This is a genomic window from Pedobacter changchengzhani (genome assembly GCF_004354365.1).
Classification (GTDB): domain Bacteria; phylum Bacteroidota; class Bacteroidia; order Sphingobacteriales; family Sphingobacteriaceae; genus Pedobacter; species Pedobacter changchengzhani.
Genome location: NZ_SJCY01000010.1, coordinates 1 through 57,671, shown reverse-complemented (window position 1 = coordinate 57,671; position 57,671 = coordinate 1). Strand labels below are relative to the sequence as shown.

At 35.2% G+C, this 57,671-nt stretch carries 40 protein-coding genes and 1 pseudogene (1 of these 41 running past the window's edge); 14 read left to right on the top strand and 27 right to left on the bottom strand.

The genetic code is table 11. The features are described from left to right. The 15 genes from EZJ43_RS13725 to EZJ43_RS13655 all read right to left on the bottom strand — a co-directional run. On the bottom strand, positions 1 to 330 hold the 5' portion of the coding sequence (locus EZJ43_RS13725) for a DUF1735 domain-containing protein (RefSeq protein ID WP_133263290.1). Its footprint begins 228 nt before the window's first position; only the first 330 of its 558 coding nucleotides appear in the window; its start codon is at positions 328 to 330; its stop codon lies off the left edge, out of view. Between the two features lie 34 nt (positions 331 to 364). Further along, positions 365 to 2,017, bottom strand: a complete 1,653-nt coding sequence (locus tag EZJ43_RS13720) for a RagB/SusD family nutrient uptake outer membrane protein (RefSeq protein WP_243718098.1) — start codon at positions 2,015 to 2,017, stop codon at positions 365 to 367. Positions 2,018 to 2,070: 53 nt separating this feature from the next. Continuing rightward, entirely contained in the window at positions 2,071 to 5,133 is a 3,063-nt protein-coding gene (locus EZJ43_RS13715) for a SusC/RagA family TonB-linked outer membrane protein (RefSeq protein ID WP_165953177.1), read from the bottom strand. A gap of 40 nt (positions 5,134 to 5,173) precedes the next feature. Then, positions 5,174 to 6,919, bottom strand: coding sequence for a RagB/SusD family nutrient uptake outer membrane protein (locus tag EZJ43_RS13710; RefSeq protein ID WP_133263288.1), 1,746 nt, complete (start codon positions 6,917 to 6,919; stop codon positions 5,174 to 5,176). A gap of 18 nt (positions 6,920 to 6,937) precedes the next feature. Further along, complete coding sequence (locus EZJ43_RS13705; protein ID WP_133263287.1) at positions 6,938 to 10,051, bottom strand: SusC/RagA family TonB-linked outer membrane protein; 3,114 nt, start codon at positions 10,049 to 10,051, stop codon at positions 6,938 to 6,940. A gap of 533 nt (positions 10,052 to 10,584) precedes the next feature. Continuing rightward, on the bottom strand, positions 10,585 to 12,192 hold the full coding sequence (locus EZJ43_RS13700) for a RagB/SusD family nutrient uptake outer membrane protein (protein ID WP_133263286.1): 1,608 nt from the start codon (positions 12,190 to 12,192) through the stop codon (positions 10,585 to 10,587). Between the two features lie 16 nt (positions 12,193 to 12,208). Next, a complete protein-coding gene (locus EZJ43_RS13695) occupies positions 12,209 to 15,427 on the bottom strand; it encodes a SusC/RagA family TonB-linked outer membrane protein (RefSeq protein WP_133263285.1) in 3,219 nt (1,072 codons plus the stop codon). Positions 15,428 to 16,492: 1,065 nt separating this feature from the next. Further along, entirely contained in the window at positions 16,493 to 17,149 is a 657-nt protein-coding gene (locus tag EZJ43_RS13690) for a transaldolase family protein (protein ID WP_133263284.1), read from the bottom strand. A gap of 8 nt (positions 17,150 to 17,157) precedes the next feature. After that, positions 17,158 to 18,096 carry a ribokinase gene (locus EZJ43_RS13685; RefSeq protein ID WP_133263283.1) on the bottom strand — a complete coding sequence of 313 codons (939 nt, stop codon included), beginning with the start codon at positions 18,094 to 18,096 and terminating at the stop codon, positions 17,158 to 17,160. Positions 18,097 to 18,105: 9 nt separating this feature from the next. Beyond that, entirely contained in the window at positions 18,106 to 19,407 is a 1,302-nt protein-coding gene (locus tag EZJ43_RS13680; RefSeq protein WP_133263282.1) for a DUF3748 domain-containing protein, read from the bottom strand. 131 nt (positions 19,408 to 19,538) lie between these two features. Beyond that, on the bottom strand, positions 19,539 to 20,462 hold the full coding sequence (locus EZJ43_RS13675) for a dihydrodipicolinate synthase family protein (protein WP_133263281.1): 924 nt from the start codon (positions 20,460 to 20,462) through the stop codon (positions 19,539 to 19,541). A gap of 213 nt (positions 20,463 to 20,675) precedes the next feature. Beyond that, entirely contained in the window at positions 20,676 to 21,554 is an 879-nt protein-coding gene (locus EZJ43_RS13670) for an AraC family transcriptional regulator (RefSeq protein ID WP_133263280.1), read from the bottom strand. A 264-nt stretch (positions 21,555 to 21,818) separates the two neighbouring features. Then, a complete protein-coding gene (locus EZJ43_RS13665; RefSeq protein WP_133263279.1) occupies positions 21,819 to 24,938 on the bottom strand; it encodes a glycoside hydrolase family 2 TIM barrel-domain containing protein in 3,120 nt (1,039 codons plus the stop codon). A 371-nt stretch (positions 24,939 to 25,309) separates the two neighbouring features. Next, positions 25,310 to 26,584 carry an OmpA family protein gene (locus tag EZJ43_RS13660; RefSeq protein WP_133263278.1) on the bottom strand — a complete coding sequence of 425 codons (1,275 nt, stop codon included), beginning with the start codon at positions 26,582 to 26,584 and terminating at the stop codon, positions 25,310 to 25,312. Positions 26,585 to 26,716: 132 nt separating this feature from the next. After that, positions 26,717 to 28,459 (bottom strand): chloride channel protein, encoded by a 1,743-nt coding sequence (locus EZJ43_RS13655; protein ID WP_133263277.1) that lies wholly within the window; start codon positions 28,457 to 28,459, stop codon positions 26,717 to 26,719. Positions 28,460 to 28,651: 192 nt separating this feature from the next. Between EZJ43_RS13655 and EZJ43_RS13650 the strand changes: the two genes are divergently transcribed. Both EZJ43_RS13650 and dcm read left to right on the top strand, forming a co-directional pair. Continuing rightward, positions 28,652 to 29,347, top strand: a complete 696-nt coding sequence (locus EZJ43_RS13650; protein WP_133263276.1) for a Crp/Fnr family transcriptional regulator — start codon at positions 28,652 to 28,654, stop codon at positions 29,345 to 29,347. 231 nt (positions 29,348 to 29,578) lie between these two features. Next, entirely contained in the window at positions 29,579 to 30,556 is a 978-nt protein-coding gene (gene dcm, locus EZJ43_RS13645) for a DNA (cytosine-5-)-methyltransferase (RefSeq protein ID WP_133263275.1), read from the top strand. Between the two features lie 61 nt (positions 30,557 to 30,617). Here the strand turns inward: dcm and EZJ43_RS13640 are convergent, their stop codons facing one another. Both EZJ43_RS13640 and EZJ43_RS13635 read right to left on the bottom strand, forming a co-directional pair. After that, entirely contained in the window at positions 30,618 to 31,385 is a 768-nt protein-coding gene (locus tag EZJ43_RS13640) for a hypothetical protein (protein ID WP_133263274.1), read from the bottom strand. Between the two features lie 74 nt (positions 31,386 to 31,459). Further along, positions 31,460 to 31,804, bottom strand: a pseudogene (locus EZJ43_RS13635) (NUDIX domain-containing protein); the annotation flags it as partial. A gap of 169 nt (positions 31,805 to 31,973) precedes the next feature. Here EZJ43_RS13635 and EZJ43_RS13630 point away from each other — a divergent pair. Together EZJ43_RS13630 and EZJ43_RS17380 are read left to right on the top strand one after the other, a co-directional pair. Next, the gene (locus tag EZJ43_RS13630) at positions 31,974 to 32,477 is read left to right on the top strand and encodes a very short patch repair endonuclease (RefSeq protein WP_133263273.1); all 504 of its coding nucleotides are present in this window, start codon (positions 31,974 to 31,976) and stop codon (positions 32,475 to 32,477) included. Between the two features lie 84 nt (positions 32,478 to 32,561). Further along, on the top strand, positions 32,562 to 33,119 hold the full coding sequence (locus EZJ43_RS17380; RefSeq protein WP_207924630.1) for a hypothetical protein: 558 nt from the start codon (positions 32,562 to 32,564) through the stop codon (positions 33,117 to 33,119). 589 nt (positions 33,120 to 33,708) lie between these two features. Here the strand turns inward: EZJ43_RS17380 and dapF are convergent. Further along, entirely contained in the window at positions 33,709 to 34,497 is a 789-nt protein-coding gene (gene dapF, locus EZJ43_RS13620) for a diaminopimelate epimerase (protein WP_133263272.1), read from the bottom strand. A gap of 235 nt (positions 34,498 to 34,732) precedes the next feature. Between dapF and EZJ43_RS13615 the strand changes: the two genes are divergently transcribed. Then, positions 34,733 to 36,274, top strand: a complete 1,542-nt coding sequence (locus EZJ43_RS13615; RefSeq protein ID WP_207924629.1) for a trypsin-like peptidase domain-containing protein — start codon at positions 34,733 to 34,735, stop codon at positions 36,272 to 36,274. Between the two features lie 185 nt (positions 36,275 to 36,459). Continuing rightward, entirely contained in the window at positions 36,460 to 36,651 is a 192-nt protein-coding gene (locus EZJ43_RS13610) for a cold-shock protein (protein ID WP_133263270.1), read from the top strand. Between the two features lie 80 nt (positions 36,652 to 36,731). On the opposite strand, the gene EZJ43_RS13605 is transcribed toward EZJ43_RS13610, so the two are convergent. Then, entirely contained in the window at positions 36,732 to 37,139 is a 408-nt protein-coding gene (locus EZJ43_RS13605) for a GxxExxY protein (RefSeq protein WP_133263349.1), read from the bottom strand. 1,609 nt (positions 37,140 to 38,748) lie between these two features. Between EZJ43_RS13605 and EZJ43_RS13600 the strand changes: the two genes are divergently transcribed. The 4 genes from EZJ43_RS13600 (at position 38,749) to EZJ43_RS17505 (ending at position 43,323) form a co-directional block, all read left to right on the top strand. After that, the gene (locus EZJ43_RS13600) at positions 38,749 to 39,429 is read left to right on the top strand and encodes a succinate dehydrogenase cytochrome b subunit (RefSeq protein ID WP_133263269.1); all 681 of its coding nucleotides are present in this window, start codon (positions 38,749 to 38,751) and stop codon (positions 39,427 to 39,429) included. 17 nt (positions 39,430 to 39,446) lie between these two features. Next, the gene (locus EZJ43_RS13595; RefSeq protein WP_133263268.1) at positions 39,447 to 41,426 is read left to right on the top strand and encodes a fumarate reductase/succinate dehydrogenase flavoprotein subunit; all 1,980 of its coding nucleotides are present in this window, start codon (positions 39,447 to 39,449) and stop codon (positions 41,424 to 41,426) included. A 91-nt stretch (positions 41,427 to 41,517) separates the two neighbouring features. Then, the gene (locus EZJ43_RS13590; protein ID WP_133263267.1) at positions 41,518 to 42,288 is read left to right on the top strand and encodes a succinate dehydrogenase/fumarate reductase iron-sulfur subunit; all 771 of its coding nucleotides are present in this window, start codon (positions 41,518 to 41,520) and stop codon (positions 42,286 to 42,288) included. Between the two features lie 396 nt (positions 42,289 to 42,684). Then, a complete protein-coding gene (locus EZJ43_RS17505; protein ID WP_133263266.1) occupies positions 42,685 to 43,323 on the top strand; it encodes a type II toxin-antitoxin system RelE/ParE family toxin in 639 nt (212 codons plus the stop codon). A 628-nt stretch (positions 43,324 to 43,951) separates the two neighbouring features. Here EZJ43_RS17505 and EZJ43_RS13580 read toward each other — a convergent pair. The 3 genes from EZJ43_RS13580 to EZJ43_RS17225 form a co-directional block, all read right to left on the bottom strand. Then, a complete protein-coding gene (locus EZJ43_RS13580) occupies positions 43,952 to 45,838 on the bottom strand; it encodes a M56 family metallopeptidase (protein ID WP_133263265.1) in 1,887 nt (628 codons plus the stop codon). Then, positions 45,835 to 46,212, bottom strand: coding sequence for a BlaI/MecI/CopY family transcriptional regulator (locus EZJ43_RS13575; protein WP_133263264.1), 378 nt, complete (start codon positions 46,210 to 46,212; stop codon positions 45,835 to 45,837). Before EZJ43_RS13575 ends, EZJ43_RS13580 begins: the two co-directional genes overlap by 4 nt. 472 nt (positions 46,213 to 46,684) lie before the next feature. After that, positions 46,685 to 46,858 carry a hypothetical protein gene (locus EZJ43_RS17225; protein WP_165953176.1) on the bottom strand — a complete coding sequence of 58 codons (174 nt, stop codon included), beginning with the start codon at positions 46,856 to 46,858 and terminating at the stop codon, positions 46,685 to 46,687. 274 nt (positions 46,859 to 47,132) lie between these two features. On the opposite strand from EZJ43_RS17225, the gene EZJ43_RS13570 reads away from it, so the two are divergent. From EZJ43_RS13570 to EZJ43_RS13550, 3 genes are all read left to right on the top strand, one after another. Further along, positions 47,133 to 48,167, top strand: coding sequence for a sensor histidine kinase (locus tag EZJ43_RS13570; RefSeq protein ID WP_133263263.1), 1,035 nt, complete (start codon positions 47,133 to 47,135; stop codon positions 48,165 to 48,167). Further along, a complete protein-coding gene (locus tag EZJ43_RS17220) occupies positions 48,157 to 48,444 on the top strand; it encodes a hypothetical protein (RefSeq protein WP_165953175.1) in 288 nt (95 codons plus the stop codon). The genes EZJ43_RS13570 and EZJ43_RS17220 overlap by 11 nt, the downstream gene beginning before the upstream one ends. 272 nt (positions 48,445 to 48,716) lie before the next feature. Beyond that, a complete protein-coding gene (locus tag EZJ43_RS13550; protein WP_133263261.1) occupies positions 48,717 to 49,466 on the top strand; it encodes a LytR/AlgR family response regulator transcription factor in 750 nt (249 codons plus the stop codon). A 244-nt stretch (positions 49,467 to 49,710) separates the two neighbouring features. On the opposite strand, the gene EZJ43_RS13545 is transcribed toward EZJ43_RS13550, so the two are convergent. From EZJ43_RS13545 to EZJ43_RS13535, 3 genes are all read right to left on the bottom strand, one after another. After that, positions 49,711 to 50,445, bottom strand: a complete 735-nt coding sequence (locus EZJ43_RS13545; RefSeq protein WP_133263260.1) for a lysophospholipid acyltransferase family protein — start codon at positions 50,443 to 50,445, stop codon at positions 49,711 to 49,713. 31 nt (positions 50,446 to 50,476) lie between these two features. Continuing rightward, positions 50,477 to 51,031 carry an NUDIX domain-containing protein gene (locus tag EZJ43_RS13540; protein ID WP_133263259.1) on the bottom strand — a complete coding sequence of 185 codons (555 nt, stop codon included), beginning with the start codon at positions 51,029 to 51,031 and terminating at the stop codon, positions 50,477 to 50,479. Between the two features lie 71 nt (positions 51,032 to 51,102). Further along, a complete protein-coding gene (locus tag EZJ43_RS13535; RefSeq protein ID WP_133263258.1) occupies positions 51,103 to 53,589 on the bottom strand; it encodes an outer membrane beta-barrel family protein in 2,487 nt (828 codons plus the stop codon). Positions 53,590 to 53,779: 190 nt separating this feature from the next. Between EZJ43_RS13535 and EZJ43_RS13530 the strand changes: the two genes are divergently transcribed. Further along, positions 53,780 to 54,703: a 2-hydroxyacid dehydrogenase gene (locus EZJ43_RS13530; RefSeq protein ID WP_133263257.1), complete on the top strand. Its 924-nt coding sequence runs from the start codon at positions 53,780 to 53,782 to the stop codon at positions 54,701 to 54,703. Between the two features lie 251 nt (positions 54,704 to 54,954). On the opposite strand, the gene EZJ43_RS13525 is transcribed toward EZJ43_RS13530, so the two are convergent. Both EZJ43_RS13525 and EZJ43_RS13520 read right to left on the bottom strand, forming a co-directional pair. Then, the gene (locus tag EZJ43_RS13525) at positions 54,955 to 55,176 is read right to left on the bottom strand and encodes a hypothetical protein (protein ID WP_133263256.1); all 222 of its coding nucleotides are present in this window, start codon (positions 55,174 to 55,176) and stop codon (positions 54,955 to 54,957) included. A 139-nt stretch (positions 55,177 to 55,315) separates the two neighbouring features. Then, positions 55,316 to 56,908, bottom strand: coding sequence for a peptide chain release factor 3 (locus EZJ43_RS13520; RefSeq protein ID WP_133263255.1), 1,593 nt, complete (start codon positions 56,906 to 56,908; stop codon positions 55,316 to 55,318). Positions 56,909 to 57,671: the final 763 nt, after the last annotated feature.

The following is a 57,671-nucleotide window of genomic DNA, read 5'->3' as shown; positions in this document are numbered from 1 at the left end:
TGCACTTTTATAAACATCTAAATTACTTGAAGCACCTGGTGCCATCGACTGCACGATTGCTTTAGCTAATGTGTCTTGATCTACAGACAAAGATACATTTACCGAAGTTAGCGGCTGTAGCCCGCTTCTATACAAACCGACCAGAATGGTTGTATCGGCAGTTTTATAGTTTTTTATATATACAAAATAGTTATTGTTAAGTCCTGCGGATTGCACTGTTGCCTGTGGCATATAAAGTTTTGCAAAACCAAATTCTTCATCTTTAGCTGCTTTTTTACAGGCAGAAAATAATAAAGCGGAAATAAATGCAAATAAGATTAATTTTTTCATGTTTGGTGAATTTTTAAAATGCTTAATTAGTTGGCTACCATCCTGGATTTTGAACAATAACTCCGTTAGATTTATTAACTTCTATCTGAGGAATTGGATAAAGATACATTTTCTGTTGAAACACACGTTTTTCAACTTCTTTAGTTACGTACGAGAAAACGCCATTGGCATCTTTTGTAATTTCGATACCTAATAAAGGTGCGCCCAAAGTACTTTCGGCTATTTTCCAACGTTTTACATCCCAAAATCTATGGTCTTCGTAAGCAAGTTCTACTCGTCTTTCATTTTTTATTTTCTCTCTCAAATCGCCTTGGCCAATTGCAACAACTGCCGGCATATTTACGCCCGGTCTGGCACGTAAACTATTAATTGCCTGCCTAGCTGTAAGGCCGTAACCGTTTGCGTCATCTGGTCCATAAGCTTCGTTCATTGCTTCTGCATAATTAAGAAGAATTTCGCCATAACGGAACAATATCCATGCTTTTACAGTAGTTTGATTGTTTACCAAATCTAAAGGGTTAGAAAGGAATTTTTTAAGATAATAACCTGTTTTTGATGTGCGTTCTTTTCCGGGGCCATCGGCGCCACCAATATAAGTTTGTATGGTTCGGCCATTCCAGTTAGAATTATTAACCACAACAGTTGCATTTAATCGAGGGTCTCGTAAATTATAAGGGTTTGTAGCATCCCATCCAGCAAGTTTCTCATAGCTATCAACCAAATTTTGTGAAGGCGTTGTACCACTTTGCCCACCTGGCGTACCTATCGGGAAGTTTGCCCTTTCCGGACCATTGCTACCTGAATATCGCCTAGAGAGTATAACTTCTGTACTTCTGTATGAGTTTGGCGTTAAAAACAAATTTTGGTAGTTGTTGAACAAACTATACTTGTTCATCGCAATAACATCTTGAGCGGCCTTTGCTGCGGCTTGCCATTTTTGCGCATCATTGCCAGGATTGTTTAAAGGACTTGCTGCGTAAAGTAACAATCGGCTTTTTAGCGCTAAAACTGTTCCTTTAGTTATTCTACCTGTTTCGGTATCGCTATAGCCGAGCCATTCATCCCTTACGCTATCCTTAACCGCATCACATTCATTAGAGATAAAAGTTACCATATCGTTGTACGAACTACGCGGAATATCTTTACCTTCATCCAATTGCAAGCTTTTTGTAACCAATGGAACACCACCATATCTCTTAATCAATTCAAAATAAATGTAGGATCTGATAAACCTAACTTCTTGCCTCAACCAACGTAAATCATCAACATTTCTAATGTACTTTTGTCTACCTTCTACAGTAAAAGTATCTCTTGCAATTATTTGCTTAAAATTGGTAGTTCGCTCTAAAAAAAGATTAGCGTTCCGTATCCCGTTATAGAATGAACCAAAAGTGACCTCCGGATTAGAAAATGCGGTCCAAGAGCCAAAATTAAATGCTTGGATAGCCGAACTTGTATTAGTTTCTTCCGCATCATCGGTAGCACCTGCTAAAAAAGCGCCTCCAACTCTATTATAACCTGCTGGCAAATAGGCATAAGTACCAAGGCCGAAAGATTTTATTCTATCGTAATTTACAAAAACCTGATCGGGTGTTAAGCTTGTATCTATACGATTATCAAGTGCTTTTTTGCAACCCGAAAAAACAAAGGGTAACACTAGTGTTAAAATAATTAGTAGTCGTTTCATCATTATTTTTTTTAATTCATTCCTAAAATTTTTAATAGGAAATAAAACATCCATTAAAATTTTACATTTAAACCAAACTGATAATTTTTCATTTGTGGGTAACCTACCGGAAACTCAGGATCGATATCATCAAGTGCAGAGAATGTAAAAAGATTGGTTGCACTTAAATAAAATCTAATATTTTCTACCTTCAACTTTTTTGCGATGGTTTTTGGAATAGTATATCCAAATTCTAAGTTTTTCAACCTTAGGAAATTACCGTTCTTTGTCCAAAGTGTTGATCGTCTATTATTATTGAGGTTGTTGGTTAAAGAAAGTCTAGGATAATTTGCTGTTGCTCTGGTATCAATTCCTTGATCTGGATAGTATGCCCATCTACCTTCGGCAATTGCTGGCACTTGGCCATTGTTGTTAAATGCCCAAAAATAAGGACCACTTTCGTAAATACTTCTATTGGCTACTCCATAAAAGCTTCCCATTATATCAAAACCTTTATATTGTGCACCCATCGTTAATGAACCACTTATTAATGGCACATCGTTATATCCAATTGCAGTTACATCATCATCATTTATAAAGCCATCATTGTTTTGGTCTTTATATTTAACATCTCCAGGTTGTACTGGGCCAAACAATTGAATAGGAGTTTTAGGATCGTCTATCTCTGCTTGAGATTGAAAAAAACCAATTGCAGTTAATCCAAATGGCTGATTAACAGATTTACCCGTTCTATATAAGTAATCTTGGCTACGAGTAATTTCTTCTTGATTAACAATTTTAGTACGTGCATAAGAAACATTACCAGTAACGTAATATGTAAATTCTTTATTTTTAGGAGATGAATAACCTAATGAAAATTCTACACCGCTAGAATTCGTTTTACCTAAATTTTCGAAAGGCAAAGCTACACCTAAAATTGCAGGGGCGATGGCAGATCTTGTAGAAAGGATGTTAGACCTTTGGTTTCTAAAATAATCGAAAGTTAACTGTAATTGATTATTTAAAAATTGTGCATCTAAGCCAACATTAAACATGAGGTTTTTCTCCCAAGTAACATCTACATTGCCAACTGCCCCTTCAGCCAAAGTTCCGAAAGCACTATTGCCATTGTTACCAAAAATAACAGATGGTCCGCCAAAATAATAGCCTTGGTATAAAAATCTACCGCCACCAATTTGATCGTTCCCAACTACACCAATAGACGATCTTAGTTTAAGGAAATTTAAAAATGAATTATCTTTTAAAAAGTTCTCTTTCGATAAAATCCACCCTAGAGATGCTGCGGGGAAAAAGCCAAATCTTTTTCCAGGTGCAAAGTTATCAGAACCATTATACGCAAAATCTACTTCGGCCAAATACTTTTCATCATAAGCATAACTTAACCTGCCGGCAAAACCAGTGCTTACAAATGGTACATTATTTCCGTCTATCACATATTTACTTAAACGGTAATTAACCATACCTTGAAAACTATTTAAACCAAAAGCCCGCTTATAATCAGCTTGAATAGAGTAGCTGTCTCTATTGTACTCATCGTACTGACTTTCGTCGATAGAGTAAGGTTTATCATTTCCTAATTTGCTATATACAATTGCACCGCTTAAAGGATCAATTGATGGGGAAAATCGAGCATAATCTCGTTGGTAAAAATAATTTCCTTGAAAATAACTAAGAAAAGCTACCTCTTGACTTAACGAAAGTCCCGGCGTTACCATATCTAGTTTTTCGTTTAATTTAAAATTTGTTTGCAATGTTCTGGCGTTGGTATTTCTTTGACCAAGACCATACAACGCTGCTATTGGGTTATTTGGATAAATTGCATTTCCACCGTAAGAACCATCGGGATTTATTGGCGCGTAAACATTTGGTGGTGTGGCTGCCAGTAAATCAAAATAATTGGTGTAATTAGGGAAAGATCTATCCTGAATTGAACCGCCCAAGCTGATAGAAGCATCGAAAACTTTATTTAAGGTTACATCAACATTTGATCTAAAATTGTAACGTTTTGCGCCACCGGTACTTTTCAATCTGCTTTCTACCGCATCTGTATTCTCTTTAAATAATTTGGGTGTATTTAAATAACCTAAAGCAATAAAGTATTTTACAGCCTTAGTTCCACCATCAAAAGTTAAATTTGCTTCGTAATTTGGAATGGTTTTTTCTAGCGTTTGATCGTACCAGTTAATATTTGGATGAAAAATGGGATCAGAACCATCTTTATAAGCCGCTAAGTCTGCTTGGCTGTATCTTGGATTGTAAACTCGGCCATTATCATTAGAAAGCGCTTCGTTATAAAGACTAGCATAGTTATAAGAATCTACAAAATTAGGTAGCTGAATTGGCTGAGAAAAGCCTGTTCTAGCTTTAAAATTAATACGGGTTTTACCTATTTCGCCTCTTTTCGTTGTAACCCAAATTACACCGTTTGCACCACGTACACCAAAAGGAGCTAAGGCAGCAGCATCTTTAAATACACTTAAAGTTTCAATTTCTACGGCAGAAAGTGTTTCATAAGGTGCTTCAAAACCATCAACAAAAAACAAAGGTGTGTTATTGCCATTGTAACTCCCAAGACCACGGATATTTAAAGACGGAAATTCAGATCCTGGCTCAGATTGAAGCGGATTAACGGTTAATCCGTTTAACCTTCCATTAATTGCGCTACTTAAGTTTTGAATTTGTGTTTTATATAGTTCATTTCCATCAATAAAAGATATTGAAGCGGTTAAATGATTTATTGATTGTTTTCCATAAGCCACGTTAACTGTCGAATCACCAGAACTCTGGAGCAGTGTAACATTGATAGTACTTTTGCTTTTATAGATTTGAGTTACGGTTTTAAATCCTTTTTTTGAAACAATCAAATTATCTCCAGCCTTTAGGTTAATTTTAAAACCACCAAATTCATCACTAATCACATTTAAAGAGCCACTAGAAATATTTGCGCCTTCAACATAATTGTTTGTTTGGTCGGTAACAGTACCCGTAACATCTGTTTGCGCAAATGCAACTGAGGAAGAGAGCAACATCATTACAAAAAATGTGCTTAGCCAATGTTTGGGTCTATTATAGGTAAGTAAGTTTTTTGTGCTTACCAACAGGGTATATATATTCATCATATAATATTTTAAAGATGCCAATATTTCTTTTTAATAATTAATAACCAGGGTTTTGTATAATGTATCCTTTATCAACCTCAACTTGAGGAATTGGCGTTAAGTACATTTTATCTTGCCAAAACCGAGTTTCAAACTTATAAACCTGATAATCTAGGTAAGCGGTACTTGCGTTGTTTCTGGTGTATTGAAAGCCGTAGAAATCTCCACCGATAACACCCGGTTGCGAGGCTATTTTCCATCTTCTTACATCAAAAGATCTGTGATCTTCTGCAAATAACTCTATTGCTCGCTCTCTATGTATGGCTTCTCTTAATGTTGCCTGCGTATTGTAAGCAGGGTTTGAAGATAATATTGAAGGTAAGCCGGCTCTATTTCTAATCACATTTAATGCAGTATATGCTTCTACATTATTTGGCGAATATTCGTTTAAAGCCTCAGCATAATCTAAGTAAAATTCTGCAAGTCTAAATACAGCCCAATCTGGCGCGTAATTTCCGTTGTTACCGCCTTCATATTTGTAAGTAAACTTGACCAACTTCGCTACATTCGTATAAGAAATTACTTGACCATTTTCTGTACTAAACGACCATTGGAAACGAGGATTGGTAGGGTTTGCGTAAGGCGATTGTCCCCAAATCCAAGCCATTTGCCTAAAACGTGGCTCCATATCGTCCATTTTTTGTTTATATTCTGCATAAGGCTTTTTACCATCAGCTAAAGTTGGCCAAGTTTGGTTGGTGCCATCTGCTTTATAAAATTGTGGAAGGATATTGAAATTTATGCCACTACCTGCATTAAAAGCGCCTAAAGTTGGAAGGTAATAACGTGTAAAACCATTTTGATTAAGCTGGCCTTTAAAAGAGAGCAAAATTTCTTTATTGTCTTCTTTTGATGTTGCCACGCCATAATCATCAAACGGGTTGCCTGTATTTATGATGCTGTATCCATTTGCCAAAGCCCAATCGATTACCTTTTTACTTTGATCTGCAGCGGCTTTCCATCTGTTTGCATCGTAACTTCCGTAAGATACTAAGCTATTGCTTGCCGAAGAAATGTATGGCGTACTTGAGTTGAAAAGTGGGCTTGCTGCATATAAAAATGTTTCTGCTTTTATGGCCATTGCAACACCTTTAGTTAGCCTACCTGTAAATCTACCTTCGTAACTATCTGGCAAAGCAGCCTCTGCTTCATCACAAAGCTGTGCAATATAATTTACTGTTTCTTCTACAGAAGATCTTGGAATTTTGAGATCATCCTCTACAGTTAATCGTTTTTTAACAAGAGGCACGCCTCCATAATATTTAAGCATGTGCGAGTAGCGCAACGCTAAAAGTGCTTTGCACTCTCCCTTAATCTGGCTTTTTTGTGCATCGCTGTAATCGGGCACTCTATCTATATTTTCTAATACAACAAAGCACCGTCTTATACCCGCATAATTATAACTAAACACATCATTGGTAAGAAAGCCATCGTTTGGTGCATAGCCAGAAATGTTGATGGATGCAGCTACTGAATAGCCAATTGTAAATTCACTTTCATCACATAAATTTGACTCCATAGAACGGTACATGTGCGAGGAAACCGTATTTGTAGCATAAGGAAAACCATAAGGAATAATTACCCTGTAGGTTTCGAATAAAAACGACTGCGCGTTAATTGCACTAGAGAAGACTTGATCCTCTGTAACATCATTACCAAGTGGTTTTTCTAGCTTTTTGCAGGCTGAGAATATGAATAAGTGCGCTACCAAAAGAGCAAATAAAAATTTTGTCGAGTATTTCATCGTTGATTGAATTAAATTTTAAAATTGAACACTTACACCACCGTTTATAACCCTCATTTGCGGATAGCCAAACGCTGCACCATTTGATTTTTCTGGATCCATATCTTTAAAATCTGTAAAACTTTTGGTGGCTAGGTTAGATCCGTTAACATAAACACGTATGCTATTAACACCAATTTTTTGGTAAACCGATTTTGGAATTCTAAACCCTATTTCTACATTTTTTAACCTGATGTACGAACCATTGTGCATAAAAAAATCAGAACGCTGGATGTTGGGCGAGGATGTTCCATTTCCACTAAGTCTTGGTTCATTTATAAGCTCTCCATTGGCAAATCGCTCTGGTGTCCATCTATTTAAATGCCTAGCTATAGTTGCAGTAAAAATATTTCCAAATGCAACTCCAAAAACGCCATCGTAGTAGGTAGCAATATTGGTTGATCCTTGAAGTAGTACCGATAAGTCGAAGTTTTTGTAAGAGAAACTTAAAGGCATACCGAAAGTAATTTCAGGAAAGGTGCTGTATCCAGACGGAACTTGATCATTTTGGTCAATTTTTCCATCTCCATCTATATCAACATACTTTAAATCACCTGGTTGGATAAGATTTCCATAAAATGTATTATAAGGTCTGTTTAGTGTTTCATTATAATTATTGTAAAAACCAGCGTTTCTAAAAGTCTTCAATTGGCCTACGGAAAATCCTGTACTTGCCATCCAAGGATATAAAGGCGTTGGCTCATCAGCAAATAAAATTTTATTTCTAGAAAAAGCCATATTTCCGCCTATTGAATACGTAAAATCTCCTTTAGTTGTGCGCCAGTTCATTTCTAACTCAAAACCACGATTTTTTACTTTACCGATATTCGCCGCAGGTAGGTTAGCAGCAACCAAAGCAGGCACAGTTCCAAGGTTTACCAAAATATTGTTTCTATCTTCTCTAAAATAGTCGGCTGTAATGGTTAATCTGCTTTTAAACATCGATAAATCTATTCCAATGTTTGATTTAACGGCTCTTTCCCAAGTTACATTAGGATTTCCTAATTTATCTTCTTGAGAACCACCATATAAATTTCTATCTATACCAGTTGTACCAAAACTATAACCCCGTGTTGAGCCACCACCAAAACTGAATACCGATGGTAAGTATAGAAAACGGTCTCCACCAATTTTATCATTTCCAACTTCACCATACGAACCGCGTAATTTCAATCTACTCAGAATATTATTTTTAGGTATAAATTTTTCTTCAGTTACTACCCAACCTACGCCGAATGCTGGGAAAAAACCATATCTCTTCGTCTCCGGAAAATTCTCTGATCCATTGTAACCCATGCTAAAATCAAAAAGGTATTTAGCTTTATAATCGTAGGTTATGCGCCCAACCATACCCAAGTTATTTCTTGGAACGCTGAATTGAAAAGTAGGATCCCAGCGCGTTTCTTGTTGATATAGCGCTAAGGCAGTTACATTATGTCCACCAAAACTGCGTGCATAATTTAATGAGGTTTCATAATAATTTCTTCTAAATTTCCCATATCCTTGCGAAAAAGAGAAGTTACCCAAATCTGAATTCTTAAAATAATCACCACCACCTTTAAAATCAGGGTTTACGGTATAGGTATCAATTGCTCTCCCCCTACTAACAGACCGAGAAAATGTATTGTCGAATGCAACTAAGCCTCTAATAGATAATCCCTTAGTAACAAAATCTAGTTGATGTTTCAACTCCAAGTTCATATTTAAATTGTTGTTGGTGTTTTCTGTAAAACCACTTGATGCGATATCACTGTACGGCGAATATCCTCTAGAAGGCCAACCTAAAGACCCAAGTGGATCATTTACATAAGCATTAACTAACTTCCCATCTACAAGGCCAGGGCTAGTAAAAGGATAAACGTTTAATATATTAAAAAATACAGATTGAGAACTTTGACCAGGGTAATTATTCGATATATTTTGAGTTCCTAACCGTAAAGTTGCTGTTAGCATTTTGGTTAGGTTAATATCGAAATTAGATCTAAAATTATATCTTTTTGTTGATGGATTTGCTTTAAAACCAAAATCAATACCATCGGTATCGTATATACCTTCTTGGTTGAAATAGCCAGCGGAAACGAAATATTTTACATTGTTTACACCGCCAGATATATTGAGGTTATACTGTTGTTGCGGTGCCGCACTTTTAATAAATTTACTCAACCACTCAGAATTTGGATAAGCAATCGGGTCTGATTGATCTCTAAATTTTTGGATTACTGCATCTGAAAATAATTCGGGTTGATTGTCATTTCTACTTCCTTCATTCTTTAAAAATGCATAATCGCCAGCATTTAAAAATTTAGCAATAGATGTTGGATTTTGTACAGCGATGTTAGTAGAGAAACTAACGGATGGTTTGCCCAATTTACCAGATTTGGTTGTGACCAATATTACCCCATTCGCACCCCTAACACCGAAAACTGCCGTTGCAGATGCATCCTTTAAAACGGTGATAGATTCTATCTCATTTGGATCTAAATTATTTAATGCACCTTGGCCACCATTGCCAATTTCGCGGGGCACACCATCAATCATAATTAACGGATCAGAAGCTGCGCCAGAAGAAAGTGTTCCAATTCCTCGAATTTTTAGTGATGAAGCATCTTGACCAGGCTCTCCAGATCGTTGTACTGCAGTAAGTCCTGGCAATCTGCCAGCAAGCGAGTTGCTAATATTTGCTACAGGACTCTGCACTAATTCTTTAGTAGAAATAGTATTGATGGCACCTACTAAAGTTTCTTTCTTTTGGGTTCCATAACCAATTACTACAACTTCATCGAGGTTAGAATTATCGGGCTCTAAGGCTATTGTAATTTCGGTTTTACCATTTAAAGTAACATCCTTACTTATAAAACTAATATAAGATACTCTTAACACATCATTTAAAGAATTTACTTTAATTGTAAATTTTCCATCATTATCTGTAATTGCACCTATTGATGTCCCTGGTATTTTTATACTGGCTCCAGGCAATGGATCGCCAGAATTACCCTGCTTAACTACACCTTTAACTATCGTGGTTTGAGAGAAAGCGGCGTTACAAAAAAAGCAAAAAAGTAATAAAAAACTAAATGTAAAATTAAGTTTCATACGGTTTAATTATTGGTTAGCTAATATTTAATTCTTTGTGGATTGGTAATTTTATACTACCCTAGAACGATTGTAATCTTTTAAGGAAAGGTTCGATTGTCATTTAGTTTGATTTTAGGTTTCGTCTTCAGGTTGGTTACCACCCGTATTAGTTAAATCAAATATCACAGAATAATGAAAGTGTTTCATGTAAATTACTATCCTATTTTTATAGGATATTATCATAAAAAATTTTAATGATTTAGGAGGTTAATGTTCAAAAATTTATCAGAAAGAAGCGCTAAAAGTTTGTTATCCATTTGTGTTGCACAGTTAAAAAGTAAACAATCGCTTCGTTTTAACCGTTTCGTATTCTATTGATTACTTCTTAAGTAATAAGCTAAATGCTGCCTATGAAACAAAAATGTTCACTTTGAATTAGCGAGTGTGCGGTGTTTAGCATGTTTAATTTAATTATCCAACGGGAAATAAGCAAAAAAAAAGACCGTTTCATAAATTTTATGAAACGGTCTTTTCGATTAAAAAACTAAATATTAATATCCAGGATTTTGTTTTATAGTTTCATTAGTAGCAATAACCAATTGAGGTATTGGCATTAAATCTTTACCTGCTGGTACATTAACATTGTATTTTTGTTTTACATATTTAATGTGCTCACCAGATCTTCTTAAGTTAAACCAAACAGAAAATTCGCCACCCAATTCGTGTCTATACTCATCAAGGATTACATATAAAGTATTTCCTGCTGCAGGCGGTGCAGGTACAACAGCGTTAGAACCTGCTAATTTACCCCAAGCACGGTTACGAACCAATTTCACTAAGTCTAATGCACCCTGCTCATCATTCATGCGGAATTTACACTCTGCTTCAGAAAGTAAGACTTCGCCGTAACGTAAGAAAATTGCATTTTGATCACCAAAGATATTTTGTTTACCTGCTGCGGTAGATGAATAGCCTGACAAAGCCGGATCTCTCCAATATTTAACTTCATAATAACCAGAACGTAATTTATCTCCACCTTTCCATGGTTTAGAAACTGTACCACAAGTGTTTATGATTTTATTATCATCACCAATATATTTTGGATCGCCTTTAGCAAAACCATTAATAACTTGTTGGTAGCTTGATATTTGAATGTTAGGACTTGGATGTGTTTCACCTGGGCCAATTACAGTCGCTCTTCTACGGCTATCGCCTGTTTCGAAAGAGTTAAAGTAAATTGGATCTGCATAATCATAACCTGTTTGCGATATTTCTTCAGGAATACCAAAAGATCCTAACCAATTCGAATCGTTTGAGTGACCCCATGACTGATCGCCACCATCTGGCACTTTAAACTGAACTTCGAATATCGATTCTTTGTTATTTTGTTTATTGTATTCGTGAATATCTAAATAGTTTTCCATTAACTGGTAATGAGTATCCACCATTTTGAAACTTGTTAAAGCATCACCATATTTTTTTAACCACATTAGTGCTGATCCAGCATAAGCATACGCCGCACCTTTTGTGGCACGACCAATTTCTGTTGCAGGTAGGTCTTCTTTCCAAGTTAAAAGGCCAGCTGCAGTGCTCATATCAGAAGCCACAGAAGCAAAAACTTCATCTTGTGTAGCACGAGGATTACGACCACTACCAGTTACTGTTTTTAATTCCAAAGGTACACCACCAAATTCACAAGCCATGTAGTAATAAAACACACCGCGTAAAAAATAAGCTTCACCAGTAAGTCTATCAGCAAGAGCAGGAGTTAGTACGCCATCTGCTTTCATTTTTGCAATGATTGGGAATGCAGCATTTGCACGTGCAATACCTTGATATGAACGGACCCAAAAGGTATTTAATGGATCAAAACTAGTTGGCACTTCATAAGTGGTAAAAAAAACATCCCCCCCATAATTTTTAAAATCTTGGGTCAAGAAATTAGCTTGGTACCACATGGCTTTTTTCATAAAGTCCACGTTATCAAACGTATCATAAATAGCATTCACCAATTGGATACCATCACTTGGCGTTTTAAACAAAGCATCGCTTGATGCAGTTTTTGTATCCTTTAAATCAAGGAAGCCTTTTTTACAGCTAAGTGGCAGCAACATCGCGGTTCCCAGTGCCAATGCTATTATTTGTTTTTGAATTTTCATAACTTTCCTATTTGTATTAAAACGTTACATTTAAACCTAAAGTGTAATATCTAGAACTTGGGTAAGTACCAATATCAATACCCGAAGCGGTTACACTTCTACCTGCGCTTGAATCGTTTGGTTGACCAATTTCCGGATCAAGACCAGAGTATTTTGTTATTGTGATTAAGTTCTGACCGCTTACAAAGAATCTTACTTTCGAGATATTTAAGTTCTTTGTAAGTAAAGATGGCAAAGTGTAACCAATTTGAACATTTTTAAGTTTCAAGAAACTACCATCTTCTACAAAAAGATCAGAAGGACGGGTATTTCCATTTGGATCAGCTTTAGCAATTCTTGCATAACGGTTAGATGGATTTGTTGGTGTCCAAGCGTTTTGATAATATTCTGTGCCTATGTTTTGAATTCCTATACCGCCCTGTGTGTCGCCGAAGGTTTCAAGTGTTCTTTCTGAGTAGTTGAAAATTTTATTTCCAACAGAAGCATACCAAAACATATTAAAATCGAAGTTCTTAAAAGAAGCATCGAAATTAAAACCACCATAAAATTTAGGAATTGGACTACCTAACGATACGCGGTCATTATCACCAACATGCCCATCGCCATTTACATCTTGATATTTTCTATCGCCTGGTTTAGTACCTGATGTTTGATAATAAGTTAGCACACCACCATTTTTAGCAGTTGCGCTAGCGTTCGCTGCATCTATTTCTGCTTGATTTTGGAAAATTCCACTTGTTTTAAATCCGTAAAACTCTCCAACAGAACCTCCAATGGTAGAACGTGTAAAGGTATTCCATGGATTACTACCAATTGTTGGTAAATTTAACGAGCCAAAGTTAGAAATAGAGGTCAAACCATCAGCCAAACTAACGATTTTATTATTTACCGTGGCTAAATTTAACGATACGTTGTATTTGAAATCTTTTTTCGATTCGTTAAAACTAATGTTAAGTTCTAAACCTTTATTGCTTATACTTCCTACATTTCGTGCAGCCGTAGTGAAACCAGTTTGTGATGGTACAGGTATGGCTAACAAAAATTTACTAGAAGTTTTATCATAATAATCAACCGTTACATTTAATCTACCCTCAAGAAAAGCAGCATCTAAACCAATGTTGGTTTGTTTTGAAGTTTCCCATTGAAGATCGGGATTAGGTAAAGCTGCCAATGTTAAACCCGGTTGGTAAACTTTTGCAAATGGGTAGCCTAAGTTATTTGCAGACGAAGCAGCACCACCAGTTGTATATTGAGGTAAATATTGAAAAGGGCTAATGCTATTTTGATTACCCACCTCTCCATATCCTGCTCTTAATTTCAAATCGTAGATAACTTTATTATCTTTTAAAAAGCTTTCATTCTTCAATTTCCACGCTGCAGATACAGATGGGAATGTACCATATTGATGACCCTCGGCAAATTTAGATGAACCATCATGTCTAACCGTAGCGGTTAATATATACTTATCATCATACTTATAATTTAATCGAGCAAATTGTGAGGTAAGCGCAGTAGGTGTTGTGTTACCATAAACATTTGTAAGTGTAGTAATTGATTCAAGTGTTCTTAATTGATCACTCTGCGAACCGTTACCCTGACCGCCAATTTGACTAAACACATTCTTCTGCCAAGATACACCACCTACGAAATCTACATTGCTTTTACCAAAATCTTTAGTGTAAGCAACTGTATTTTCCCAAACATAATCAAATGAACTGTTAGATGTTTGTGAATAGAATGATTGAACAGCTCCACCACCTAAGCCCACACGTCTCTTATCAGAAGGCGAAAAATAATAGCCTGAATAATCTGTAGTGTTTATACCTAGATTTGTTTTTAATCTTAATCCCTTTAAAAGCGTAGCCTCTAACGAAGTGTTACTAAGAAAGTAGTTGACTGTGTTTTTTTGATCTTGGGTTTCTATTGCATATACTGGGTTGTTAAAGTAACCTACATATTGACTGCTAGGCGTGAAAAAACCGTAATTACCGTTGGCATCTTTAACCTGATCAGTTAATGGATTTCCCGTGATGGTAGGCACCAGTTTATTTAAATTTGAAATTCCCAGTCCTCCACCTTGGCCACCAGTACCAAAACTAACTTGGTTGTTTGTACGGGTAAATTTTAAACTTGTAGAAGATTTTAACCAACTAATTGCTTGGTAATCTAAGTTAAGCCCAAGATTATACCTGGTATATCCCGAACCAAGCGTAATCCCTTTTTGATCTAAATAACCAGCAGAAAAAGCTGCTTGCGTTTTTTCATCTCCACCGCGGATGCCTAAATTATAGTTTTGCTTGTAACCAGTTTTGTAAACTTCATCCTGCCAATTTATATTTCTTAAAGCAGCTGGGTTACTCCACTCTGGTAATGTATTGAAAGACTCAGATGTTGCGTAAGCATTTGCTAATGTTGCAAATTGTTGCGCATTTAAAACATCGTACTTTCTAGGTTCGGTTTGGATTGCGCCAAGTGCATCAAGATTTACCTGAACACCACCTTTGCGACCGCGCTTGGTGGTAACAATTACAACCCCGTTTGAAGCTCTGTTACCATAAATTGCGGTAGCGGAAGCATCTTTTAATATATCAATTGAAGCGATATCATTTTGGTTTATTGAACCTAAACCTCCATTAATTGGATATCCATCAACAACATAAAGAGGATCGTTATTGTTAAATGTGCCAACCCCACGAATTTGAATAGATACCGAACCACCTGGAGAAGCATCGTTATTGGTTACCTGTACACCTGCTGCACGCCCTTGTATAGCCTGATCTAAAGTAGTAACTGGTGTTTTTTCGATTTGATCAGCACTGATAGAACTGATAGAACCAGTAACATCTTTCCGTTTTTGCGTACCATAACCTATCGCTACAACGTTAACTTCATTTAGCGTGTTGTTTGCTGCCGCTAGTTGCACATTAATAGTACTTTTACCACCAACGGCCATTGTTTTAGTTTCGTAGCCAATGTAAGTAAACACCAGTGTGCCATTATTAGGAACGCTAATACTATAACTACCGTCGCCATTTGTACTTGTTACTGGCCCATTAGTGGTGCCTTTAACACTTACGGTAACCCCAGGAATGCCTAAGTTATCGCCAGCGGAAGTTACCTTACCCTTTACGATGGTTTGTGCATGAGCCATTGGCGAAAAAAATAGAAATAAGACGAGGCTCATGATCCACATCCTAAATATTGTACTCTTACTTATAAGTAATAAATTCTGCATAATTTTTTTAGATTGATTAATGTTTAAGTCATTCTTTAATTGCTTCAAATTGCCTAGCAAAATGTTTAGCCACTCTAATTTTTTTACTTGCTTGCTAATTTAATTTGGATTACTGTTTAGATTATATCTTTAAAGGGTACTCACGAAAGTTTCCTTCCGGTAAATCGTATTGCACTAACATAAGATTCAGTCTTTTTTGATAATTAATGTTATTTAGATAACACTTTTATATATTTGGTTAACCAAAATTACAATAGAGACATACAAAAAGATAGTACTATCTTAACAAAAAATAATGGATATTGAACATAAGTTAAAAAAACGGTAGTCAATACAAGCTTATTTAGCTGAATAGGAGGACTTTGATAAATTTAGCAATTGCGCCTATTATAACATTAAAATTATACTTTATTGCAAAAATTAACACGTATTTTGTTAAATAACGTAGCTTAAAAACTGATTAACAATTTGACTATCAATTATTTATATATACATTTAGTAACTTTTTTGTGATAAATAAAAAAAGATTGCCATCGTATTTAAAATTCGGCGGACTTTTTTTCTTCTACTTTAAGAAATAGGTAAATAATAGTTTTATTTTATTAGTCGTTGTAGATATGCTAAACTAAAATAGAAAATGATTATTGATGTTAATACAACATGACGCTTGCAACTCACCACTTTTAATTTAACAAAGTGCAGGGCAAACGATTTTAAAATGATCACATTTTAAAATGAAATTTAATTTTTGGCTAAAACTGATGGTTATGAGTTTTATTGTTGCCTTCGGTTTTAACAGATGAACCTGATTGAAAATATTGCTGGCGTTAGGCAAAATATTTAAAAGCGTTTGCACTTTAAAAGGATGTAGCACGAAGTGAAATACATCCATTTTGGCTTCTTTTAGAACAACATTAACAACCCAAAATTGACGACCAACAAATTACTCGGAAAAATAGTTGGCTCAAAAGTTCACATCTAAAATATTTTAGCCTTAAGATGGGAGGAGTTTAAATCTAAGCCAGTTATTAAAAGACGATTTTGTAAGTTACTAAACTTGCATACTTAAAAATGATAAGGAATTTTAGTCCAATCCTCATTAAACGACGTTAACGATGATGAAGTAACCTTGTGATGGAACATTTCTTTAAAAAGAGGATAAAAAATAATTACCCCATCACTTCCTGCAATAAGTGCTTGTTCTATATCTAAGGTTGTTCTTACACTTGCAGGCATAATTTTTGTTTTTGCAGCTACTCTCTTAAACATATCTGCTGTATTTTTTATAAAGGCGAGTGCATCTTCATCAGCTTCTTGCAACCTGTTTAAATACGGACAAATAGTTGTTGCACCTGCCGCAGCACACGCATAAGCTTGATTAATAGAAACCACTGTTGTGATAAGCGTTTCTGTACCATTATCTTCTAATATTTTTGCTGCACTTAGTCCCTCAAGCGTAGAAGGTATTTTTGGAATTATAGCATCTGATATTTTTTTTAGATATTCTGTTTCTTTTAAAAACTGCAGTTTAGTTTCGCTTCTAAGTTGTACATATAAAGGTAGTTTAGTAGATTCTATAACTTCTTTACTAACCTCTTCTAAACTTCTTCCAGTTTTTGTCCAATCTGCTATTACGGTTGGGTTTGTAATTACAGCGGTTACCAAACCAGTTTCAGCAGCTTCTTTAACCTCTTCTATTGTTCCAGCTATCCAAATATTCATATTATTAATTAGGTATATTGTACGGTTTCTTTAAATTCTATTAATTGTTTTTGCGATGGTAAGCCATCAAATACCCCCAAATATTGTGCACAATAAGCGCCGGCCAGCACTGCAATATTTACCGCTTCTTCTACAGTTTTACCTTGTAATAACGCAGCAACCAAATTGCCATTAAAGCAATCACCTGCACCTGTAGAATCTACTGCATCAATTTTAGGTGCTGCAATTGTTTTATTATCATTGTTAGAAATAATTAAAGCGCCGTGTTTTCCACGGGTTAGGATAATGGTTTTCACGCCAGTATTTAAAAGTTTTTCTGCAAGCAAATCAATAGCAATATCAGCATCTGGGTCGAGCCCAAGAATAATTTTTGCTTCGGTCTCGTTCGGCGTTAAGATGTCGATATTTTTTAACAGCGCCAATGGAAGTTTTTGTGCAGGAGCAGGATTTAAAATGGTAAGAAGATTGTTTTTTTTGGCAATTTCAAAAGCGTAGGTCACCGAATTAATCGGGATTTCTAATTGGGCCATTAAAATTTTGCTTTTAATTATTGCATCCTTAACCGCTTCTACTTTAGCAACATCAAGTTTTAAATTTGCTCCAGGATCTATCAAAATTGTATTTTCGCCAGAAGTTAATAATGTTACAAACCCACAACCAGAACTTTCATTTTCGAGTGCAATCAAATTATCAATAGAAATTCCTTCGTTTAGTAGGGTTTTTTTCGCAATTTCTCCAAACTCATCGTTACCCGTACAAACTAAAATATTCACATTGGCCCCTGCTCTTTTTGCGGCAATAGCTTGATTAAAACCTTTCCCGCCAATACCCAAGTTAAAATTGCTACCGATTACGGTTTCGCCAATGGTTGGCAAACATTTTGTTTTTATTGTAAAACCCATTACAAAGCTGCCTAGCACAAATACAGAAGGCGTTTCATCTTTCATTACTAAAATTTAATGGAGTAAAAATAACTGTAAAAATTGCCCATCGTTATTGGTTACATATTTATTATAGGCCAACATTTTACCATTGTTAGACCAAATAGGCGCGCCGATTAAACCTTTCGAGCCGTTAAACTTTACCGTCTCTCTTATAGATTTATGAGTTTGTAAATCCGTTACAAAAACACTTCCATCAGCTATATACGCGATTTTTTGCCCATCTGGACTAAAATTAAATGGACCAGAAACCGAAAACTTATTAAAAGTAATTTGGGTTATTTTACCCCCGTTCGGCGAAATGCCATAAATTTGCACCAAACCATTTACATCTTCTGCCAAAAAAGCTATTGATGAACCGTTTGGATTAGCACGCAACCAATGACGTGGTCCTTTCACTCCGGCATTGGTAAATGTTATTCGCCTTTGGCTAACGCCAGCTGGCACATTTGGTAAGCTAGTTGCCGTGCCTTCAATTGGAAAACCAGTTCTAGCTTGGGTAATATCCGCAGGAAGATCTACAACAAATAGCTCCGTTTTAACCTTTCCCTGTTCGTTATATACATTTCCTTGAAACGCTATGGCGTGCTTTTGTTGTAGGCCGTTCTCTTTAATGTAACCATCATTCCCTATCCAACATTCATCAAATGCTTTGTCTATTTCATCTGACCCCCATTTTGGTTTATCGGTAAGTTGGGTAACAACTGCAGCAAAATATTCGCCGTTGTTATCCTCTAATGAACCTTCGGGATTATTTACAACTACTTTTTTTACCGACGACATTACCCCAACTACTCGCCTATCATGATAATTTGAATCTACTTTAGCAAGCTGTTGTAAAATATAATCATTGTAAGTAAAACTGATCCATTTACCATCTCCACTCCAAGTATGGGCATGCGTACCGCCCCTTAGCGCACCGGGTGTAAATGGCTGGCTAATGTTTCTTGCATCCATAAAAACAAGTTTATCTGTCTTTGATAAATCTATAGCAACGCCTGTTCTACGGGTAAAATCGTATGGATGTTCTTTATCTGCATTTCTAATACCATGAATAAATAAAACCTTATTCCCAATTGGCGCAAATGTTGCTGCACCAACTCCAGGCCCGTAAACAGTGCCATTTGGTGTTTTATAAACCAGCTTAACGGCTTTAGTTTTGGTGTTAACAGCTTCTATGTTTAGTGTGCTAATAATCTTGGTCTCATCATTACGCGTATCATAAACCAGCCATTCATCGTCAGGAGAGAAGCACTGTGTTGAATTAAGAAGATGGCCGTAACTGGCCGAAGTAAGTTGAACCTCTTTATAACGCATAGTTGTACAGGCAAACGGCATAAAAGCACAAAATGAAAAAGCAAGTGCTGAAAAAAATCTGTTAAATTTTATCATTTTGTTTGTAAGAAATATTGGTATTGCAGGTTACATTTTACCTAAAATAATCCTAATTAACAAATTTCAAATTTTTGTCTCAGCAATTCATAGTCCTGGTACAAGCCAATCACTTTTCCGGCATTTGCTTTAGTTATGACATCGGTATTTACCCTTGAAACAGTGTTTATATTAATACCCTTATACTTTAAAAAATGCTTTGCTGTATTTGGATAAGATTCATGAACCACATCCATATTATTATTTAAAAACAGCTGAACTTCATTCACTTCATTTTGCAAGTTATGATTATCAAAGTTTTTACACAACCAAACAATAAGTTCTGGAAAGTAATTGCCTTGAATACATGATAAACCTGCTGAACCTGCTTTTAGAGATGCAACAGCATGCCCCGCAAAAGCATCGTAAAGACCAAAATTAAAATCTTTGCCTACTTCAATTTTTTGTTTAACCAAACTAATATCTAATGAGGTGTCTTTATGATAAATAACCCTTCCTGTGTTTATAAATTTTCCTAATAGCGCTGGCTCAATTAATCTTTTATACGGCACCGGGCATTCGTAAAACCCTAATGGTATATTTTCTGTAATATCTAATAATTTATAAAAATTTTCTTCAAAAACTTGGTCGCTTTCTGCAATATCGGCCATAGAATTTGTGGTTACAATAACGGCTTCAATTCCAGTATCGTAAATTTGTTTAACAAATTCTGCTTTACTTTCTATAGATCCATCAAAGGTTCCTGTAGCCACCACTGGCACTTTGTTATCAACTATTTTTATAATATGTTTAGTAATTTGAAGACGTTCCTGATTACTAAGCTGAAACATTTCACTAGATAGGCAATTGGCAAATAATCCGACGGCGCCCGAATCTAAGTAAAGATAAACAAGACGCGTTAAAGTATCATAATCTACTTCCTTATTGTGCGTAAAAGGAGTAAGCATTACGGGAATAAAACCTTTCTTAACTGTATTCATAAATCATGTAAGATAACTTCTATCAAAATTTTTATAAAATTTTTACTTATTTTGACAAAAGCAATTGAAATTTTTGTTGCAAACCTTCTCTACATAAAATAGATCAGTTACACAAAAATAAAAGTATTTGAGCAATTGAATTTGTATGTTATTGCCCACAGTTTGTAGGATATTAGCAATGATTGAATGCAGACTAATATACTTTTTGTTGGACTAAATAATTTTCTTCACCAAGAATAATCTTTTATATTCTAAAGGTGTGTAGCCTTTAACTCTCTTAAAGTGCCTGTAGAAATTTGAAACATTTCTAAATCCACACTCAAAGCATACCATTTCTGTTACAAGTGTATCTTCAACCAGTAATCGGCAGGCGTGACTTATTCTAATCTCCACTAAAAAATCATTGTAAGTTTTCTTAGTCATCAACCTAAAGTACCTGCAAAATGATGTTATGCTCAAATTTGCGATTTCGGCTACTTCTTCCAAACTTAATTCTCTTTTGTAATTTGCCATAGTAAAAGAATAAATCCGGTTCAGCCTAGCAGTTTCAGCTTCATGAGATTGATAAAAGGCATTAAAAGATGCGATCGTTTCTACATCATCAGCTTCGGCAAGCGCACTTAAAATACTTAAAAGTATTACTAATTTATCAAGCCCTTCAACAACTAAGGCTTTTTCCATTAATGAAACTAATTTCATTTTAGCAGTGCCAGAAATTATAATTCCTTTTCTTGCTTTTTCGTATAAGTGTTTAATTAAGTGGGCTTCGGGCAAATTCATAAAATCAGTACCTAAACATTCAGGTAGAAATTGAATTACAATGGCTTCAGTGCCAATTTGATCAGTGTTTTCGAAATCTTCTTCCTTACTTCGCCATGAATGGGGCAAGTTTTGCCCTAATAAAATAAGTTCTCCTTCTTCAAAATTACTTACATTATCGCCTATAAACCTTAACCCTTTGCCCTTAACTACATAGTGAAGTTCTAATTCTGGGTGATAATGCCAACCTGCACGAAAATAAGGCTCTTTTTGATGCCTAATAATAAACGAGTTTTGAAGATAGCCAGATATTCGATGGAAATGAGGTTTCATAGTTCGTTAATTTTAATTTATTAATTTGTGAGGATCCAAAAGAGATAACGTTAGTTACCATTTATTTATAAATTTTACCTTAACAAACTTTATTTGTTTGTTAAAATAATATAAACACTCTTGAGTAATACTTGGTTAAATCAAATATTAGAACTTAAATTCTCATTTTATTGTAAATTATTGGCAAATTATTGTACGATATTATCATTAAAAACCAGCCATTTTTTATAACTCATTCATCACTTAGCAAAAAAACGTGTTTATCTATCTTTTAAATCCAATCGGTTTAATAGAAAATTGATATTTATAAAGGCCATTTAACATTCTATAAGTTTTATGTGGATTTGCGCCCCAGCTATTATCGCCGCCTAAACCGCGTTGTCTGTAATCAACATTAACGGCAACAAAATTTTGTGGCACAATATCAGTGGTATGGCGTTGATGTTTTTCCATACCATCGTCAAAATCTGCAATGGAATTATGTTGCACATTAAAATCGATTGTTTTCTCGGCAGTTATTTTTAGTCCTTTTTTTGCTTCGTTCATTAATGAAAACCAACGCGTATCAGTTCGTACACCATTTTCTTGTGGCCTAATGTAAGGGAAATAAAAATCGGCAACTTTAGTTGTATATAACCCAACGTTTGCGGCATTATTTCTATCCCAATAATTTTCAAAAGGTCCTCGTCCGTACCACGTTACATTATCAAATTCTTTCGCAATGGTAAAATTCATGCCAAACCTCGGTAATTCTGGCGTGCTTTGATCCGGATTATCCAATTCCGCGTCAACTAAAATTTCTCCATCCGGCAAGAGTGTGTAAATGATTTTAACTTTAGATTTTACTGTCGGCAACTCGCCAGTAAAAACAATCTCCATTCTTTCTTTACTATTAACTATACTAAATTTAGAATTTGTTAAACTATCTAAAGCAAATTTCCATGATGCAGATTTCTTTGGCATATTACTCCCAAAATCGTTATCGGTAGGTGCGCGCCAAAAGTTTAGCGCTAAAGGCTTTAATAACATTTCTTCTTTATCTATTTGATAAGAATTTAACGTTCCTTTATCGTTATTAAAAACAATTCGAATTTGGCCATTTGTAAAAATGCTTTCATCTTTTAGCCTTTCAATTTTATAATCAACACTGCCATTTACACGTTTTGCATAGTCATTTTCATTTTTCCACAAAAACTGTTCGGTTGCTAAAATATGATTGGCTAGGATTAAGTGGCTTGCTTTAATTTGCCTCACAGTGAAATTGATAAAATATTCGCCACCATATTGCAAGGTTACAGGGAAACTCGGGATTGTAAATTCTGTTTTTTGTTGAGGTTTGGTAGATTTAAATATTTGCTTGCCCGTATGGAAAACGATTCCATCTCTAATAAATTCATAGTTGATTTCATAATTGCTCAAATCCTTAAAGAAAAACTCATTATAAAGTTCGAATTTCAATTCTTTTATATTTAATGGTTTTATGTGAATATCTTGATAAGACTTTTTAACCTCATAAATAGCAGGATGTGGCGTTCTATCTGCACTTAATAATCCATTTGCGCAAAAATTATTATCGTTAACAGTCCCTTTGGGCTCAAAATCGCCACCGTAGCCAAAATATTTTCTACCATCATCAGTAGTTTTCAAAATTCCTTGGTCCATCCAATCCCATATAAAACCGCCTTGCACTTGCTCATTCGCTCTAACAAACTCCCAATCTTCTTTAAAATTACCATCGCTGTTTCCCATAGAATGAGAATATTCACACCAAATAAACGGTCGATCCAAATGTTTGCCCAAATAGGTGTTTTTCAAATTATCAACACTAGCGTACATCCAAGACACAAAGTCGGTGTGCCTTTGCTGAAAATCTTTTCCTTGTCGTTCCGCCCGTTCATAATGTACAGGTCTAAAAGGATCACGCTTTTTAAAATATTCGTAACCAGCAATAAAATTTACGCCATCACCAGCCTCGTTACCCATAGACCAAATCACCACAGAAGGATGATTTTTATCTCGCTCTAACATCCGCTCCATCCTATTTAGGTGCATTTTCATAAACTCAGGCTTATTCGCCAGCGTTTTATCTGTATCATAACCATAACCGTGCGATTCTATATTAGCCTCATCCCATAAATAAATCCCGTATTCATCACAGAGTTTATACCAATACGGATCGTTAGGATAATGACTGGTACGAACGGCATTGATATTAAAAGCTTTCATTAGTTTAATATCTTCGAGCATACTTTCTTTAGAAACTACGTGACCAGTTATTGGGTCATGCTCATGTCTATTAACACCCTTAAGCAAAATAGGCTTACCATTTACTAAAAATTTGCCACCTTTAACTTCAGTAGATCTAAATCCAATTTTAGATTCAATAAATTGTGTCGTTTTACCATTTTCCGTTAAACCAATACTTAAGCGATATAAATTTGGCACCTCTGCCGACCACTGTTTTACTTTACTTAGCAATGTTGCAAATTTTAGTTCAGCGGTACTATCTCCAATTATTTCCTTTTGGGTTGATTGATAAATGAGCTTGTTATGCTCATCATGTATTTGAACATTTACAGCAACATTGGCTTTCTTTCGATCATTTTGCAAAGAAACATTCAAACAGAAATTTCCATCTAAGTAGTTGTTAATTAAGTTCGCATTTACTTCAAAATCTCTAATGTTAGTTTTCGGTACCGCCAACAGATAAACATCTCTTTCTATACCACTTAAGCGAAAAAAATCTTGATCCTCTAAGTAACTTCCATCACTCCAGCGGTAAACTTCTACCGCCATTTCATTACTTCCTGTTTTGATAAATTTACTAATATCAAATTCTGCAGGCGTTTTACTATCTTCACTATAGCCAACTTTTTTGCCATTTATCCAAACATAAAAAGCAGAATTTACAGCACCAAAATGAAGTATTAATTTCCTGTCCTTCCAGTTATCATAAACGTTAAATGTAGTTTTATATGAACCTACAGGATTAAAATCTTTAGGCATATATGGCTGATTTTTTGGAAATGGATATCCCTCACTAACATAAATTGGGTAATCATAACCATACATTTGCCAGTTGCCAGGTACTTTAATGGTTTTCCAATTTTTAACATCAAAATCAGTTTTATAAAAATCTTTTGGTCGTGTATCTGGGTTTTTAGACCAATTAAACTTCCAATTACCATTAAGTAATTTATAATAGATAGATTTTATCGGATCGTTTATTTTCGACAGCGAAGCAGATTCGAAAGGAATAAATGTAGCATGAGGCTTTAAAGTATTTATTTGATAAACTTGTGTATTCTCCCAATCGGGTAATTGTGCTTTTGCTTTTTGAAAAACAAATAAGGATATCACAAAAATATATGGAAGAAATTTCATAGGAATAAAAAATATGAGTTAAATAAATCTATTGAGGAGCATAATTACAACTCAATATTACAAATTATTTTCAGAAATATTTAAATACAAATTAGTATTGCCGAGCTTGTTAAGATTCGAATATATAAGAATGTCAATTTTTATAGACGTTATAGTGAGGTACTTTATTCATCTATCTTCAAAATAAAGACTGATAAATATGCTTCAAACCATATCTTTCATCGAGCATATAAAACGCTTATATCGTTAGCAATATTTAACTTTATAACACAAAAACCACCAATCATAAAAACAGGTGGTTCTTTTTAATCCAAATTTTCCAAAAAAAAAAGGAGTTCTTTCGAACTCCTTTCTAACTAGAATAATAACTTTTATTTTTCTTTCACATCAATCGCTACGCGTCTGTTTTGCGCTCTTCCTTCTGGTGTTTCGTTACTTGCCACCGGATATTGTGAGCCATAACCTTTTGCATCAACAATAGCCATTTTATCTGCACCTAATTTTTCTACTAAAGCAGAAATTACTTCGGCTCTCTGTTGTGATAGAGGCAAATTGATAGCCATATTGCCAGTCGTATCTGTATAGCCACCAAACTTAAATTTCGCATTCGGATAAGCTTTCGATATCGCAACAATGTTGTTTAACTGTCTGTTAGAAACTTCGGTTAAATCTGCACTGTTAAGTTTAAAATGAACGTTTGTAAACTCAAACCAATTGCCCTTTACGGTATCAACCATCTGGTTTTTATCATTTAAAAATTCTACCAATTGTGCTTCGGTACTGTATTTACCCACCCTAAGTTCAGCACCAGTATTTGGCAACTTTATGGTAATGGAATCTCCCTCATCGTAAAAGAAATCGCCATTCTCGCCAACTCTACCAGTAACTACATGCTTCGTAATTACGACAGTAGAATCGCTAGTAACTTTATTGGTTTCCATCGAATTTTTGTTCTTAAAGAAAAACCACCAAATGCCTAAACCGATTAGCAGTAAAAGCAATAACCACAGCCAACTATTTGATGATTTTTTTGGTGCCTCTATCAATTTTTGTTCTTCGTGCGGTATATTTACTACTGGCGGAAGGAAAGCAGGTGCTACAGGAACTACTGGCGCAACTTCCACAACTTCATGCGTTGCTACATTCGCTACCGGAACATCTATAATGCGTCCTGCACCTCCCAAAAAGCCAGCCATGGTTGCTACCGAGAAATCGCCATTATTTAAATGCTTGCCAATAATACCCAGCACAGTTGGTATGGCTACACTAAATAAACCAGAAATACTTGTTGGTTTTATTCCAGCTTCTGAAGCCATTTTATCTACATCTGTTTGATGGGATGGCCCGAAAATATCACTTAGCGCAGATTGGCCCTTACGCATAGAATCCTCATTATGATCAGCCTGCAATAAATGTTCTATCGGATTTAATACACCTTCGCTCGCATGGGATTTTGCTAAATCCAAAATTTGTGTAGCGCCATCAGCTGTACTGGCTTTATCAGTAATCCAACCCATTACTGCCGGCAGAATTAAATTAATGGCTTTTGAAACTCCAGATTCGGTTTCATTTAACTGCGTACTTGCTCTATTAATTACTTCATTATTGAAATAACTTTTCGCTTGTTCTAAAACGTTTAATGACATAGTTTTAAGGTTTTATGTTTACAATACGAAAGGCAATTAATAGATAGCCTCCGCATCAAGACAGAAACATAAAACACGCACAAAATGTTTTAATTACTTAATAATGACAGAATTAATTTTATTGATAATGTTTTAATCGTTGTTTTTATTTCTATCTACAAAGTTTCTACCTCTAATAATCATCTTTTTCCTTTGTCTTTTCAGCGATAAATTCACACCCGCTTCTTGATTATCTTGGTGATATTGACGATACGCATGCAGCACATCTTTGTAAGTAATAATACCCACAATACTACCCGTTCCATCGGCACTTGTAACGGGTAAAAATTCTTGCTCGGTTGCCGACATTAAATCTACCGCTTTAGCTAATGGATCGTTCTCCCTTAAAATTGGAAGTTTCTTAGCTAAAAGATCTTCCAAAGCTGGCACTTTTTTAGGGTTTTTATTACCTTTTCCGAGTACCTGCGCAACTGTTAAACTTCTTAATATATCTGGCTCGTAACTATCAGGCGTGTAAATTCCACGTCTTGCAATCTTTTCGGTCATGATGGTGTTTTCCATAAAAAAGAACGAAACCAAATAAGAAGCCGTACATGCACCGAGTAGAGGAAGCAAGGCATTAGACTGCATTGTTGCTTCTAGCGCAAAAGTAATACTGGTTAAATATGCTCTGGATGCGCCTGCAAACATTGATGACATGCCAATAAGTGCCGCCATAGGAATGCTAATTTTTAAACTCGGAAAAAGCAATGTTAATCCGATACCGATAATTGCACCCGCAGCACCACCAATGGTTAGCAATGGCGCTAAAGTACCGCCCGAAGTTCCGCTTCCGAGCGCGATAGACCATGATATAAATTTGAATAAGCAAAGGCTAATTAATAAGGTTAATGAAATTTTGCCCGAAAGGATACTGATAATATTATCGTAACCTACACCTAAGGTATGTGGCGCAAAATAGCCCACCAAACCTACTGCTAAGCCACCAATAGCTGGCCACCACATCCAATGGATTGGTAATTCTTCGAACATATCCTCTATCCAATACACAATTTTTGTAAGGCCTAAGGATAGGAAACCGATTACTAAACCAATGGCACTGTAAATTGCTAAAGCGAAGTTAGTGGGGATTTCTAAGTTGGGCATAGGGAAAACTGGTCCCGATTCGAATAAAAACTGATGACCCGCAGCGCCCGTAATACAAGCTAAGGCTACTGGCAAAATAGCTTTAGGCGAAAATTCGAAAAGTAAAAGCTCTATCGCCAAAAAAACAGCCGCTATGGGCGTTCCAAAAATGGCCGACATACCTGCCGTAGCTCCGGCAGAGAGAATGATTTTACGTTCGTTTGGCGTAATTTTAAAAAGCTGACCCACGGTAGAACCTAATGCACCACCTGTGGCTATAATTGGCCCTTCGGCACCAAACGGACCACCAGAACCAATCGCAATTGCAGAAGAAATTGGTTTTAGAAATGCAATAGATGGTTTTATCTTACTTTGATTGGTTAAAACCTGCTCCATCGCCTCCGGAATACCATGACCACGAATTGCTTTTGAACCGTAGAGGGCCATAAAACCCACAATTACTCCACCAATAGCTGGAATTAAAATTACAAATAAACCTAAATTATTATCGGCCGGACTGCGAAAATGCAAATCGAAAGTGCCATAGAAAAATAAATTGGTAACAACGTTAATAAGCTCGACTAAAAATTTAGCGATAAAACTGATTACCACGGCAACGCCAATAGATAATAACGATATTTGTAAAAGACGTTTCTTCGATGGTTTTGAAGTATGCGAACTGCCTTCTGGCGTAGGTAAATCTGCTAAGGCCGGAGAAATTGGTATTCCGGTTTGTTCATTAATATTCATTGTAATAAGCGATTGGTAATTTTTTTGCAAAGGTAAAACTTATAAAGCAACAAATACTTATAAATATTGTTTATTTTATATTTATAAACAAATTCAACTCTATAAACATCAATTTATATTGTTTATTTAATATAAAAATAGTTTTTTACTGCATGATTTTAAGCTTATAAAATTTTGATGCATCTTTGAAGCATGAAAGAATGCAGTAAGCTTTGCAATGTTGAAAGTTGTTTTTTATGCCAGCGAGTTCTGCCTGAGTGGTTGCCCGCAATTACTGCCCACAAAAAAAATTACGAAATTAAAAAAGGTGCTCAAATATTTAGTGAAGGCAATAAAGTTGAGGGAATTTATTTCGTTTTTAGTGGCAGCTTTAAAGTACACAAAAGGTGGGATAAGGATAAAGAATTAATTACCAGATTCGCCAAAGCGGGCGACATTGTTGGGCACATGGGTTTAGGCCAAGAAGCGCTGTATCCTGTTACGGCAACCGCGCTAGAAACCTCCATAGTTTGTTTTTTAGAAATGGGCTTTTTTGAAAGCACCCTGAAAGTAAATGTTGGCTTAACTTATGATTTAATGAGATTCTTCGCCAACGAATTACAGGAATCTCAACGCAACATGCGCAACCTTGCACACATGTCTGTAAAAGCACGCATTGCCCAAGCTTTTCTATCGTTACAAACTCAATTAGGTGCCGATGATGATGGGAACGTAAAAGTAGAATTAAGCCGTCAAGATATTTCTTCTTTTGCGGGCACTACCTACGAAACGCTGTTTAAAGTGCTAAATGATTTCACCAAAAACAGCCTTGTATTAATCACCGGCAGGAAAATTAAAATATTAGATGTAATTGGCCTGCAAGCAATAATTGCGAACGATAACGCATAACTAAATACTTTAAACAGCTCGTTCAGCGCCCCAAAATGAATTATTAAATATTGCCTTAATTTCGTCGCACAGTAAAAATCTATTCTTAATACGGATTACTTATCCTTGTAAAAACATTCGCTAAACAAAAACCCTCCAACATCCAAAAATATATGGCCGTGATATTAGTATCTTTATAGCCCTTTGTTTGTTGCGAATAACAATAAATAAGGGTAAATTCTTCAATAAAATATGAGTAAAAAATTTAAAGTTGGCAGTTTATATGCAGGTGTTGGCGGTGTATGCCAAGGTTTTATCAATGCAGGAATGGAGTTAGCGTGGGCCAATGAAATTGATAAATTTGCATGTGTTACCTACCGGAATAATTTTAACCATACATTATATGAAAATGATATTTTCGAACTTGAACCAAATAAACTCTCCCCTATCGATATTCTAACGGGAGGTTTCCCTTGTCAGCCATTTTCTATTGCAGGTTACAGAAAAGGATTTGAAGATAAAAGAGGCAATCATTTTTTTAGGATAATTCAATACGCAAAGGTTTTAAAACCTAAAGCAATGCTTTTGGAGAATGTAAAAAACTTAATGTCGCACGATAAAGGAAACACCTTTAAAGTAATTATAGAAACTTTAGAGGCAATGAATTATTCCGTTTTTACATCGGTTTTAAATTCTAAAGCTTTTGGTAACATCCCACAAAACAGAGAACGTATTTATATTGTAGCTTTTTTAAAAGATGAAAACCATATAGATATTTACGGCCAATACTTCAAATTTCCTGAACCCATAAAACTTAATGTTAAAATTGAAGATTTAATTGAGGATATTGAAGTTGCACCGCGTTATTACTATGGGAAGGATAAAGCTATTTATAACGAATTGGCGCAACACATAACCTCAACCGAAACTGTTTACCAATGGCGCAGGCATTATGTTAGAGAAAATAAACAAAATGTTTGCCCTACCTTAACGGCAAATATGGGCACAGGCGGACATAATGTGCCTTTAATTTTAACTAAAAGTGGCATTAGAAAATTGATGCCACAAGAGTGTTTTAGTTTTCAGGGTTTCCCCGAAGCCTTTGTTTTGCCAGATATATCTCAGGCCCAATTGTACAAACAAGCAGGTAATTCGGTAACGGTGCCAGTAATTAAACGCATTGCCGAGAATATTAAAAATGCGCTATTACAGATTGGCGTTAAAGATTAGTTTATATTGATTGGGTTCAGGTTTAACCTGTAATCCGCAAAGCGGGATGTAAAATTTAAACTCAGATTGAACTTTTTAATTCGGTCACCAAATCGGAGAGAGGATGTAGATCGCCACTTTGTACGTAATAATTGGCTGCATCCATTTCTGTTTTACCGTTAAGCAAAGCTTTTTGTGGTAAAATAAATTCTCCGTTAATGATTGAAACTAGATCTTCGTGCGCAATAAAACCCGCGATATCTATTAACCAACTTTGGCCATTTATGATTAATCGCTTAAGCTCAATTTTATCAACTTCATCCTTTAGGAAAATATCTTTATGGTCACGAAGCATTTGCTTTCCATCAGGCTTTATTCTACAAAAAATAAAATAATCGTACTGCGAATTTCCGCCCTCCAAATTAGGAATGTAAGCACCGTTCTTACTCCAGTCTTTTTGCTCCAACAGCATTAAATTAGAAAAGTGCGCTGCAGATTTTACACTTATCTTTTTGCTTCCGCAGATAAAATCAAAATCATCCCACAAACCGGCACCCATTATTCGCAAATCGGGTTTATTAACATCAATTTTATTGTCAGTCAATTTTCTATAAACACCAAATTCTGCTAGTTTGCCCTGAAAAGCATTAATAAAAAGTTCTGCTTTTTGCCGTTGGTGTTGTCCTCCGGTACGATGATCTCGATGATGCCCCTCGGCACCAAAAGTCATGTTAAAAGCAAACTCAAAAGCATGATCGACATATCCGTTCAAACTTAAATCCGCTACAAATTCTTTGCGCTTAGTAATGTTAAATATGTTCGGGTGAATAAATTGAAGCTTATTAAACATAATTGTGTTTTTAAATCTTAGCACAAATAGGCTGCATTCATATCGGTTTTGAAATGAAAAAATACACCTATAATCTAAGTTAAGAATTTCAATGTTTCAATTAAAAAAGATCGTTGCGCTTCATTAATTAACTGCTGTGCTTCTTCAAAAGCAAACCAACCTGCTCTATCTATTTCGGGGAAAGATTTACGCTGACCCGATTTTGGTGGCCATTCAATTTCAAAAGTATTACTTTTAACTTCGTTTTGATCAAAATCGCCCTCAACAGCCCAACACAAAACTATTTTTCCACCTTTTTGCTTAATAGGCATTAAGGCAGTAAATTCTCCAGAAACTTCGTAACCCGTTTCTTCTTTAAATTCTCTTTTCGCAGCCGTTAAAGGATCTTCATTATCCATAAGTTCGCCTTTAGGAACTGTCCACCAACCTTCATTTTTTTATGTAAAAAACGGCCCACCCGGATGCACCAGAAAAAACTCTGGCACTTCGTTTTTCAATCGGTACAATAAAATTCCAGCGCTTTGTTTCATTAATAGATAATATTTACCGGTTATTAAACAATTTTATTTTATTGAAGTTATACTATTTATGGCACACAAACCATATTATATTGATGAAGAGATAATTAAAGTGCCTCGATTTGAGGAAAGCGCTGGCTTTTACACCACTAAGCAGCGTAGCGCCAACATGGGAAAAATTAAAGGGAAAAATAGTATTCCGGAGTTGCTGTTACGAAAAGCATTATGGGCAAAAAATATTAGATATAGAATACATAAAAAGAACCTACCGGGATGCCCTGATTTGGTGATTAACAAATACCGGCTAGCCATTTTTGTGGATGGAGATTTTTGGCATGGCTACAATTGGGCGCAGAAACGCGATGCTATAAAAAGCAATGCATTATTTTGGATTCCGAAAATTGAACGCAATATGCAAAAAGACCGACACGCGAATGCCAGTTTAATTAAAATGGGTTATACGGTAATGCGTTTTTGGGAACATGAGGTAAAACACAATTTAAGTACGTGTGTAAACCAAATTCTATTATACGTAGAGGCTTGCAAAGAAAATAAAATCCCTACCATAGAATAGATAACCTACAGATTTTTTACCTCAAAATTTCAAAAAAAATTAAAATGGTAAATTTCAACTATCTTTGTAAAAATAAAATTTAGAATGGCCGTATTACATAGAAAAGAAGAAAAAATTCAGGCAGTGCTTGGCAGACTGTCAAAAAAATATACTCAAGAGCAGTTTGTAGAAATGTTTATAAAACTCTACTCTAAAGATTGGGGAAAGATTAAATCTGCTTATATTAAACAATCTCAAGATAAATTACCTGGTGCAATTATTAATATGCCGAAACCAGAAATTTATTTAAAGCAAGTTTTGTCAAACTATTTACAACAAGTACAAGAAATTAAACCTGAGCCTAAGCCAGAGCTAATTCCGGTTGAAGTAGTTGAAGTAAAAAAACCAAAAACGACTGCGAAGAAAGCAACGGACGCACCTGCCGAAGCAGTTAAGACTAAAAAAGTAACCGCAAAAAAAACTGAGAAAACAGATGATGTTGTTGCGGAACCTAAAAAAGTTAAAGCCCCTGCTAAAAAGAAGGTAGAAGCAACAGATGCCACGGTTGACAAACCTGTTAAAGCTAAGGCCGTTCCTAAAAAGAAAGAAGAAGCAATTGAAGATAAACCAAAAACTGTAAGAAAAACTGCTGTTAAAAAATAATTTCTACTGTTGATATAATATTTCTGGTTTACAGCGTTTAAATATACGAGAGCGTTAATTTAGATTACGGGGATAGGTCGGTATGATTTATCCCCGTTCCTTTTTTAAGGAAATAATTTCTGCCACGGAAACGGGAACACAGGGAGTATTGAAGTTTAATAAAACCGATTTTTTAATAAAAAGCTGCATTTAATTTACCAAATGCATAACGGCAGTTTCAAATCCAACAAAAAATATATTTTTTTTCCGTTTAATACAATAATCCAAAAATATATCGTTTATATAATCGAGAGCGTTAATTTAGATTGCGGGGATAGGTCGGTATGATTTATCCCCGTTCCTTTTTTAAGGAAATAATTTCTGCCACAGAAACATACGGAAAATTGAAGTTTAATAAAACTGATTTTTAATAAAAAGCGGCGTTTAATTCATCAAACGCATCACGGCAGTTTCAAATCCAATAATAAAATATATTTTTTTTCAGCTTAATACAATAATCCAAAAATATATCGTTTATATAACCGAGAGCGTTAATTTAGATTACGGGGATAGGTCGGTATGATTTATCCCCGTTCTTTTTTTACATCCATTACCGAACGTTAAATTCGCCTTCAAATACTAATTTAGCTGGACCGCAAAGAAATACGTTCGAAAATTTCTCGTCATTGTAATCAAACTCAATTTTTAGATCTCCGCCCAATACTTTAATATCGGTTTTTACATGTCCGCTTTGTTTTTTATGCTTAGCAACCGCCATGGCAACTGCGGTAACACCTGTTCCACAGGCATAAGTTTCATCTTCCACCCCACGTTCGTAAGTTCGAACGAAAAGGTGATCTCGTTGCTCTTCTACAAAGTTTACATTTATACCTTCTTTACTATATGTTTCGTTATACCTTATCTTTTTTCCTTCGGCAAACACATCAAAGTTTTTTAAGTTATCTTTAAATGCTACATAATGAGGCGAACCAGTATTTAAAACGAAGGCATCATTATCTAGCTTCACATCATCCACATTAATCATTTGCAAATCTACCCATTCTCCATTTTCAGAAATTCTGGCAAAATGTGGCCCATCAACTGCCAAAAAGTTAGTTTCCTTATCTATTATTCTTAAATGTTTTGCAAAAGCCACAATACATCTTCCGCCGTTGCCACACATGCTGCCTAATTTACCATCTGCATTAAAATAATGCATTTCAAAATCAAATTTATTATGTGAAGTTATATACATTAAACCATCTGCACCAATACCAAATCTACGATCGCACAAATTCGCAATCAGCTTATTATCAACAGTATTTAATCCATCTTTGGTATGATCTATCAAAATAAAGTCGTTACCTGCACCTTGATATTTAAAAAAATTAATTTTCATGAAATGTTCATTTTTAAGTTTAATATTTGGACGGTGAAACGGCATAAAGCTAATGTTACTTCAATTTAACATATTTTAACATCGAATCTCGCATATCAATACACAAATATCGTTTATATGGTATTAAATTTGAGTGTATTAGCGTAATAAATTTTAAGCAGTCGAAAATTATTAAGCGTTCTGTTTAAAAAGGTAGCATTGCAATAAATCCTTCACTTAAAACCATATTAAGCAAATGAAAAAGATACTAGGAATTACATTTTTGGCAGCACTTATTGGAGGCGCAGCCGCAATTGGAGGTTACAAAATCTTCGAAAACAATCAAACAGGTTCAACTATTTCAGAGAAGCAACAGCTTTATTTTGCCAATAACCCATTAAAAGTATCCTCAACGGGCGAAGTGAATTTTGTACAAGCAGCAGCAGCGGTATCTCCTGGTGTTGTGCACATAAAAACAACCTACGCTGCACCTAGCAGAGGTGATAATAATTCTCAAATGGATATATTTAGAGATTTTTTTGGCGGTGGCGGTAGAAGCATGCCGAGTGCCCCGAGAGCAGCATCTGGTTCGGGCGTAATTATTAGTGCCGATGGCTATATCATTACCAATAATCACGTAGTAGAAAATGCGGAGAAAGTTGAAGTAGTTTTAACAGATAGGCGCAAAGTTCAGGCTACAGTTGTAGGTCGCGACCCAAATACAGATTTGGCCTTAATAAAAGTTAACGCTACGGGTTTACCGGTTGTAAAAATGGGTAATTCAGATCAAGTACAAGTAGGCGAATGGGTGTTGGCTATCGGTTTCCCGTTAGATTTACAAACAACTGTAACGGCTGGTATTGTGAGCGCAAAGGCGAGAAGCATCGGTATTATTGGCCGAGAGCAACAAGGTGATCAAATTACAGAAGAAGAATACCAAGAATACCAACGCACGGGAAAAAGACCAAAACAAGCTGCCAATACAAGTATAGAGGCCTTTATACAGACTGATGCAGCTATTAATCCTGGCAACAGTGGAGGTGCACTTGTAAATGCTAATGGAGAATTAATCGGCATTAACTCTGCAATTGCTTCTCAGAGTGGTTACAATCAAGGTTATGGATTTGCTATTCCAATTAATTTAGCAAGAAAAGTAGTTGATGATATTATGAAATATGGCTCAGTTAAACGAGGATATATTGGGGTGAGTTTTGTGCCGTTAAGCGCAGATAACTCGAAAGAAATTAAAACTACAGAAATAACTGGTTTATATGTAAACGATGTTGTTGCAGGTGGCGGTGCCGCTGCTGCAGGTTTAAAAGCAGGCGATGTAATTAAAAAAGTTGACGGTGTAACCATTTATGATTCGCCAGATTTACAAGAAAAAATTGGCAGGTTAAACCCAGGTGATAAGGTTAAACTAACTATTTTACGTAATGGAGAACTTAAAGATTATTCGGTTACGCTAAAAGGTGAAGCGAGCGTTGGCATTGTAGCAAACAATACGACTAAAGGAGCAACCATCGAAAAATTAGGTGCTACCATCGCCCCAGTAACTCCGGCACAGAAATCTAAATATGGCTTGAGTAATGGAGTTGTAGTAACAGGCATAACAGAAGGCAAAGCATTCGATAATTACGGCATTCCGAAAGGTTTAATTATTACAAAAGTTAACGGAATTAGTGTAAGTAGCGTAGCTGATGTGGAGAAAGCTTTACCTCAAACGAGAAATAATATGATTAGTATTTCTGGTTTAGACGGGGGGGGGACTTTTAATTACAACTTCCCTGATAAATAAAATTTCAGCATAAAATCAAGCCCTTTGCCATTGCAAAGGGCTTTTTTTATGGCCTTTGAGGATTGAAATATTTGCGGAAATTGACTATTTCTTATTGCCTGAAAAAAAATAATTAAAAAATAAAAAATAAAAAATTGATTTATAGGGAATTAGCATTACCTTTGTAGAAATAAAATTATAATACAATGCAACAAGGAACAGTAAAATTTTTTAATGAAACTAAAGGTTTCGGATTTATTACACCAGCAAATGGCGATGCCGAAATTTTTGTTCATGCTTCAGGCCTAATCGATAACATTCGTGAGAACGATTCAGTTAGCTACGATGTAGAAGAAGGTAGAAAAGGCTTAAACGCGGTAAATGTTAAAGTAGCTTAAGAAAACTAAAACACATAGATCGTAAAAAGTCCTGATGAAAATCAGGACTTTTTTTTGTGTCTCACTTTTACGTTAGTTAATTATTCATCCGGCAATATTCTAAAATAATCATTTATAAAAGGCTTTAACCCTTTAGAAATGTTATCCGTAAAGAAATTTATCAATAATCCTTGAGGTTTCTCCAGTAATTTCATATAGGTTAAGAGTTGTGCTTTGTGAATAGGCAGGATTGTTTCTACCGTTTTGAGTTCTAATATTATACAGTCATCTACCATTAGATCTACTCTCAAATTAGTATCAAATATTAACTCATCGTAAACAACAGGCACGATAAACTGTTGAGAAACCCTATATCCATTTTTTTCGAGTTCGTATTTGAGACATTGTTCGTAAACACTTTCGAGCAAACCGGGACCAATTTCCTTATGAACCTTAATTGCCAATCCAACTATCTCATAAGACAATTGAGTTATTTCTTTTTTCGTCATCACAAATTTTTAAATTAAAGTATTAATAAATTATCAATCGGGATGTGAGCAAGATTTACTATGCTAAAGCTATGAAAATTAAGTTGATTGTGTACTCCAAAATAATATTCATAATGCCTTAATGTTTGTTCAACGCAGAATATTTAAAATTTTGAACCATTAAGAAGTTAAGAAAATTAAGAAATCCACAAAAAAACTTAATCTTCCTTAATGCCTTAATGTTTGTTCAACGCAGAATATTTGAAGTTTTGAACAATTAAGAACTTGACAACAAAACTTAATGTTTCTTAATGCCTTAATGTTTGTTTAACGCAGAATATTTGAAGTTTTGAACCATTAAGAAGTTAAGGCAATTAAGAAATCCACAAAAAAACTTAATCTTCCTTAATGCCTTAATGATTGTCCAACACAGAATATTTAAAATTTTGAACCATTAAGAAGTTAAGAAAATTAAGAAATCCTCAACAAAACTTAATCTTCCTTAATGCCTTGATGTTTGTTCAACGCAGAATATTTGAAGTTTTGAACCATTGAGAAGTTAAGAAAATGAAGAAATCCTCAACAAAACTTAATGTTCCTTAATGCCTTAATGTTTGTTCAACGCAGAATATTTAAAATTTTGAACCATTGAGAAGTTAAGAAAATTAAGAAATCCTCAACAAAACTTAATGTTCCTTAATGCCTTAATGTTTGTTTAACGCAGAATATTTAAAATTTTGAACCATTGAGAAGTTAAGAAAATTAAGAAATCCTCAACAAAACTTAATCTTCCTTAATGCCTTAATGTTTGTTCAACGCAGAATATTTAAAGTTTTGAACCATTAAGAAGTTAAGAAAATTAAGAAATCCTCAACAAAACTTAATGTTCCTTAATGCCTTAATGTTTGTTCAACGCAGAATATTTAAAGTTTTGAACCATTAAGAAGTTAAGGCAATTAAGAAATCCTCAACAAAACTTAATCTTCCTTAATGCCTTGATGTTTGTTCAACGCAGAATATTTAAAGTTTTGAACCATTGAGAAGTTAAGGCAATTAAGAAATCCTCAACAAAACTTAATGTTCCTTAATGCCTTAATGTTTGTTCAACGCAGAATATTTGAAGTTTTGAACCATTAAGAAGTTAAGAAAATTAAGAAATCCTCAACAAAACTTAATGTTCCTTAATGCCTTAATGTTTGTTCAACGCAGAATATTTGAAGTTTTGAACCATTAAGAAGTTAAGAAAATTAAGAAATCCTCAACAAAACTTAATCTTCCTTAATGCCTTGATGTTTGTTCAACGCAGAATATTTAAAGTTTTGAACCATTGAGAAGTTAAGGCAATTAAGAAATCCTCAACAAAACTTAATCTTCCTTAATGCCTTGATGTTTGTTCAACGCAGAATATTTAAAGTTTTGAACCATTGAGAAGTTAAGGCAATTAAGAAATCCTCAACAAAACTTAATGTTCCTTAATGCCTTAATGTTTGTTTTAAAACCAAAAAAATGACTTCAATCACTTAGAATGTTTCTAAATAAAATATTAACCCCCCTTTTGTCATAAAGCTTTGTAAATTATAACTCATAATTAGATACTTTTGTAAGAAATTTAGATATAAATCCTAATCAAATGAGTGGTTTCGGAAATGCTTTTTCCTCTTCAATAGGAAAAAAATTCATTATGGGTATTACAGGTTTGTTCCTGATACTTTTTTTAATTGTACACTGTGGCATTAATGCGTTAATCTTTTTTAACGACGGTGGATTGACTTTTAACGTCGGCGCCCATTTTATGGCCTCCAATTGGCTTATTAGAGCTGGCGAAATTGTTTTGTTTATTGGTTTGCTTGCGCATATTTTCCAAGCATTAAGATTAACATTGCAAAACAGAAAAGCTAGACCGATAAGTTACACCGTAACAGATGGTAACGCAAATAGTAAATGGTATAGCCGCTCCATGGGCTTATTGGGTACTTTACTATTAATATTTTTAGTGGTTCACCTTAAAGATTTTTGGGTAGTATCTCGTTTCACGGGCATTCCATCCACTGATGCACAAGGACACGAAGATTTATATGCAGTTATGAGAGAGAAATTTCAAGATCCAGTTAGGGTTGGCATTTATCTTTTAGGGATAATTTCATTATGTTATCACTTACTCCATGGGTTTGCGTCTGCTTTCCAAACATTGGGATGGAATCATTCAAAATATAATGGTATAATCAAAGGAGCGGGTATTTGGTATTCAATTATCATTTCTATTTTATTCGCTGCAATGCCAATCGCATTTCACTTTGGTTTAATTCAATAATTTTTAGCACAAAAGATATGTCAGATATTAATTCGAATATTCCAGAAGGTGAATTAACCAACAAATGGACAAAATTTAAGTCTTCTGTGCCTTTGGTTAATCCATCAAACAAGAGAACTTTAGAAGTTATTGTTGTAGGCTCGGGTTTAGCAGGTGCTTCGGCGGCCGCAACTTTAGCCGAAATGGGTTACAAAGTAAAATGTTTTTGTTTCCAAGATTCTCCACGTAGAGCGCACTCAATTGCAGCACAAGGTGGTATTAATGCAGCAAAAAATTATCAAAATGATGGTGATAGTACTTATCGCCTTTTCTACGATACTGTAAAAGGTGGCGATTATAGATCTCGCGAAGCAAACGTTTATCGCTTGGCTGAGGTAAGTGCAAATATTATCGATCAATGTGTTGCTCAAGGTGTTCCTTTAGCACGCGAATATGGCGGTTTGTTAGATAACCGTTCTTTTGGTGGTGTACAAGTACAACGTACTTTCTACGCAGCCGGACAAACTGGTCAGCAACTTTTATTAGGCGCCTATTCTGCTTTAGAACGCCAAATTGGAATGGGTAAAGTAGAAATGTACACCCGCCACGAAATGTTGGAGATTGTTAAAATCGACGGCAAAGCGCGTGGTATTATTGCACGTAACTTAATCACTGGCGAAATAGAGCGTCATTTCGGTCATGCTGTAGTTTTAGGAACCGGCGGATATGGAAACGTATTTTACCTTTCTACTAACGCAATGGGCAGTAATGTAACCGCAGCTTGGAAAGCACACAAATCTGGTGCTTATTTTGCAAATCCTTGCTACACTCAAATTCACCCGACTTGTATTCCAGTTTCTGGCGATCATCAATCTAAATTAACCTTAATGTCTGAGTCGTTACGTAACGATGGAAGAATTTGGGTGCCAATGAAGAAAGGTGATGAGCGCAGACCTCAAGATATTCCTGAAGAGGAAAGAGATTATTATTTAGAACGCCGTTACCCTGCTTTTGGTAACTTGGTGCCACGTGATGTGGCTTCTCGTGCTGCTAAAGAGCGTTGCGATGCAGGTTATGGTGTAGGATCTTCTAAACTAGCCGTTTATTTAGATTTCAAAGCCAATGCCATCCGTTACGGAAAAATAGAAGCTTCGAAAGCGGGTAATCATCACCCTGATGAAGCCACTTGTTTACGTTTAGGTTTAGAAGTAATTAAAGCTAAATACGGAAACCTTTTTGATATGTACGCGCAAATTACTGGTGAAAACCCGTACGAAACGCCAATGCGCATCTATCCGGCGGTACATTATACCATGGGCGGTTTGTGGGTTGATTATAACTTAATGACCAACGTGCAAGGATTATATTGCACGGGTGAAGCTAACTTTTCTGATCATGGCGCCAACCGTTTAGGTGCATCTGCTTTAATGCAGGGCTTAGCCGATGGTTATTTCGTTCTTCCATACACAATTGGTGCTTATTTATCGAAAGAAATTTCAGTAAAAGCGATTCCAACAGATCATCCTGCGTTTGCAGAAGCTGAAGAAAGAGCCGTTGGAATTTTAAATAAATTAATTGATGTTAAGGGCACAAAATCGGTAGATCATTTTCACAAACGTTTAGGCCACATTATGTGGGAAAAATGTGGCATGGCACGTAACGCTGAAGGTTTAAATGAAGCAATTAGAGATATTAGAGCTTTAAGAGCTGATTTTTGGGCAAATGTTCGCGTACCAGGCACAACTACTGAATTAAATACGGAATTAGAAAAAGCAGGTCGCGTGGCCGATTTTATCGAACTTGGTGAGTTAATGTGTATTGATGCATTAGACCGTAACGAAAGTTGTGGTGGTCACTTCCGAGAAGAATACCAAACACCAGAAGGTGAAGCATTACGTGATGATGCAAACTACCAATATGTTGCAGCTTGGGAATTTAAAGAGGGCGTAAATTTTGAGTTGCATAAAGAAGCTTTGAATTACGAAAATATTAAAGTAGCACAAAGAAGTTATAAATAGATATTAGATGTGAGATATGAGATATGAGAAAGCACTAGTCGCAAGCCTCCAATCTAATGTCTCAAATCTCATATCTCAAATCTGAGATACAATGAGTACAGGAAATATGAACTTAACGCTAAAAGTTTGGCGTCAAAAAGATAACAAAGCCAAAGGTGCTTTGGTGGATTATAAAATAGCCGGTATTTCTCCAGATATGTCTTTCTTGGAGATGTTCGATGTTTTAAACGAAGATTTGATCAATAAAGGTGATGAACCTGTAGTTTTTGATCATGATTGTCGCGAAGGCATTTGCGGTATGTGTTCGATGTTTATAAACGGCCGACCGCATGGACCAAAAGATTTAGTAACTACTTGCCAGTTACACATGCGTTCTTTTAAAGATGGCGATACTATTGTTGTAGAACCATGGAGAGCTGCTGCTTTTCCTGTTGTTAAAGATTTAACTGTAGATCGTTCGGCATTTGACAGAGTGATTGCTGCCGGTGGTTTTATTTCGGTAAACACGGGTAATGCTCAGGATGCAAACAATTTGCCAATACCAAAATTAAATGCAGATGCAGCTTTCGAGGCAGCAGCTTGTATTGGTTGCGGTGCTTGTGTGGCTACTTGTAAAAATGCTTCGGCAATGTTATTTGTATCGGCTAAAATTTCTCAATTGGCATTGTTACCGCAAGGCCAGCCAGAGCGTTATCGTCGTGTACAAAGTATGGTTGCCCAAATGGACGCCGAAGGTTTTGGAAACTGTACCAATACTGGTGCTTGCGAAGCAGAATGTCCTAAAGGAATATCTTTAGAAAACATTGCCCGCATGAACCGCGATTATGCTTCAGCAAAATTCGTTTCAGAAGAAACAATGTAAAAAATATACTGTGCGTCCGGTTTTTAAAATCGGATTCTTGAGCCTCCAAATATTTGGGGGCTTTTTTATTTAGTCATAGGATGAATATTAAGCTTTTGCAGGTATCCATACAATTAACTAAATATCAGCTACTTACCTAAACTACGCCCATATTTATTGTCTGTTAGATTGCTCCAAATAAAACTTAAAATCGTTCGTCCTTTCGAGCGATCCAGTACCTTAGGCAGGAAATGAGGCCAATAGATGGGGCTCATATTTAATGAGCGTAACTTGACCAATTTTTTGGCAGAGACGAATAATTGGATTCAATTCTTCAAAAAAGCAGCCAATTGAGGCCAATCAAAAAAATAGTTCCTAAAATTTGGAAATAGTTATCTTTTGAGATAACTTTGTGAAGTGAGTAGAGAACTTATTTTTTACGAACACCATTTTATAGAATTTTACCGAGTTCAAGATGAAAAGGTTAGAGGAAAAATTCAGTACGTATTTGAACTTATTAAGCAAGTTGAGAAAGTGCCCGAAAAATTTCTCAAACATTTGACTGGCACAGACGGATTTTATGAAGTCAGAATAGAATATCAGTCTAACATCTATAGAATATTTTGTTGTTTTGATGAAGGGAAATTAGTAGTGTTATTTAACGGGTTTCAAAAGAAAACACAAAAGACACCTTCAAAAGAGATTGATAAAGCTATAAAATTAAAGAATGAATATTTTAAAATTAAAAAAATTAAAATGAAAAATTACGGCAATATAAAAACATTTGACCAGCTGATTGATATTGAACACGGAAAAATTGGAACAGAAAGCAGAAGCATTTATGAAAAAAACTCGCAAATGTTTATTATAAGTGAGATGCTCAAAGGTGCGAGAAAAGAGGCTAAAATAACGCAAGAACAATTAGCAGAAAAAACCGGAACAAAAAAAAGCTACATTTCAAAAATTGAAAATGGAAGAGGAAATATACAACTTTCGACCTTAATTAGAATATTTGAAATTGGGCTTAATAAAAGAATTGGTTTAACATTTTTGTAATAATACTACATCGCAGAACATTCTCGTCTCTCAGAAAATGCTTTCCTGAACTATTGAACCTAGGATTTTTTATCCTCAAGTCAAAAATCTCGATTACAAATCAAGATTAACAATAAAATAAACAAGCAGACTTCTCATCGTGAAGAAATCGTTCGCACGCCTACCCATGCTGGAAATGGGATCGACATGAAGAGTAACGGTTGGAGGACTAATTGTAAATCCGTGATCGAACAACTATTGGATCCAAGCGTAAGGTCGTCTTTTCGCCTGTCATAAAGTCATGCCTTTTTTCCATAGGAACTTTTTGGAGGCAGAGCATAGCGAAATGCCTGCCTGCCTTATGCAAAGCAGGCGCAGGCGGGAATCGTAATGCTAAAGAAAACCTGTTTTAGCGTTATAGTATTTCTGCGTACATCAGTTTGCAGTACGTGCAAGAAAGACGAGAGGTGTACTACGAACATTGTGCCTTTATGTATTATTCATCCTGAACATTAACAAAATTTTATTTTGTAAAATTTGCAAATAATCAAAAAAACATTTAAATTTAAGGCTCCGAGACAGGAGTGAAACCACAAAACCCCAACTATTTTTAGATGGGGTTTTGTGGTTAATGACACTTTTAGCTATTTTATTTATTTAGCTTAAAATTTAATGCAATATTATACTTTACTCTAACCGGTTTACCATTCTGAATACCTGGATTCCATTTTTCAGAATTAGAGATTACTCGCAAGGCCTCTTTATCACACTCCGGGCTTAGGCCTTTCGTTACAGTAATATCCGTTAAATCTCCATTTCTTTCAACAATAAATGATAAGAAAACCTTTCCTTGGATATTATTTTTTACTGCTTCTGCTGGATATTTAAGGTTTTTACCAACATAATTGTAAAATGCGCCTATTCCCCCTGGAAATTCCGGTTGCTTATCTATTGAAACGAAATCGTAAATTTTCTCTTGTTTCGTATCCAATCTATAGGATATGTTTTTATTTATAGATGTAATTAACACAACTCCATTTTCTCCCTTCTTTCCATAAGCCGCTACTGCTGAAGCACCTTTCAACACGTTAAGACTAAGGATGGTATTGGGATCAAGATTTTCCATCTCAGCCTTAGAGATGACTTTTCCATCCAAAATAAACATAGCATTAATTGATTTAGGCAAATCATCGGAGCTTACAGTAAGATTTTCATTTTTTAGTGCTGTGGCGAAATTTTCGGTATTTTGGGATTTAGTATTCTTCTTTGTGGTAATTAGAATTACTCCGTACTTGCCCTTTTCGCCATATAAATCTGTTGCGGTTTTGTCTTTTAATACGTCGATTGATTTAATACTAGCTGGGCCAATTTTCCCAACAGCATCTTTATCGGCAATTACTCCATCAACAATGTAAAGCGGACTGTTTTTCGTTCCACCAATTAGTAAGTTAGTTGTTTTTACTATTTCACCAGTTTTAGCATTTTTAATTTCAAATTTAGTAGAATCGGTAGTTTGCGCTAGGCTGTGTTGTGCAGTTAATCCGGCCAATGCCAATACTGCTGCTTTTAAGGTATTTTTCATGGATTTTTGGTTTTTAGGTTCTTGGTTTTTAGAGGTTGTAAATGATTCCGCAACTGCAATTGGAGTACTTAAAGCATTTTTTACATCAGCAAAATTGTTCAACGGAATTTGATTTGTTATGGCTAAAATTCGTTTGCTTTTATTTAAAGTTGAAGATGATAATACTAACGCTAACCCAAATAAGGGTACAAATAATCCATATTTCAATATAGCTACCTTAGCTGAACGTTGCTTGTGTAGCATATAGATCCTTTTCTTCAACATCGATTTATTAAAAAAACTATTTGTTAGTGTGCTCGGACTTACCTTTAAAGCATGGCTAAGCAATAAAAGCGAATAGGTTTGTTTATCGCTCTGCAACCTAGCCGTTTCTTCATCGGCTAAGTATTCGTGAAGGTTTTTCACTTCATTTTTAAATAGATAACTTACTGGATTAAACCAGTTTATAATACCTAAAAATTCGAAAAACAAAACATCTAGGGTATGGAATTGCTTAATATGGATATTTTCGTGGTGGTTGATGGTTGCTTGTTGGGGCAAACAACTGCTCACTACCTTTCGGTTTAAAAAAGAGAATGCCTGTTCGCTCCTACCCACTTTAAAAAGCTTTTTTAATCGTAATAACCTAAATATCAGCTTTGCAGCAAAAAATATAATTCCAAAAACATATAGCGTGGCCAGTAATAATCCCCAATTAAAATGCTGTTCAGCATCGGCAACGATTACGCCTTGCGCAAGCAACTGATCTATACTTATATAAACTTGCTGATGTACTTCATCTTTGGCAAACCAATCGAGTTTGATATATGGTATTAAAAGCGATAATATACCCGCACTTACCAAATAAATCCTATTGATGACAAAATAAGTTTCCTTCGATAGTAAAAGCGCATAAAGTGCGTAAAAAGCAAGTAAATACAAATTTACCTGTATAAGATAATGTGCTATGTTCATCGTGGCCTGTTTTTAATTTTATTAATCATTTTCAGTATCTCGTCAACATCACTTAAATCTAGCTTCTCTTCTTTCACAAAAAACGAAAGCATACTTTCTGCAGAATTTTCATAATAATTCTCCAATAATTTTTCGGTAATATGGCGTTTATAGTCTTCTTTACTAACTAAGGGGAAATATTGGTGCGTTTTACCAAAAGCCTCATAGCCAATAAAACCTTTTGTTTCCAAAATTCTGATAATTGTAGATACCGTATTGTAGGCAGGTTTCGGGATGGGCAATTCATCAATCACATCTTTTACAAATGCTTTTTCCAACTGCCATAAAACCTGCATAATCTGTTCTTCGGCTTTAGTCAAATCTTTTATATCCATTATACTTAGTTAACAAGGATTGAAACAAATTTCATTTCCTGATTTAAAGGTATAACTAATTATTTAGTTATACAACTAATTTATTAGTTTTTAATAAGATTATTTTTGGATAAGTCGATTTAACGAAAAAAAAATCGAAATCTATTTAGGACTGAAATTGAGTGTAGATTGACTTGATTTTTATGCAGGTTAAATTTTTTCGGGAGTTAAAACTCCACAAAATAAATCGATAGAAGAAAGATAAATAGAATTTAAAGTGCGTTTAACACCTTTTAAGTGGGTTAAAATGAATATAAGATATGAATTTTTTGTCATACACCTATTGAAATAAAGTGATGAGATAATATGCTAAGATTACTTAGTTGAAGGAAAGAAAGTTTGCGAAAAATTGCGCTTTGAAAAATTATTCAAATCATTGAACTCGACAATGGATATATAGCTGCGCTGGCTAATGAGCAAAAGTAGCAGATGGCTATTTAAAAAGCACAGTTGCTCCCTTTATTAAAGTTGTTGATGTTTTTGCTGGTTTAATTACTAAATCATTATCGGCTTTTTGATTAAGATTTATCGATAAAGTAATTGCAATCATCATAAATACTGGAACCAATAAAAGTAAAAAAGGCGAAGTAGTTGTTAAAGTTTTCATATCGTTTTTGTTTTGATACCTCAAAGAAATGGAAGAAAAACAACGTGTTAAAATATATTATACAAAGTGTTTAAGTTTATAGATGAACGGTGCAATTTGAAGTTTGTCGATAAATATTGGCAAATTAGCCGTTGGTAGAAAAAAATAGCCTGTTGGTAGATTGTTTGTTTAAAAAATATAAAGTTTCTTTACTTTGGAGGCGCAAATACAAGTGTGTTTAAAAAATTTAGATTAAGTTTATCTGATTCAAAAACTATAAACAGCTCTTTACCAAATGAAAAATAATAGAGGTCCTATAATATTGCACAGCCTATTTTGGGGCATTATTGGAATCATTTTAATAGCTCAAACCATTTTGGGTGGCAGTAAACATACTAATTTAGATTACTTTATTACTTATGTAGTTTATGGGGTCATTAACATTTCTTTATTTTATATTAATTATATTTTCTTAATTCCGGAGTTAATTAAAAAACGCAAACGGTATTTTGTGTACATGGGCGTTTTTATTCTGCTTATCGCCATTTCTGCATTTGCGAAAATTACCATTGCCGTACTTTATCCTGATGATGTTTTAAAAACAGTACTGGCCAATGGAAAAGTAATAGAAATGCCGGTTAATACCTTCGCTATTATTGTAACCTTTATATCAGGATTTTTCTTGGTTTCGAGTTGCATTATCAAATTCACAATAGATTGGTTTTCTAACGAACGGGTGCAACGCAATTTGGAAAGTGAGCGTAGAGAAATGGAATTGCAGTTTTTAAAATCGCAGTTAAACCCACATTTCCTATTTAACTCGTTAAATAACATCTATTCTTTAGCCTACCAAAAATCGGATAAAACCGCTGACGCCATCATGAAGTTATCGGAAATTATGCGTTACATGATTTACGAAAGCAACACCCCTACTGTATCATTAAGTAAAGAGGTTGACTACTTAACAAGTTATATCGAGCTACAAAAAATACGTTTTAAAGATGGTGCATTTGTAGAATTGACCATACAAGGCGAGATAGACGACCAACAGATTGTGCCCTTAATGCTGATATCTTTTGTAGAAAATGCATTTAAACATGGCGTAATTAACGACCCTAAAGAGCCGATAAAAATTAGCATTATTGCAAATAAAAAGATTCTGAATTTTAGTGTAATCAATAAGAAAAATAATCAAAATAAAGATGCTCAAGGTGGCGTAGGTTTACCAAACGTAGAACGTCGCCTGCAACTTATTTACCCCGACCGATATAAATTAAATGTTGTAAATTCGGCTACGCATTACACCTGTGAGTTAATGATTGATATATAGAAGAAAGACCAAAGCAAAAAGACTAAAGCAAAAAGACCAAAGCAAAAAGACCAAAGCAGAAAGGATAAAGCAGAAAGACCAAAGGGGAAAGACCAAAGCAAAAAGACCAAAGCAAAAAGACCAAAGCAGAAAGACCAAAGCAGAAAGACCAAAGCAGAAAGACCAAAGCAAAAAGACTAAAGCGGAAAGACCAAAGCAGAAAGACCAAAGCAGAAAGACCAAAGCAGAAAGACCAAAGCGAAAGAGAAAAGCAGAAAGACCAAAGCAAAAAGACTAAAGCGGAAAGAATAAAGCAGAAAGACCAAAGCGGAAAGACCAAAGCAGAAAGACTAAAGCAGAAAGACCAAAGCAAAAAGACCAAAGCAGAAAGACCAAAGCAAAAAGACCAAAGCAGAAAGACCAAAGCAAAAAGACTAAAGCGGAAAGAATAAAGCAGAAAGACCAAAGCGAAAAGACCAATACTAGAAAACACAAGCACCTAAACTTAAATAAAGTTTCATGCGCAGCAGAAAAGCCTGATACTTGATACTCACTACTTGATACTACAAAATGACCTTAAATTGCATTATTGTTGATGACGAACCTCTAGCATTAGATATTTTAGAGGATTACATTTCTAAAGTTCCATTTTTAACTTTGGTAAAGCGTTGCGAAAATCCTATCGACGCTTTACAAACGGTACAAGAAGGCGGTATTGATTTGGTTTTTTTAGATATTCAAATGCCAGAGTTAACAGGTATTCAATTTTTAAAAATTGCGGGTAATAAATGTCATTATATTTTAACCACTGCTTACCCAGAATATGCGTTAGAGAGTTATGATTTGAACGTATCGGATTACCTGCTTAAACCAATCGCTTTTGATCGTTTTTATAAAGCTGTAGAAAAAGTTCATAAGCAAATTAAACCTGCCGAACCGACTACAAATACCATACAGCCCTTAGTATCCGCACAGCCTTTTGTGGCTCCGCCAAACCCCGTACAAGATTTTATATTCGTTAAAACCGAACACAAAATTCAAAAAATATACTTACACGATATTTTATTTATTGAGGGTTTAAAAGATTACATTTCTATTTTTACTAAGGATGAGCGCGTAATTACATTGCAAAGCATGAAGAAAATGGAAGAAGCGTTGCCAACCGCGCAGTTTATCCGGGTGCACAAATCATACATCATCGCAATTGATAAAATTAAAAGTATCGAGCGCAGCAGAATTACCATCAATGATAAAATAATCCCCGTAGGTGATACGTATAGAGATGAATTTTATAAAGTGATTGGTAATAAGAATATTTAGATTGAAGGAGTCCGAGGTCGGAAGTCCGAAGATAAAAGTTATAAAGAGTCCGAAAGTCGGAAAAGTCAGTAAAGTCCGAGGTCGGAAGTCCGAAGCCCGAAGATAAAAATTTTAAAAAGTCCGAAAGTCGGAAAAGTCGGGAAGTCGGAAAAGCCAGTAAAGTCCGATTATAAGAGCCTGAAAGTCAGTAAGTCATGGCTGTGAGTTGCTAACTAAAAAACCAATCAGCCAAAAAACCAAAAAACTACTGCCCAAGCACTTTCCTAATCGCAGTTTCTGCTTCCAAAGTAATATCGTTTGCAGTTTTTCCTTCAGGTTCGATAGGCGTAAGAACCGTCCATTTTAAAGCGTTACCAGTAGTTAATGGAAACAAACCATAGCGTACAATTTTCCACGAATTTTCGATGGCAATTGGCACAACAAGTGCATTAGGAACTGCCTTTAACAAAGTAGCAACCCCGCCAAACTGAAAAGTTTTTATTTTACCGTCTTTTGCGCGTGTACCTTCGGGAAAAATAACCGTACTCCAATTATTTTCCTTCATTCTTCGTCCAAGTTTAATAATTTCAGAGATTGCTTGCTTATTATCCTTTCGATCGATATTTGCGCCGCCACCCAACCTTAAATTTATAGAAATAGAAGGAATGCCTTTTGTTAACTCAATTTTAGAAATAAATTTTGCATGGTGCTTCCTTAAAAACCAAATTAATGAAGGAATATCATATAAGCTTTGATGATTAGAGGCGAAGATGATCGGCCGATCGGTAGGTAAATCGAAATTGTTTTTAAAGGATACAGAATTCGCAAGAAAAAACTGTGAATAGGTAAGAAAAAAATTAAGTGCATCAACAGAAAGTTTGTGCGCTTTATAGCCAAAAAGCTTATAACTCACCCATTGTATCGGGTGGAAAATTAAAAGCGATAACCCAAAAGAAATATAAAATATGGGTGTAAGGATATATCCAAAAAACTTACTCATTGCAGCATCAAAATTTTAGCAAATATAAACATTACAAACTGCCATTTAACATCATAATTTTGGCTTTCAAAATGCAAGCTACACTCATAGAATCGGTAATTACACCATTCATCACCATTGCATAAGCATCATTAAAAGGTAGTTTTTTAACGATAAGTTGTTCGGTTTCTTCGGGCATTGCAATGCCTTCAATTAAATCTGTTGCAACATACATAATGGCAAATTCATCGCTTACAGAATTTGATAAGTGCATTCTCTGAATTTCAGTCCATTTTTTAGCACTCAAACCGGTTTCTTCCAAAAGTTCGCGTCTGGCGCTTTCTAACGGGTCTATGCCTAAAACTCCTCCACCTTCGGGTATTTCCCAACTATACGCATTTAGTGGATAGCGATACTGACCAACCAACCAAGTATTGTAATCTCTATCCAAAGGTAAAATGCCAATGGCGATATTTTTAAAATGAACCACACCGTAAATGCCGTTTCCACCTGATGGATTGATAACCTGATGCTCGGTTAAATTAATCCAATTGTTATCGTATCTTACATCGCTATTTAGGGTTTGCCAGGGATTAATCTCTTCCATACTGCAAGGTATAAAGTTAAACGCCGAAAGTTAACCGATTAAATAAATTTTATACTGAAATTAACTGTATTTTAAAATGAGCCTTCATCGGTTCTATTATCTTGTTGCTCGGTTTTTTTAGGTTTATTAAAGTTAAATGTGCTTTTTCCGAAGCGGTAAGAAAATGTTAAGTTACCCGTTGTACCGCGCATTCCACGTTGAAAATCTACCAGCGTACTGCCACTATTTGTAGTCATGCTCCACACGCGAGTATTAAAAATATCTCTAATATTTAAACTTAAAGATGCTTTCTTATTCGGGAAATCATATTTAGCACCGCCATCGAGCCCGTACATTGCGTTACGTTTTCCTTGAGCCATAATTTCTGCAGCTCTATAATCTCCACGTACCTGTACCGAAACATTTTTTACAACTGTTAAGTTCCCTGTTAAATTAGCATTCCAGCTAAAACCGCTATTTTCTAAAATTCCGAACGCTGGTACGCCCACAAGTTTACTCTGGTATAAATTTGCATTTGCAGTAAAATTTAAAGCCTTTATTAAATCGAACCGACCAATTAATTCTAAACCACTGTTTATAGCTCTAGTTAAGTTTTGTGGCGTAGAGGTTATAATACCCGCAGCATTTGGCTCGCTCCTTACGCGTTGTACAACATCGTTGGTTTGGCGAACATAAACGGAAGACGTAAAAGTTACGGCTTTCCAATATTTGCTGTATGCCAATTCAAATGAATGTACATCCTCAGGCAATAAATTTGGATTTCCTTGGCGATAATTAAAAGGATCGGAAACATCCAAAAATGGATTGGTATCCCAAGCTCTCGGTCTGTTTACCCTTCTAGTGTAACTCAATTGCAGGGTTTGGTCGTTTTTTAGTTTCTGACTTAGAAATACGCTCGGATAAAGTCTTGTATAGTGAATTCTGCCCGGCGTAGCGTACAAAACATTCCCATTAAAGCCTTCTAAATAGGTATCCAAACTGGCATCCTCTCCTCTTAACCCAAGTTGGTAACCAAAATTTTTAATTTGATTTTGGTAGTTGAAATACAACGCATGCACCTGATCTTTATTAGAGAAAAAGTTATTTAACTTATTATTGCTTACGTAAATGGTCGCACTTAAAAGAGAATCTGCGTATTGCGTATTGTTACCTAACTTAATTTGACTGCGATAACCGGCCTCAATTTTGCCCTCCTTACCAATTGGCAAAGTATAATCTGCTTGGATGTTATAATTAGTATTATCGCCATTATTTATGGTATGTTGGATGCTCGGTGGCAAACTTACATCAATACCATTTTTGTTGTAAATATTGGTATTATAAGCTTGCGTGTTGTCATTTTTCCCTTCAGAATAACCAAAATTAAACGTCAATTCCTCTTTAGGTTTATTAAATTTTTGGGTATAATCTAAGTTTAAATCAAAGCTATTTCCAGTTCCATCATTAATGTTATTTCTATTGCTTAATATAAGCGGATTGCCAAGTTTCCCTAACTGATCAATGCCTATATTTTCATTTCGGTTATTTTCTCTAGCATTAAAACCGCCTGATAAACTAACCACACTTTTCGGCGCCAAATAATAATCAATACCCGCTTTTACATTGTTGCCTTTATCTGCCGAAGTACTTGAAGTGGCTTGATTTACAAAACCAATGGTGCCTGGAGAATTAAAATAGGTAATATTTTGATAACCCCCAATCAACCGATTGCCATCTCTATAACTATAATTTCCGTAAACATTCAATTTACTATTTTGGAAACTTAAATTCGTATTCGCATTGTAGCTATCGCGATTACCAGCCGTTAACGCAACCGAACCATTAAAACCTAATTTTGTATTTTTCTTTAAAACAATGTTGATAATCCCCGATTGACCTTCTGCATCGTACTTAGCAGATGGATTAGTGATTACTTCGACACTTTCAATTGAACTTGCCGGAATTGATTGAAGAATTTGAGCAACATTTCCACCAGCAATTAAAGATTGTTTTCCGTCAATCAAAACCTTTACACCCGTAGATCCACGTAAACTCACATTGCCATCAATATCTGTTTGTACAGATGGCACATTTTGCAATAAATCTGACGCAGAACCACCTTCACTTACCAAACTTTGATCCACAGAAAAGACCTTTTTATCAATACCTAATTGGATAGCTGCTTTTTGTGAAGTAACAGTTACCTCGCTAAGCACGTTTCCTTTAGCAACGTTCATTTTTATAGCACCAAAATTTAAAGTTCCTGTTGTACTGTTGAGGCTAACATTATCTCTAACCATTGTTTGATAACCTACATAACTAATTTTGAAAGTGAAAATACCGTTTGGCAAATCCACCATTGAAAATGCACCATTTATATCTGTTTGAGTAATTTTAACAGTTGCTTTAGTGCTTTTATTAATCAATATTGCTGATGCAAATGGAATAGTTTCGCCCGTACTTGCATCTTTTAAAACACCTTTTATTGCCGATTTCCCGTTGCTTTGCGCGAAAACATTAAGCGTTAAAAAAGTTAAAAAAAGGAGGAGCTTTATTGTTTTTGAAAGAAATAATTTCATTAAATATTTTGAATTATAAGTGTGCTTTAAGCAGTTGCAAATTAACGCCAACTATAATTTAAAACTATGGTAGTAACTGTTTTATTACAGCAAAAAGACGTAATATTTTTGTTCCTATTTAACAGAATTACCGATTTAAATATCAAGTTATCGTTTATTGAAGTGGTAAAATTGTTACTTTTGATTTATCATGAGCAAAAAAATACTTATTGTCGACGACTTACATCCCACCTTTAAAGAAGAAGCTATAAAATTAGGATTTGAGGTAGATGACGAACCGCAAATTACTAGAGCAGAAACACTTGCGAAAATTAAGGATTACGTTGGTATAGCTGTTAGAACGAAGTTTAGAATTGATGCAGAGATTTTTGAGGCAGCAAATCAATTAAAATTTATCGCTCGTGCTGGCGCTGGTTTAGATAATATTGATGTTAAACTTGCTGGTGAAAAAGGTATAAAACTCATTAATGCACCAGAAGGCAATTGCGATGCCGTTGGCGAACATGCCGTAGGTTTACTTTTATCGTTGATGAATAATTTTCGCAGAGCGGATATGGAGATTCGCAATGGCATTTGGGATAGAGAAGGTAACCGTGGTTACGAGCTAAAAGGCAAAAAAGTTGGTATTGTTGGCTACGGACACATGGGTCAAAGTTTTGCGCAAAAATTGGCAGGTTTTGGGGTGGATGTTATGGCGTATGACAAATACAAAACTGGCTTTAGCGATAAATTTGCCCGCGAAGTAAGTATGGAAGAAATTGTTAAACACAGTGATGTACTCAGCCTGCATATTCCATTAACTACAGAAACCAAGCAAATGGTTGACGATGAATATTTTTATCATTTTAAAAAACCAATTTTCTTTATCAATACGGCCCGTGGCGAAATTGTGAATACTCAGGCTGTATTAAAATACATAAAAGAAGGTAAAATTTTAGGTGCCGGTTTAGATGTTTTGGAAGCGGAAAAATTCCCTAATTTAAGTGGACAAACTTGGTACAGAGAACTTAGCGAAAACCAAAAAGTTATTTTAACACCACATGTTGGCGGCTGGACGTTCGATTCTTACCGTAAAATATCAGAGGTTTTGGTAGAGAAGTTGAAAAGCTTATAAGGTTTAGTATTTTGGTCATCCGATGAATATCTTCACAATGCATATATTCATCGGATGACTAATCATTAGAGCTAATTTTTCGCCACTATCATAATAGCTAAACCATGAACGAACACTCGTGATTAGAAAGTAGAAATTAATTTTTCTTGCTAAATAGATTGCTTCGTGCCTCGCAATGACGACATAAATAAAAAAACCTCTTAGGTTTTCAGATCCTGCGAGATTGGCATTTCCTAGTTTCTCAGACCAATTTACTTTGATTTATAACCGAATCTTTTTTTTGCTTCTTCGTGACTGAAAGACTTTCCGCTATTTAACTGGTCAATTCCCTCTAACACATCACTTTGTTGGTCATTGTGTAATCCATCAAACCAGTCTAAATCTCTACTGTTTAGTAACGACTGAATATCTTTAATTAGTCCTTCATCATTAGTATTGATAATCTTTTGTAATATAGTAAGTTTCTCCGCCATGAAATCCGTAATCAAATTTAACGAAATTTATTTCTATTTTCCAAAGTTGCATTTTGAACTTATATAAAAAAACCTCGCAGGTTTTAAAAACCTGCGAGGTTTATATCGCTATTAAAAACCCCTTTAGGGGTTTGGGGTCTTAGGGGTTTGGAGTCTTAAACTCGCTCGTTTTATGAAAATCTATATCAGGATAATCCTGTTTAGTTAAATTAATCATGTATTCACTATCGGATAAATAAACCGGATTCGCTTCTTTATCGAAACCAATATGTTGCTGTTTGCGCTTTACAAACTCTTCCAATTTCTTTTTATCAGTAGAAGTTACCCAACTCGAACGTGTGTAACTTAACGTACGGAACCGACATTTAGCGCTATATTCATGCTCCAAACGGAAGTTAATCACCTCAAACTGAAGTTCTCCAACAGCGCCGATTACTTTTCTATTGCCGGGTTGCATTACAAACAATTGCGCCACACCTTCATCAGTTAACTGTTCAATTCCTTTTTCTAACTGCTTTGTACGCATTGGATCCATATTTTCTACTTCCTTAAAAATAGATGGGGAAAAACTTGGTATGCCTTTAAATTGCAACTTTTCACCTTCGGTAAGTGTATCGCCAATTTTGAAGTTACCACTGTCGTACAAACCGACCACATCACCAGGCCAAGCTTCTTCTACAATGCTTTTCTCATTTGCCATAAAATCCATCGGGTTCGAGAACTTTAATTTCTTGTTTTGGCGGGTATGGTAATAGAATTTATTACGTTCAAATTTACCAGAACAAATGCGCAAGAAAGCTATTCTGTCTCTATGTTTTGGATCTAAATTAGCGTGAATTTTAAATACAAAACCACTAAAGTTTTTCTCTTCTACCAAAACATCACGCTCTTCAGCTTCGCGGTGTCGCGGACTCGGGGCAATATCAATAAATGTATCTAAAAGCTCTTTAATGCCGAAATTATTAATAGCACTACCAAAAAAAACTGGCGCCACTAAACCTTCGTTATATAATTCCTTATCAACTTTTCCGTAAATTCCATCAACCAGTTCCACGTCGTCTTTTAGGTTGTTAATCTCGTTCTCTTTTAGGTAATTTAAAAGCGAGGCGTCATTTAGATCACTCACAGCAATAACCGAATCGGTAACTTTACTTTTATCAGAATTGAATAAGTTTAAGTGCTTATTGTAAATGCTATATACCCCTTTAAAAGTATGCCCTTGACCAATTGGCCAAGAAAGCGGGCACAAACTAATGTTTAATTTTTCTTCAATCTCATCCAATAAATCGTACGCATCTTTACCTTCCCTATCCATTTTATTGATGAAAATAATTACAGGCGTATTTCGCATCCGGCAAACCGACATTAATTTTTCAGTCTGTTCCTCTACACCTTTTACGCAATCTACCACCAAAATAACACTATCTACTGCCGATAAAGTCCGGTAAGTATCTTCAGCAAAATCTTTGTGACCAGGTGTATCTAAAATATTAATGCGTTTTCCGGCATATTCGAAACCCATAACCGAAGTTGCCACAGAGATACCACGCTGTTTCTCAATCTCCATAAAATCGGAAGTATTGCTTTGGCTTGCCTTGTTACGTTTTAACGCCCCAGCCGTATTAATTGCACCTCCAAAAAGCAGAAATTTTTCTGTTAAAGTTGTCTTTCCAGCATCGGGGTGACTAATAATGGCAAATGTTTTGCGTTTTTCTATTTCAGGGTTAAGCATAATAAAATTGGATAAAAAAGGAGATGATGAAACTGAGTTAAAGAAATTTAACTGCGATAAGATTTGAATAGTTTTGCTTCATCAGGTTGCAAAGATAAGAAAAGCTTTTGATTTGGTTATTGTTGATTTCCCATGCTTTTAATTGGAAATAAAAATTGGAAATTAGTTGTAACGGTTCTGCGGATAGTACAATTATGCTATTCAATTTGCAGTACGCATCCCTTTGCGACAATCTTTTAGCAGTAAAGTTACTAACTCTAACTAGGCATGTGCTTATTAGAGTTAGTAACTTTCGAGGTGCATTTAAAAGCATTTCTATTTGCGTCGAGTTTATTTTACAATTAGCTTGTTTGCTTGAAGAATTTAACCACCCCCGCCCCTCCTAAATTAGGAGGGGAGTAGCGACCGATAAATAGCGAAAGTTTAGTAATAGCTTTAGTTTTCCATTTGCTAGTATTTCCGTAAATCAGCTCCCCTCACTATTTTCAAGGAAGGGAGTAGCTACCGACAAATAGCGAAAATTTAGTAATAATTGTAGTTATCTTTTTGCTAGCATTTCCGTAAATCAGCTCCCTCCTTATTTTCAAGGAGGGGTTGGGGGTGGTTTTTAGTTAGTATGCTACAAACCTTCGTTACTAAACCTGTATTCTATGGTTTTTACAAGAAAAAAGGCAATTATTTTTTGAGAAGCATTATTTTAGATATGCCCTCTGAATTTCTTTTATGCAATCATCTCTGCAAGATATGGGGTTCCTCTTTTTAT

Bases quoted from the DNA above. Each gene is read 5' to 3' on its own strand.
- EZJ43_RS13700 (WP_133263286.1), bottom strand. From the start codon at position 12,192: ATGAAAATTCAAAAACAAATAATAGCATTGGCACTGGGAACCGCGATG.
- EZJ43_RS13695 (WP_133263285.1), bottom strand. From the start codon at position 15,427: ATGCAGAATTTATTACTTATAAGTAAGAGTACAATATTTAGGATGTGG.
- EZJ43_RS13650 (WP_133263276.1), top strand. From the start codon at position 28,652: ATGAAAGAATGCAGTAAGCTTTGCAATGTTGAAAGTTGTTTTTTATGC.
- EZJ43_RS13540 (WP_133263259.1), bottom strand. From the start codon at position 51,031: ATGGAAGAGATTAATCCCTGGCAAACCCTAAATAGCGATGTAAGATAC.
- EZJ43_RS13545 (WP_133263260.1), bottom strand. From the start codon at position 50,445: ATGAGTAAGTTTTTTGGATATATCCTTACACCCATATTTTATATTTCT.
- EZJ43_RS13590 (WP_133263267.1), top strand. From the start codon at position 41,518: ATGAGTACAGGAAATATGAACTTAACGCTAAAAGTTTGGCGTCAAAAA.
- EZJ43_RS13570 (WP_133263263.1), top strand. From the start codon at position 47,133: ATGAAAAATAATAGAGGTCCTATAATATTGCACAGCCTATTTTGGGGC.
- EZJ43_RS13615 (WP_207924629.1), top strand. From the start codon at position 34,733: ATGAAAAAGATACTAGGAATTACATTTTTGGCAGCACTTATTGGAGGC.
- EZJ43_RS13595 (WP_133263268.1), top strand. From the start codon at position 39,447: ATGTCAGATATTAATTCGAATATTCCAGAAGGTGAATTAACCAACAAA.
- dcm (WP_133263275.1), top strand. From the start codon at position 29,579: ATGAGTAAAAAATTTAAAGTTGGCAGTTTATATGCAGGTGTTGGCGGT.
- EZJ43_RS13640 (WP_133263274.1), bottom strand. From the start codon at position 31,385: ATGTTTAATAAGCTTCAATTTATTCACCCGAACATATTTAACATTACT.
- EZJ43_RS13665 (WP_133263279.1), bottom strand. From the start codon at position 24,938: ATGAAATTTCTTCCATATATTTTTGTGATATCCTTATTTGTTTTTCAA.
- EZJ43_RS13520 (WP_133263255.1), bottom strand. From the start codon at position 56,908: ATGCTTAACCCTGAAATAGAAAAACGCAAAACATTTGCCATTATTAGT.
- EZJ43_RS13720 (WP_243718098.1), bottom strand. From the start codon at position 2,017: ATGAAACGACTACTAATTATTTTAACACTAGTGTTACCCTTTGTTTTT.
- EZJ43_RS13600 (WP_133263269.1), top strand. From the start codon at position 38,749: ATGAGTGGTTTCGGAAATGCTTTTTCCTCTTCAATAGGAAAAAAATTC.
- EZJ43_RS13705 (WP_133263287.1), bottom strand. From the start codon at position 10,051: ATGAAACTTAATTTTACATTTAGTTTTTTATTACTTTTTTGCTTTTTT.
- EZJ43_RS13685 (WP_133263283.1), bottom strand. From the start codon at position 18,096: ATGAAAGATGAAACGCCTTCTGTATTTGTGCTAGGCAGCTTTGTAATG.
- EZJ43_RS13675 (WP_133263281.1), bottom strand. From the start codon at position 20,462: ATGAATACAGTTAAGAAAGGTTTTATTCCCGTAATGCTTACTCCTTTT.
- EZJ43_RS13670 (WP_133263280.1), bottom strand. From the start codon at position 21,554: ATGAAACCTCATTTCCATCGAATATCTGGCTATCTTCAAAACTCGTTT.
- EZJ43_RS13655 (WP_133263277.1), bottom strand. From the start codon at position 28,459: ATGAATATTAATGAACAAACCGGAATACCAATTTCTCCGGCCTTAGCA.
- EZJ43_RS13680 (WP_133263282.1), bottom strand. From the start codon at position 19,407: ATGCGTTATAAAGAGGTTCAACTTACTTCGGCCAGTTACGGCCATCTT.
- EZJ43_RS13715 (WP_165953177.1), bottom strand. From the start codon at position 5,133: ATGAATATATATACCCTGTTGGTAAGCACAAAAAACTTACTTACCTAT.
- EZJ43_RS13530 (WP_133263257.1), top strand. From the start codon at position 53,780: ATGAGCAAAAAAATACTTATTGTCGACGACTTACATCCCACCTTTAAA.
- EZJ43_RS13550 (WP_133263261.1), top strand. From the start codon at position 48,717: ATGACCTTAAATTGCATTATTGTTGATGACGAACCTCTAGCATTAGAT.
- dapF (WP_133263272.1), bottom strand. From the start codon at position 34,497: ATGAAAATTAATTTTTTTAAATATCAAGGTGCAGGTAACGACTTTATT.
- EZJ43_RS13630 (WP_133263273.1), top strand. From the start codon at position 31,974: ATGGCACACAAACCATATTATATTGATGAAGAGATAATTAAAGTGCCT.
- EZJ43_RS13710 (WP_133263288.1), bottom strand. From the start codon at position 6,919: ATGAAATACTCGACAAAATTTTTATTTGCTCTTTTGGTAGCGCACTTA.
- EZJ43_RS17225 (WP_165953176.1), bottom strand. From the start codon at position 46,858: ATGAAAACTTTAACAACTACTTCGCCTTTTTTACTTTTATTGGTTCCA.
- EZJ43_RS13535 (WP_133263258.1), bottom strand. From the start codon at position 53,589: ATGAAATTATTTCTTTCAAAAACAATAAAGCTCCTCCTTTTTTTAACT.
- EZJ43_RS13525 (WP_133263256.1), bottom strand. From the start codon at position 55,176: ATGGCGGAGAAACTTACTATATTACAAAAGATTATCAATACTAATGAT.
- EZJ43_RS13575 (WP_133263264.1), bottom strand. From the start codon at position 46,212: ATGGATATAAAAGATTTGACTAAAGCCGAAGAACAGATTATGCAGGTT.
- EZJ43_RS17380 (WP_207924630.1), top strand. From the start codon at position 32,562: ATGGCCGTATTACATAGAAAAGAAGAAAAAATTCAGGCAGTGCTTGGC.
- EZJ43_RS13605 (WP_133263349.1), bottom strand. From the start codon at position 37,139: ATGACGAAAAAAGAAATAACTCAATTGTCTTATGAGATAGTTGGATTG.
- EZJ43_RS13580 (WP_133263265.1), bottom strand. From the start codon at position 45,838: ATGAACATAGCACATTATCTTATACAGGTAAATTTGTATTTACTTGCT.
- EZJ43_RS13660 (WP_133263278.1), bottom strand. From the start codon at position 26,584: ATGTCATTAAACGTTTTAGAACAAGCGAAAAGTTATTTCAATAATGAA.
- EZJ43_RS13610 (WP_133263270.1), top strand. From the start codon at position 36,460: ATGCAACAAGGAACAGTAAAATTTTTTAATGAAACTAAAGGTTTCGGA.
- EZJ43_RS13690 (WP_133263284.1), bottom strand. From the start codon at position 17,149: ATGAATATTTGGATAGCTGGAACAATAGAAGAGGTTAAAGAAGCTGCT.